The organism is Paenibacillus sp. Soil724D2, from assembly GCF_001427935.1.
Classification (GTDB): domain Bacteria; phylum Bacillota; class Bacilli; order Paenibacillales; family NBRC-103111; genus Paenibacillus_E.
In genome coordinates this window covers 1-57,671 of record NZ_LMRY01000030.1, presented here as the reverse complement: position 1 = coordinate 57,671, position 57,671 = coordinate 1, and the positions used below count along the sequence as shown (strand labels likewise).

Annotated in this window: 55 protein-coding genes and 3 pseudogenes (1 of these 58 running past the window's edge); 51 read left to right on the top strand and 7 right to left on the bottom strand. The window is 44.0% G+C overall.

Features of this window, described 5'->3' with window-relative positions; translation table 11 throughout:
* From ASG85_RS23330 to ASG85_RS23280, 11 genes are all read left to right on the top strand, one after another.
* A protein-coding gene (locus ASG85_RS23330; protein ID WP_060647898.1) for a hypothetical protein crosses the window boundary here: on the top strand, positions 1–117 show its 3' portion. Its footprint begins 129 nt before the window's first position; 117 of the gene's 246 nt are visible here — the last part of the coding sequence; its start codon lies off the left edge, out of view; the stop codon is at positions 115–117.
* Positions 118–129: 12 nt separating this feature from the next.
* Positions 130–501 (top strand): spore coat protein, encoded by a 372-nt coding sequence (locus tag ASG85_RS23325; protein WP_057302845.1) that lies wholly within the window; start codon positions 130–132, stop codon positions 499–501.
* Between the two features lie 21 nt (positions 502–522).
* Complete coding sequence (locus tag ASG85_RS23320) at positions 523–1,659, top strand: zinc-dependent alcohol dehydrogenase (protein WP_060647877.1); 1,137 nt, start codon at positions 523–525, stop codon at positions 1,657–1,659.
* A 36-nt stretch (positions 1,660–1,695) separates the two neighbouring features.
* A complete protein-coding gene (locus ASG85_RS23315) occupies positions 1,696–1,890 on the top strand; it encodes a hypothetical protein (RefSeq protein ID WP_060647876.1) in 195 nt (64 codons plus the stop codon).
* An 11-nt stretch (positions 1,891–1,901) separates the two neighbouring features.
* On the top strand, positions 1,902–2,201 hold the full coding sequence (locus ASG85_RS23310; protein WP_057302847.1) for a spore coat protein: 300 nt from the start codon (positions 1,902–1,904) through the stop codon (positions 2,199–2,201).
* A 171-nt stretch (positions 2,202–2,372) separates the two neighbouring features.
* On the top strand, positions 2,373–3,278 hold the full coding sequence (locus ASG85_RS23305; RefSeq protein WP_060647875.1) for an S-layer homology domain-containing protein: 906 nt from the start codon (positions 2,373–2,375) through the stop codon (positions 3,276–3,278).
* 194 nt (positions 3,279–3,472) lie between these two features.
* Positions 3,473–4,519: a LacI family DNA-binding transcriptional regulator gene (locus tag ASG85_RS23300; protein ID WP_057302849.1), complete on the top strand. Its 1,047-nt coding sequence runs from the start codon at positions 3,473–3,475 to the stop codon at positions 4,517–4,519.
* A 142-nt stretch (positions 4,520–4,661) separates the two neighbouring features.
* The gene (locus tag ASG85_RS23295; RefSeq protein WP_060647874.1) at positions 4,662–5,975 is read left to right on the top strand and encodes an ABC transporter substrate-binding protein; all 1,314 of its coding nucleotides are present in this window, start codon (positions 4,662–4,664) and stop codon (positions 5,973–5,975) included.
* 80 nt (positions 5,976–6,055) lie between these two features.
* Complete coding sequence (locus ASG85_RS23290) at positions 6,056–6,940, top strand: carbohydrate ABC transporter permease (protein WP_057302851.1); 885 nt, start codon at positions 6,056–6,058, stop codon at positions 6,938–6,940.
* A gap of 13 nt (positions 6,941–6,953) precedes the next feature.
* Positions 6,954–7,793 carry a carbohydrate ABC transporter permease gene (locus ASG85_RS23285; protein ID WP_060647873.1) on the top strand — a complete coding sequence of 280 codons (840 nt, stop codon included), beginning with the start codon at positions 6,954–6,956 and terminating at the stop codon, positions 7,791–7,793.
* A gap of 28 nt (positions 7,794–7,821) precedes the next feature.
* Entirely contained in the window at positions 7,822–9,084 is a 1,263-nt protein-coding gene (locus ASG85_RS23280; RefSeq protein WP_060647872.1) for a Gfo/Idh/MocA family protein, read from the top strand.
* 83 nt (positions 9,085–9,167) lie between these two features.
* Here ASG85_RS23280 and ASG85_RS23275 read toward each other — a convergent pair whose 3' ends face one another.
* A complete protein-coding gene (locus tag ASG85_RS23275; protein ID WP_057302854.1) occupies positions 9,168–9,728 on the bottom strand; it encodes a helix-turn-helix domain-containing protein in 561 nt (186 codons plus the stop codon).
* A gap of 138 nt (positions 9,729–9,866) precedes the next feature.
* Here ASG85_RS23275 and tdh point away from each other — a divergent pair, with 138 nt between their 5' ends.
* The 9 genes from tdh to ASG85_RS23235 all read left to right on the top strand — a co-directional run bounded on the left by tdh (position 9,867) and on the right by ASG85_RS23235 (position 18,561).
* A complete protein-coding gene (gene tdh / locus ASG85_RS23270; RefSeq protein WP_057302855.1) occupies positions 9,867–10,907 on the top strand; it encodes an L-threonine 3-dehydrogenase in 1,041 nt (346 codons plus the stop codon).
* Positions 10,908–10,972: 65 nt separating this feature from the next.
* A complete protein-coding gene (locus ASG85_RS23265; RefSeq protein WP_057302856.1) occupies positions 10,973–12,151 on the top strand; it encodes a glycine C-acetyltransferase in 1,179 nt (392 codons plus the stop codon).
* A gap of 140 nt (positions 12,152–12,291) precedes the next feature.
* Positions 12,292–12,465: a hypothetical protein gene (locus ASG85_RS38765; protein ID WP_164484181.1), complete on the top strand. Its 174-nt coding sequence runs from the start codon at positions 12,292–12,294 to the stop codon at positions 12,463–12,465.
* Positions 12,466–12,875: 410 nt separating this feature from the next.
* Positions 12,876–13,943, top strand: a complete 1,068-nt coding sequence (locus ASG85_RS23260; protein ID WP_082588197.1) for a CapA family protein — start codon at positions 12,876–12,878, stop codon at positions 13,941–13,943.
* A 424-nt stretch (positions 13,944–14,367) separates the two neighbouring features.
* A complete protein-coding gene (locus ASG85_RS23255; RefSeq protein ID WP_235549203.1) occupies positions 14,368–14,787 on the top strand; it encodes a DoxX family protein in 420 nt (139 codons plus the stop codon).
* A 198-nt stretch (positions 14,788–14,985) separates the two neighbouring features.
* Complete coding sequence (locus tag ASG85_RS23250; protein WP_235549204.1) at positions 14,986–15,660, top strand: Crp/Fnr family transcriptional regulator; 675 nt, start codon at positions 14,986–14,988, stop codon at positions 15,658–15,660.
* A 134-nt stretch (positions 15,661–15,794) separates the two neighbouring features.
* The gene (locus tag ASG85_RS23245) at positions 15,795–15,986 is read left to right on the top strand and encodes a DUF2892 domain-containing protein (RefSeq protein ID WP_057302858.1); all 192 of its coding nucleotides are present in this window, start codon (positions 15,795–15,797) and stop codon (positions 15,984–15,986) included.
* Positions 15,987–16,498: 512 nt separating this feature from the next.
* Positions 16,499–16,915 carry an organic hydroperoxide resistance protein gene (locus ASG85_RS23240; protein ID WP_060647870.1) on the top strand — a complete coding sequence of 139 codons (417 nt, stop codon included), beginning with the start codon at positions 16,499–16,501 and terminating at the stop codon, positions 16,913–16,915.
* 215 nt (positions 16,916–17,130) lie between these two features.
* On the top strand, positions 17,131–18,561 hold the full coding sequence (locus ASG85_RS23235; protein ID WP_060647869.1) for a serine hydrolase domain-containing protein: 1,431 nt from the start codon (positions 17,131–17,133) through the stop codon (positions 18,559–18,561).
* A 60-nt stretch (positions 18,562–18,621) separates the two neighbouring features.
* Here ASG85_RS23235 and ASG85_RS38100 read toward each other — a convergent pair whose 3' ends face one another.
* The gene (locus tag ASG85_RS38100; RefSeq protein WP_060647868.1) at positions 18,622–19,458 is read right to left on the bottom strand and encodes an AraC family transcriptional regulator; all 837 of its coding nucleotides are present in this window, start codon (positions 19,456–19,458) and stop codon (positions 18,622–18,624) included.
* A 133-nt stretch (positions 19,459–19,591) separates the two neighbouring features.
* Between ASG85_RS38100 and ASG85_RS23225 the strand changes: the two genes are divergently transcribed.
* The 3 genes and pseudogenes from ASG85_RS23225 to ASG85_RS38095 all read left to right on the top strand — a co-directional run bounded on the left by ASG85_RS23225 (position 19,592) and on the right by ASG85_RS38095 (position 21,764).
* The gene (locus ASG85_RS23225; RefSeq protein WP_060647867.1) at positions 19,592–20,698 is read left to right on the top strand and encodes a Gfo/Idh/MocA family protein; all 1,107 of its coding nucleotides are present in this window, start codon (positions 19,592–19,594) and stop codon (positions 20,696–20,698) included.
* Positions 20,695–21,492, top strand: coding sequence for a sugar phosphate isomerase/epimerase family protein (locus ASG85_RS23220; protein WP_060647866.1), 798 nt, complete (start codon positions 20,695–20,697; stop codon positions 21,490–21,492). The genes ASG85_RS23225 and ASG85_RS23220 overlap by 4 nt, the downstream gene beginning before the upstream one ends.
* A gap of 97 nt (positions 21,493–21,589) precedes the next feature.
* A pseudogene (locus ASG85_RS38095) lies at positions 21,590–21,764 on the top strand (hypothetical protein).
* Positions 21,765–22,102: 338 nt separating this feature from the next.
* On the opposite strand, the gene ASG85_RS23215 reads toward ASG85_RS38095, so the two are convergent.
* On the bottom strand, positions 22,103–22,687 hold a 585-nt coding region (locus tag ASG85_RS23215; RefSeq protein ID WP_235550205.1), incomplete at its 3' end, for a hypothetical protein.
* 177 nt (positions 22,688–22,864) lie between these two features.
* Between ASG85_RS23215 and ASG85_RS23210 the strand changes: the two genes are divergently transcribed.
* From ASG85_RS23210 to ASG85_RS23200, 3 genes are read left to right on the top strand one after another with little or no spacing between them, the layout of a single operon-like run.
* Positions 22,865–24,097 (top strand): aminopeptidase, encoded by a 1,233-nt coding sequence (locus ASG85_RS23210; RefSeq protein ID WP_060647864.1) that lies wholly within the window; start codon positions 22,865–22,867, stop codon positions 24,095–24,097.
* Positions 24,098–24,126: 29 nt separating this feature from the next.
* Positions 24,127–24,735, top strand: a complete 609-nt coding sequence (locus ASG85_RS23205) for a TetR/AcrR family transcriptional regulator (protein WP_060647863.1) — start codon at positions 24,127–24,129, stop codon at positions 24,733–24,735.
* Between the two features lie 22 nt (positions 24,736–24,757).
* Positions 24,758–25,636: a GNAT family N-acetyltransferase gene (locus ASG85_RS23200; protein ID WP_060647862.1), complete on the top strand. Its 879-nt coding sequence runs from the start codon at positions 24,758–24,760 to the stop codon at positions 25,634–25,636.
* Positions 25,637–25,640: 4 nt separating this feature from the next.
* Here the strand turns inward: ASG85_RS23200 and ASG85_RS23195 are convergent, their stop codons facing one another.
* Positions 25,641–26,078, bottom strand: a complete 438-nt coding sequence (locus tag ASG85_RS23195; protein ID WP_063860357.1) for a DUF6376 family protein — start codon at positions 26,076–26,078, stop codon at positions 25,641–25,643.
* A gap of 253 nt (positions 26,079–26,331) precedes the next feature.
* On the opposite strand from ASG85_RS23195, the gene ASG85_RS23190 reads away from it, so the two are divergent.
* The 19 genes and pseudogenes from ASG85_RS23190 to ASG85_RS23100 all read left to right on the top strand — a co-directional run bounded on the left by ASG85_RS23190 (position 26,332) and on the right by ASG85_RS23100 (position 49,670).
* Positions 26,332–27,543, top strand: a complete 1,212-nt coding sequence (locus tag ASG85_RS23190; protein WP_060647861.1) for an ROK family transcriptional regulator — start codon at positions 26,332–26,334, stop codon at positions 27,541–27,543.
* Positions 27,530–28,660, top strand: coding sequence for an extracellular solute-binding protein (locus tag ASG85_RS23185; protein ID WP_060647860.1), 1,131 nt, complete (start codon positions 27,530–27,532; stop codon positions 28,658–28,660). The genes ASG85_RS23190 and ASG85_RS23185 overlap by 14 nt, the downstream gene beginning before the upstream one ends.
* A gap of 64 nt (positions 28,661–28,724) precedes the next feature.
* Entirely contained in the window at positions 28,725–29,807 is a 1,083-nt protein-coding gene (locus ASG85_RS23180; RefSeq protein WP_060647859.1) for an ABC transporter ATP-binding protein, read from the top strand.
* 15 nt (positions 29,808–29,822) lie between these two features.
* Positions 29,823–31,553 (top strand): ABC transporter permease, encoded by a 1,731-nt coding sequence (locus ASG85_RS23175; RefSeq protein ID WP_060647858.1) that lies wholly within the window; start codon positions 29,823–29,825, stop codon positions 31,551–31,553.
* A 180-nt stretch (positions 31,554–31,733) separates the two neighbouring features.
* Entirely contained in the window at positions 31,734–34,181 is a 2,448-nt protein-coding gene (locus tag ASG85_RS23170; protein WP_156396762.1) for an NEW3 domain-containing protein, read from the top strand.
* 62 nt (positions 34,182–34,243) lie between these two features.
* On the top strand, positions 34,244–35,005 hold the full coding sequence (locus tag ASG85_RS23165; protein WP_060647856.1) for a creatininase family protein: 762 nt from the start codon (positions 34,244–34,246) through the stop codon (positions 35,003–35,005).
* A gap of 4 nt (positions 35,006–35,009) precedes the next feature.
* On the top strand, positions 35,010–36,518 hold the full coding sequence (argH, locus tag ASG85_RS23160) for an argininosuccinate lyase (protein ID WP_060647855.1): 1,509 nt from the start codon (positions 35,010–35,012) through the stop codon (positions 36,516–36,518).
* Complete coding sequence (locus ASG85_RS23155; RefSeq protein WP_057302874.1) at positions 36,518–37,504, top strand: N-acetylglucosamine kinase; 987 nt, start codon at positions 36,518–36,520, stop codon at positions 37,502–37,504. Before argH ends, ASG85_RS23155 begins: the two co-directional genes overlap by 1 nt.
* Positions 37,505–37,525: 21 nt before the next feature.
* Positions 37,526–38,269 (top strand): PIG-L deacetylase family protein, encoded by a 744-nt coding sequence (locus ASG85_RS23150; RefSeq protein WP_057302875.1) that lies wholly within the window; start codon positions 37,526–37,528, stop codon positions 38,267–38,269.
* Between the two features lie 237 nt (positions 38,270–38,506).
* Positions 38,507–38,725, top strand: a pseudogene (locus tag ASG85_RS23145) (trehalose utilization protein ThuA); the annotation flags it as partial.
* A gap of 107 nt (positions 38,726–38,832) precedes the next feature.
* On the top strand, positions 38,833–39,987 hold the full coding sequence (locus ASG85_RS23140; protein ID WP_060647854.1) for a Gfo/Idh/MocA family protein: 1,155 nt from the start codon (positions 38,833–38,835) through the stop codon (positions 39,985–39,987).
* Between the two features lie 154 nt (positions 39,988–40,141).
* Positions 40,142–41,203: a zinc-dependent alcohol dehydrogenase gene (locus ASG85_RS23135; RefSeq protein ID WP_060647853.1), complete on the top strand. Its 1,062-nt coding sequence runs from the start codon at positions 40,142–40,144 to the stop codon at positions 41,201–41,203.
* A gap of 34 nt (positions 41,204–41,237) precedes the next feature.
* A complete protein-coding gene (locus ASG85_RS23130; RefSeq protein ID WP_060647852.1) occupies positions 41,238–42,095 on the top strand; it encodes a helix-turn-helix domain-containing protein in 858 nt (285 codons plus the stop codon).
* A gap of 32 nt (positions 42,096–42,127) precedes the next feature.
* A complete protein-coding gene (locus ASG85_RS23125; RefSeq protein ID WP_060647851.1) occupies positions 42,128–42,931 on the top strand; it encodes a sugar phosphate isomerase/epimerase family protein in 804 nt (267 codons plus the stop codon).
* Between the two features lie 25 nt (positions 42,932–42,956).
* Positions 42,957–44,270: an ABC transporter substrate-binding protein gene (locus ASG85_RS23120; RefSeq protein ID WP_060647850.1), complete on the top strand. Its 1,314-nt coding sequence runs from the start codon at positions 42,957–42,959 to the stop codon at positions 44,268–44,270.
* Between the two features lie 89 nt (positions 44,271–44,359).
* Positions 44,360–45,241: a carbohydrate ABC transporter permease gene (locus tag ASG85_RS23115; RefSeq protein ID WP_060647849.1), complete on the top strand. Its 882-nt coding sequence runs from the start codon at positions 44,360–44,362 to the stop codon at positions 45,239–45,241.
* A gap of 17 nt (positions 45,242–45,258) precedes the next feature.
* Positions 45,259–46,125, top strand: coding sequence for a carbohydrate ABC transporter permease (locus tag ASG85_RS23110; protein ID WP_063860356.1), 867 nt, complete (start codon positions 45,259–45,261; stop codon positions 46,123–46,125).
* A gap of 14 nt (positions 46,126–46,139) precedes the next feature.
* A complete protein-coding gene (locus tag ASG85_RS23105; RefSeq protein WP_060647848.1) occupies positions 46,140–46,343 on the top strand; it encodes a glycerate kinase in 204 nt (67 codons plus the stop codon).
* Positions 46,344–46,670: 327 nt separating this feature from the next.
* Positions 46,671–49,670, top strand: coding sequence for a hypothetical protein (locus tag ASG85_RS23100; RefSeq protein WP_060647847.1), 3,000 nt, complete (start codon positions 46,671–46,673; stop codon positions 49,668–49,670).
* A gap of 135 nt (positions 49,671–49,805) precedes the next feature.
* Here the strand turns inward: ASG85_RS23100 and ASG85_RS23095 are convergent, their stop codons facing one another.
* Positions 49,806–50,660 (bottom strand): NAD-dependent epimerase/dehydratase family protein, encoded by an 855-nt coding sequence (locus ASG85_RS23095; RefSeq protein WP_060647846.1) that lies wholly within the window; start codon positions 50,658–50,660, stop codon positions 49,806–49,808.
* A gap of 117 nt (positions 50,661–50,777) precedes the next feature.
* Here ASG85_RS23095 and ASG85_RS23090 point away from each other — a divergent pair, with 117 nt between their 5' ends.
* The 5 genes and pseudogenes from ASG85_RS23090 to ASG85_RS23075 all read left to right on the top strand — a co-directional run bounded on the left by ASG85_RS23090 (position 50,778) and on the right by ASG85_RS23075 (position 53,542).
* Positions 50,778–51,635: a helix-turn-helix transcriptional regulator gene (locus ASG85_RS23090; RefSeq protein ID WP_060647845.1), complete on the top strand. Its 858-nt coding sequence runs from the start codon at positions 50,778–50,780 to the stop codon at positions 51,633–51,635.
* 78 nt (positions 51,636–51,713) lie between these two features.
* Positions 51,714–52,052 carry a dihydrofolate reductase family protein gene (locus ASG85_RS23085; RefSeq protein ID WP_060647844.1) on the top strand — a complete coding sequence of 113 codons (339 nt, stop codon included), beginning with the start codon at positions 51,714–51,716 and terminating at the stop codon, positions 52,050–52,052.
* A 57-nt stretch (positions 52,053–52,109) separates the two neighbouring features.
* The gene (locus ASG85_RS23080; protein ID WP_057302886.1) at positions 52,110–52,847 is read left to right on the top strand and encodes a WecB/TagA/CpsF family glycosyltransferase; all 738 of its coding nucleotides are present in this window, start codon (positions 52,110–52,112) and stop codon (positions 52,845–52,847) included.
* A gap of 158 nt (positions 52,848–53,005) precedes the next feature.
* Positions 53,006–53,062: pseudogene (locus ASG85_RS39625) on the top strand (hypothetical protein); the annotation flags it as partial.
* Positions 53,048–53,542, top strand: coding sequence for a WG repeat-containing protein (locus ASG85_RS23075; RefSeq protein ID WP_060647843.1), 495 nt, complete (start codon positions 53,048–53,050; stop codon positions 53,540–53,542). The pseudogene ASG85_RS39625 and the gene ASG85_RS23075, both read left to right, overlap by 15 nt.
* Before the next feature lie 71 nt (positions 53,543–53,613).
* Here ASG85_RS23075 and ASG85_RS23070 read toward each other — a convergent pair whose 3' ends face one another.
* Together ASG85_RS23070 and ASG85_RS23065 are read right to left on the bottom strand one after the other, a co-directional pair.
* Complete coding sequence (locus ASG85_RS23070; RefSeq protein WP_060647842.1) at positions 53,614–54,495, bottom strand: sugar nucleotide-binding protein; 882 nt, start codon at positions 54,493–54,495, stop codon at positions 53,614–53,616.
* A gap of 351 nt (positions 54,496–54,846) precedes the next feature.
* Positions 54,847–56,271, bottom strand: coding sequence for a PLP-dependent aminotransferase family protein (locus ASG85_RS23065; protein WP_057302889.1), 1,425 nt, complete (start codon positions 56,269–56,271; stop codon positions 54,847–54,849).
* Positions 56,272–56,387: 116 nt separating this feature from the next.
* Here ASG85_RS23065 and ASG85_RS23060 point away from each other — a divergent pair, with 116 nt between their 5' ends.
* Positions 56,388–57,326, top strand: coding sequence for a DMT family transporter (locus ASG85_RS23060; protein ID WP_060647841.1), 939 nt, complete (start codon positions 56,388–56,390; stop codon positions 57,324–57,326).
* Positions 57,327–57,671 lie beyond the last annotated feature (345 nt).

Genomic DNA, 57,671 nt, shown 5'->3' with positions numbered 1-57,671 from the left:
TTGATGCAGAAAGACGTGGAGCAATCCATGCAAGCCATAGCTGATCTGCAGAAAGTTTATGCGAAAGCGCCATTCCAAGCCCCTATCCCCAATCGTCCGACACCCATTATAAATTGAAGGTGATAATAGATGAATGAAGACTATGATTATTTAGATCCGAGTAATGCTCTCAATATGCCAGAGATGGCTGACATGACATTCGCTATGGACTTTCTCATCCGAGTTAAAGAAGGGGTCAGGAATACGGCGATTGCCTTAACGGAAACGGCGTCGGAAGGAGCAAGAGCGATCCTTCGCAACCAGCTTCATCAAGGCATTGCTCTGCATCAAGAAGTATCCGATCTTATGATGAGGAAGAAATGGTTCCATCCTTATGAACTCAATGAACAATATAAATTAGATCAACTAGGTGCTATCAATGCCGTTCAAATGGCTCAAATGAAGCTGTTCCCAGATGATACCTCGCGTAAAGGCATGTTTGATCGGACACCAGATCAATAACATTATTGGAGGAAATTAAGCATGAAAGCTGTTACGTACCAGGGCCTCAAGAATGTCGTTGTGAAAGAAGTTCCCGATCCGAAGATTGAAAAAACCGACGATATGATCGTCCGAATGACGACTACGGCAATCTGTGGTTCCGACTTGCATTTGATTCACGGAATGATACCCAACTTACAGGAAGACTCTGTAATCGGACACGAACCTATGGGCATCGTGGAAGAAGTCGGTTCTGGCGTTACGAAGTTAAAGAAAGGCGATCGTGTCATTATTCCTTTCAATATTAGCTGCGGGGAATGTTTTTTCTGTAAAAATCAACTCGAAAGCCAGTGCGATAACTCGAACGAGAATGGGGATATGGGTGCTTACTTCGGATATTCCGGCACAACAGGCGGGTATCCGGGTGGACAGGCTGAATATTTGCGGGTACCATTTGCGAACTTCACTCACTTCAAAATCCCAGAAAGCTGCGAGCATCCGGATGAGACACTTTGCTTGATTGCGGATGCGATGACAACAGCTTACTGGAGTGTTGATAATGCTGGTGTAAAGGAAGGTGATACGGTTATCGTTCTCGGATGCGGACCTGTTGGGCTACTGACGCAAAAATGTAGTTGGTTCAAAGGAGCAAAGCGAGTTATTGCCGTTGATTATCTCGATTACCGTTTAGAGCATGCGAAACGTACGAACAAGGTCGAAATCGTTAACTTTGAGCACGGTGAACATATCGGGAATTACTTGAAGGAAATTACGAAAGGTGGAGCAGATGTCGTCATCGATTGCACGGGAATGAGCGGGAAAATGACTCCGTTGGAATCGATAGCATCTGGACTTAAGCTGCACGGCGGTGCGATGGGCGGTATTGTCATTGCTTCTCAGGCTGTACGTAAGGGTGGAACGATCCAGATTACGGGAGCGTATGGCGGACGGTACAATGCTTTTCCACTTGGCGACCTTTTCCAGAGAAATGTTAATATCCGTACTGGACAAGCACCCGTCATTCACTATATGCCGTTTATGTATGAGTTGATTGATACGGGCAAGGTTGATCCGAGCGATGTTATTACACACATCCTACCGCTTAGCGAAGCCAAACATGGGTATGAAATATTTGATACCAAACAGGAAAATTGTATTAAAGTTGTTCTTAAACCGTAATTGTGAATCTAGTTATTTGGAGGTGCATGTTAGAAGATGCCATATGCTCTACACGAAACCCTTGAGGTCCATGAAATAGCAGCTTTCAAAACAGTCTGTTTAACCAAGGCGAAGACGATGAAGCTCTTAGTAACGGACCCGACTTTGAAAGAAATTTTACTGCAAGACGTTGAGTTATCGACGCGGCAGCTGCAGGAGCTTGGGGCAATTCTAACCAAAGCGACCGTATAGGAGGTGAAAGCATGAACACCATTCTTGAACATTTGACAGGAATGCATACGATGACCGATCAAGTGATTGCGATGGACTTTCTAATTACTGCGAAGAGCGGGGTCCGAAATTACGCGATGGCTGTAACGGAGGCGGGCACTCCAGAGATCAAGGCGACACTCTCCAAGCAATTAGATGAAGCGATTGATACGCATGAGAAAATAGTGAAGTATATGATGGAACAAGGCTGGTATCATCCGTGGAACATCAAGGAGCAGATTCAATTCGACTTGAAGAACATTGAGACGGCTTTGAATGCTCCGACGTTGTAAAGATACGAATTTAATTCCCAGTAATATCAAATATTCGATTAAACCGGTAGCCTGAGGCTGCTGGTTATTTGTTTTGGTTAATCATCTGCAACATAATTTGACTGCTCAACGTTATGTAAGTAACTCAGAAAACGGGTTATACAAATACATACCCAAAGGAGAACAGAGCTGATGAAAAAAATAGCCGCGTTAACGTTAACAACCTTATTGTGCAGTAGTTTGACATTCGGTTCAGCATTTGCTTTTTCTGATTTAGAGGAAGGACAAGCAGAATCCATTCTGGCCTTAAAAGACCGCGGCGTCGTAAGCGGGATCGATCAGGAGCATTTTGTTCCGAAAGGAAAAATTAGCTATGCGCAAAGTGTGCAAATGATTGTAAAAGGCTTGGACCTGAACTTAGATTTAATGCGTTTCAAAAAACAGCCGGTAGCAACGGACATGTATGCGAACATCTCGAATGATGCCTGGTATGCGGACGCTTTTGTCATAGCCCATTATCACGGGTTGGAGATTCCTAAGGATGTGAACCCGAATGCGACGATTACTCGCGAACAATTCGGGGACTTATTAGTTCGTGCCTTAGAAAAGAAAGGCAATTTCCCGCTGATCAAAATGTTCATCACGATCAAGGATGAGGATCAAATCACGATTGATTATCAAGGCACTTTACAGAGACTGCTGCTTTATAAAATTACTAACCTTGATAAGGACGGTAAGTTTAGTCCAAAAAGTGAGCTAACGCGTGGAGAAGCGGCTAGTTGGCTCTATAACGCTATTCGCGTGATGGAAGCTAATACTCAAAAACCTGCTCCTACAGAAGAAGTAGCGGTAAAGGTTGAGAAAGTAAATGATGATGTTAACAAGGTAACGCTGTCCAGAGGTGATAAACCTAACCCTGGCTACGGTATTGAAGTTAATGCGATCCAGTTTAACGAAGATGGTCAGGCTGTCATTATGTATACACTGCTCGAGCCGAAACCTGACATGATGTATGCTCAGGTGATTACAGAAGCCAAAACTGTCACGTATATTTCGTCCAAGTATAAGGTAATAGCTGAACCAGCTGCTTCGAAATAAATGTCTAGCTTTTAAATAAGTGCTGCGAACCTTTGAAGTAAAGGTGGCAGCATTTTTTTTGTGATTTAAGGTGTCAAACATATTGACAACATGTGAAGTGATGAACTATTCTGTAAGAAAGCGTTTGCCCCAAACATCAGGATAACGTTTGGCTAATGATTGGATATAGGTTTAGATAGAAGGAGCTGTATGAATTGCCTACTCTCAAAGATATTGCAGATTTAGTCGGAGTCTCCATTTCAACAGCCTCACGTGTAGTGAGAAATGATACCAGCAGGCACATCAACCCGGAGACAAAGGCGAAGGTGTGGGAGGCTGTGCGTCAATTGAATTACACACCTAATGAATCGGCGCGACACCTTGTAAACAAACAAAAGGTAGAGAAAAAGCTGACGAAGCAAATTGGCTGCATCATTCAAACGGCTCGTTTGAACGACGATCACCCTTATTACTCTCCGATCATTACTGCGTTTACCAAGAAAATTTTGGAATCCGGCTATTCTCTGGGGTTCATGCATACCTCAGATGAGCTTAAAGATGAAGCGCTTCTGCACCGTTGCATACATGACATACAAGTCGATGGCATTATTATCGTTGGTGAAGTAGGCCCCGAGATCGTTGACTATTTGCTAAAAGTGGAGGATCTAGCACTGATCGGCATTTGTACGAACGGTACGGAAATTACCATGGTTGATTACGACCGTATTCACGCCGCGAAGTCAGCTGTCGATCACCTCATTACACAAGGGCACCAATCGATTGGTTTTGTTGGCGGGCCAGGTCATACAAGTGAATTAAACAGTGAAGAGAGATTTCAGGGCTTTAAATTTGCCATGTATGACGCGGGTATTCCTTTAAATAAAGAATGGGTGATAGACACCCGGTGGGAAATCGACCGCAGTTATGAGAGTATCATGGAGCGTTTGAAGCGTACAGATCTGGAACGACCTACGGCGATATTTTCGGCGAGTGACCAATTAGCGATTCCAGCTATGCGAGCTGTCATTGAAAACCAATTACGCATTCCAGAGGATATTGCTTTCATCTCGATGGATAATATTGATTTTGCCCAATATACAACACCGCCGTTATCGTCTGTTCATGTACCAAAAGTCGAAATAGGCACAACTGCAGCTTCAACCTTGCTGGATATGCTGAATGGCGAGCAACCGCAGCTTTCCAAAGTGCTGCTTCCACATCGGCTTATTGTGAGACAATCTTCGGTATATACTAGAAACTAATTTTTTTTGGTCCCTTGGATAACGTTGTCCAGTGTTTGGCGCCAATTATATTGAACGAATTGAAGGGGGGTGAAATAGGTTTTCGGCGTATGTCATATTTGCATTTCGATCATAAAAAAATGAAAAAAAGGGTGATAGCGAAATGGTCAACAATACAAAAAAGGTTGTTCTCATCACAACGCTCATGTCGGCAATGGTTGTTGTAAGCGCTTGCGGTAATTCTGGTTCGTCTAGTTCAACATCCACAACAGCTCCCAAAACCGATGGTAAGGCTACGGCTACAGCATCTGCGGAAAAAGTAACCATTACTTATGGCGGCTGGAGTATGGACACGATGACCGATGTCATCAAAGCGTTCCAAGCGAGTCACCCGAATATTGAAGTAAAAGCGGAGAATACGCCGTACAAACAATATTTCACCAAATTAGAAACAGCCGCTCAAGGCGGGACAATGCCTGATGTACTTTGGATGAATGGTCCTAATTTTGTCAAATATGCAGGCAACGGCATGTTAAAGGATTTGACAGAGACGATCAAGACCGATCAGTTAGATCTCTCCAAATATCCAACCTCGCTGGTTTCACTTTATAGTCTGGGCGGCAAAAATTATGGGATTCCTAAAGACTTTGACACGATTGGCTTATGGTACAACAAAAAGCTGTTCGATGATAAAGGAATTCCTTATCCGGACGGCACATGGGATTGGAGCAAGCTGACCGAAGCGGCTAAGAAATTAACGGACCCTGCCAAAGGCGTCTACGGCTTCGCTGCCCCAATGATGAATCAGGAGGATTTCTACAATACGATTCTTCAGGCTGGCGGCTATGTCATTTCGGATGACCATAAGAAATCAGGCTTTGACCAACCGGAAGCGATTGAAGGTTTGAAATTTCTAACGGATCTGATTCAAGTTCATAAAGTATCTCCAACACTGGCTCAAATGACGGAAACTGCTCCTGCCGATATGTTCACCTCCGGCAAGCTCGCCATGTATTTTGACGGTTCTTGGGCAGCGTTTACCATTAATCAAAACGCTGATATGAAAAACAAGGCAGACGTAGCCGTGCTGCCAAAAGGGAAAAAGCAGGGTGTTGTCATTCACGGTCTGGGCCATGTCATATCCGCGAACTCCAAGCATCCGAAAGAAGCATGGGAATTCGTTAAGTTCCTTGGCTCCAAGGAAGCGGCTGAAATTGCTGCGAAGCAAGGTGGAGCAATTCCTGCTTACAAGGGCAGCGAGACTTCCTGGTTAGCTACTTTCCCGCAATACAAAGCGAAAGCTTTCATTGATATGGCAGAGTATGCAACCCCGTACCCTGTATCCAAAAATACTTCGGTTTGGAATACTTACGAAACAGAAATTTTGAAAAATGCATGGACGGGAGATAAACCGGTAGCTGATGCGGCCAAAGAGCTCGGAGCTAAGATGAACCAAGCATTAGCAGCAGAAAAATAAGGTTCAGGAGATCCGTTTCCGAAACCAACGTTCGAAACGGATCTCCTTTCCCAATTCCACTCATAGGAGAGTGAGTAAACATGCGATTCAGCTCGAAGCGTTTATCCGATTGGAAGTGGGCATATATCATGATTATGCCACTAATGCTTGGCTTGCTGGTGTTTTATATTTGGCCTGTGTTCCAAACCTTTTATTTTTCCTTTACGGAGTGGGGGGCCTTCGGCAAATACACTTGGACTGGCTTGGCGAATTACAAGATGTTGTTTACGGATAAAGAGCTGCTTCATGCTATCCGGAATACAAGCATTTATATCGTCCTCGCTGTGCCGATCGGGATCATCCTGTCCATTCTGCTGGCTGTTCTGCTTAATCAGCAGGTCAAAGGGTTGTCCATTTACCGCACAATGTATTTTCTTCCGGTTGTAACCATGCCGGCCGCGATTGCTATGGTCTGGAAATGGCTGTACAACTCTGATTTCGGTTTGATCAATTACTTACTAGGTTTATTGTCAATTCCTGGTCCTCACTGGTTGACGGATAATCGCACGGCGTTATTATCGATTATTATTGTTGCTATATGGTGTTCCATTGGCAGCCACATGATTATATTTCTTTCAGGACTCCAAGGTATCTCATCTTCCTACTATGAAGCTGCATCCATAGACGGTGCGGGAGCTGTAACCAAATTTATGCGTATTACGATACCTCTTTTGACGCCAACCATTTTTTTCGTACTGGTTACTTCTTTGATTGGCGCTTTTCAGGTATTCGACTTCATATATATGATGGTAGGAGATATCGTCATGGAATCCACGCAGTCAATTGTCTTCTTATACTATAAATACGGTTTCTTGAAAAATAACAAGGGCTACGCGTCCTCGATCGCTGTCCTGCTGTTTACCATTATTATGATTATTACGTATATTCAAATGAAAATTCAGAAGAAATGGGTTCACTACGAATGAGGAGGGCGGCTGCATGAACACCAGAATCCATCAACGAAAATCAGTTCAGACCGGGTTCATACATCTTATTCTTATCCTAGGTGCTGTCATCATGGTCACTCCCTTCATCTGGATGTTTCTTACATCGGTGAAAACGTTAGGAGAGTCAACAGCGATACCTCCGGTACTATTTCCTAAAACGTTTCAATGGAGCAATTATACGAAGGTATTTTTGAACTTGCCATTTTTCACTTTTTACTGGAATACATTTATTACAACGGTGATAAAAGTAATCGGCCAATTAATCATTTGCTCGCTTGCTGCTTATGCTTTTGCCCGAATTAGCTTTCCGGGGCGTCATTTCTTTTTCATTCTGATGCTGTCCGTTCTTATGGTGCCGGGTCAAGTATTCCTCATCCCGCAGTATATGATTATGAAAGACTTTGGGTGGCTCAACTCGCTTACAGCACTCATCGTTCCAGGTTTATTCAGCGCTTTCGGCACGTTTCTGCTGCGCCAATTTTTCATGACGCTGCCGCACGAGCTGGAAGAAGCTGCTAAGCTTGATGGCTGCAATCAATTTCGCATTTATTGGCAGATCATGCTGCCTTTAGCCAAATCGGGGATGGTTGCTCTCGCTATTTTCACCATGCTATGGTCGTGGAACGATCTGATGTGGCCGCTCATTGTCAATAGCTCACCCGACAAAATGGTGCTGTCAGCAGGCATTGCGTTCCTCCAAGGGGAGCACAAAACGAATTATACGATTATTATGGCAGGCTCTATGATGGCTATTTTGCCTATGATTATTATCTTCTTTATTTTCCAACGCTCATTTATTCAAGGGATTGCCTTTACAGGCAGTAAGTCCTAACAGACAGTATAAGGAGAGAGACCAAACTATGCAAAAAGTTACAGCTATTCTGTTGGGAGCCGGCAGTCGCGGTGCCCATGCTTATGCGCCTTATGCGCTTAATTACCCTCACGAACTTGATATTATCGCGGTAGCGGAGCCGGATGAAGATAGAAGGGCAGCGTTTGTGGCTGCTCACCGAATTTCACAGGAGCATGCCTATGTGGATTGGGAAGAGCTCTTGGCACAGCCGAAGCTGGCGGATATCGTGATCATTTGTACGCAGGATCAAATGCATTACGAGCCGACACTGAAGGCGCTTGAGCTTGGTTATCACGTCCTTCTTGAGAAACCGATGTCTCCAAGTCCAGAGGAATGCGTAGAAATGGAGCGTATGGCTAAAAAGCATAATCGCTTGCTGACGATTTGTCATGTACTACGTTATACGGCGTTCTGGACGGCGATGAAACGTGTCATCGATGAAGGGAAGATTGGACAAATTGTCTCCATTCAACTCAATGAGAATGTCGGCAATATGCATATGGCGCATAGCTTTGTGCGCGGCAACTGGAATAACTCGGACACATCAAGTCCGATGATCTTGGCCAAATCGTGCCACGATATGGATATTTTATCGTATATCATGGGCGAGCCTTGCGAGCGTGTGAGCTCATTTGGATCACTTATGCATTTTAATGCGGAGAACGCACCTGAAGGTGCGCCTGCACGTTGTCTCGACGGCTGTCCGGCTGAAGCCAGCTGCCAATATTACGCGCCCAAATATTATTTGGGCTCTGGCCGGGGGTGGGCAGCTAAGTTCACAACGGATACTAGCTTAGAGGGCATACTTGAGTCGCTGCGCACAACACCATACGGCAAATGCGTGTACCGCAGCGATAACAATGTCGTTGACCATCAGGTAGTGAATATGGAGTTTGCCAGCGGGGCTACCGCGATGTTCAGCATGTGCGGGTTTACGCGGGATAATACGCGCATTGTGCAAGTCATGGGAACGAAGGGTGAAATTAGAGGAAACATGGAAGAGCATACATTCACTGTACATGATTTTGTGACGAATGAGCAGAATGCGATTCATGTTCATGCATCCGAAGAAGGGCACAGCGGCGGCGATGTGGGCATCGTGCGCAGTTTTCTTCGCGAGGTTCGTACGTATGCTGGGGGAGAAAGTGATTCATCCGCAGCTGCTTCTGTGCGAAGCCATTTGATGGCATTTGCCGCAGAGGAATCGCGTGTGAATGGCGGAAAGCCGATTGAAATCGAACAATTTTACAAAACATTAGTTAGGGTATAATGAGAAAAAAACGCAAGCGGCCACGGTATTCGGCTGCTTGCGTTCTTTAATAGATATAGGTGGTCCGTAGCTTAATCTTAATGTTAAGAAGGCGGATAGTAAATTAAGGTTTTATAGACGGCTTTAGCGTCAGATCTATTCGTATACGTATGTGGCCGATCTGCTGTGAAGTGAATGGCATCGCCAGCTTTGAGCGTATAGCTTTCCTGGGAGATGGTTAGATCCAGACTTCCTTCCACCATGAGAATGTATTCTTCAACGCCCTCATTATGAGGTTCGGAGGCATGGCTGCAGTCGCGATCCATTTCGACCGTATAAATTTCAAAGCTCTTTTGAGGGTGAAAAGGGAAGAGCGGGAATGCGCGATACTGCCCATCTTCCTCTTCAAATGGAGAAAGCCCGGCTGCGCGGACAACTGTAATCTTCGGTTCGGTATCTTCGATTAGACTTGTAAACGAAATTTGTAAGCCGCTAACAATTTTCCAAAGTACAGAAATCGTCGGATTCGAATCTCCTCGTTCAATTTGCCCCAACATCGCTTTGCTGACACCAGTCAGATCAGCGACTTGATCTAAGCTTAATCCTCTTGTTTTGCGAATGTTTAAAAGCTTTCGACCCACCATTTTATGTATCGGTTCGTTCATTTCAGGCCCTCCAATATTTATTTTCCGTTTTGTCAAAATGCCTATTTACAATATAACATACGTTTGTATAATATGGTATATATAGATGGTAAAACGCACGTTTGTGCATTATATTAAACTAAACTTGGGGGAACGATGATGGGCGCTACCATGATTGGATTGGTCAAAGAGCACAGAGGACCTGGTGCTATATTAAAAGAAGTTCCTATTCCGACTTGCGGAGCCGATGAGGTTCTTGTTCGTATTAAAGCAACATCGATTTGCGGAACAGATTTACATATTTATAAATGGGATGCTTGGGCAGACAAAACCGTGATAACGCCGAACGTCTTTGGTCATGAATTCGCAGGCATTGTTGTGGAAGTCGGGGAACGAGTCACGGGTATTGCAATCGGTGACTATGTTTCTGCAGAAGGCCACATGGTATGCGGTTCCTGTAAAGCATGTCGAACGGGTAATGCGCATGTTTGCCCGAATACCAGAAGTTTCGGGATTACGGCGCCTGGCTGCTTTGCCGAATTTGCCGTTGTGAAGGCAACCAACATTATTCATAATGCTCCTGACCTTCCTTATGAAATCGCTTGCTTGCAGGACCCGCTTGGCAACGCTGTGCAAACAGTTCTGTCCGGCGACATTGTAGGAAAGTCGGTTGCCATTATTGGTGTAGGCCCGATTGGCTTATTGGCCATTCAAGTAGCAAAAGCCTGCGGTGCAGGAGCAATTTATGCCGCGGATATTAACCCTAACCGTTTGGAGCTCGCCAAAAAAATGGGTGCGGATTTTACGATTAACGCGATGGAAACCCGAATATCCAAGGCACTCCGACAAATGACGGATGGAGAAGGCGTTGAGGTTGTTCTTGAAATGTCCGGCAATCCTCAGGCCATCGTAGACGGCTTCGAAGCTGCGGCTAACGCGGGCAGAGTGTCCTTGCTTGGTATTCCAACCAAAGAGGTGAGCCTGGACCTAACGAATCAAATCATTTTTAAAGGGCTGCGGGTTGAAGGGATTACGGGGCGAAAGATGTACCAAACCTGGTATCAAATGAAGGGATTACTGAACCAGAAGCGAATTGATCTGACATCGGTTATCACGCATAGATTTACATTAGATCAGTATGAGGAAGCCTTCAAGTTAATGGATCAAGGTCAATGCGGCAAAATTGTATTTACACATTAGGGCAAAACTCAAAAGCGGATGCTTACGAAGTAAGTTTTGCTCCGCAAAACTCTTAGGAGGTACGCATGAACAACTATTTGAATGATTTAGCAGCGGATATCGAAGGGTGGAAGCGAGAAGGAAGATACCGCTCCATTAAAGTATGGGAAAGCGGTTCCGACTCCTGGATGTACCTAAACGGTAAGAAAGTTCTTCAAATGTCTTCCAATAACTATTTGGGCTTGACCCATCATCCAAAGCTCAAGGAAGCTGCGATCGCAGCTATCGAGAAGTATGGAGTTGGCAGCGGTTCTGTGCGAACGATTACGGGAACACTCGATATTCACGATGAACTCGAAATCGAGCTAGCCAAGTTTAAAGGCACTGAGGCGGCCCTTGTGTTCCAGTCCGGTTTTACAACGAATCAAGGCGCATTGTCAGCTGTTCTTGGAGCCGATGACGTGGTGATAAGCGATGAGCTGAATCACGCGAGTATTATTGATGGCATCCGCTTGACGAAAGCGAGCCGCAAAATTTTCGCTCACAAGGACATGAATCAGCTTGAAGCCATTTTGAAGGAAACGCAAAAGCATCGTAAACGCGTCGTTGTAACAGATGGTGTATTCAGTATGGATGGCGATATCGCGCCGCTTCCCGACATTGTTCAACTAGCAGAAGCCTATGACGCTATTGTTTATGTGGATGATGCTCACGCGAGCGGGGTCCTTGGCACCAATGGTAAAGGTTCGACGGACCATTTCGGTCTTCATGGCAGAGTGCATATCCAAATAGGCACGTTATCCAAAGCAATCGGAGCCGTTGGTGGCTATGTTGCCGGTGCCCAGCTCTTGAAAGAGCATTTGATTCATACCGCAAGGCCGTTTCTGTTCAGTACATCGCAACCACCTGCGGTTGCAGCAACTTGTTTGGCCGCTATACAAGTACTTAAGGAAAGCTCTGATTTAGTAACAAAGCTCTGGGACAATGCGAATGGATTCCGAGCAGCTCTACAACGTTTAGGCTTTGATACCGGCGCAAGTGAGACACCCATCATACCGATTATTATAGGTGATCCCGCACAAACCATGCGTTTTTCGGATCGTTTGCTGGAAGAAGGCGTGTTCGCTCAAGGTATCATTTATCCGACGGTTGCTATGGATAAAGGTCGAGTACGGCTTATTGTAACGGCTCAACATTCAAAGGAAGACTTATCTTTTGCCTTAGATAGATTGCAGAAGGTTGGTCAGGAATTCGGACTGATCTAGTGTAAAGTATGAAGTGCTGCTAACTCTGACAAGGGTGGCAGCACTTTTTTTGTGCTTTTGGAACCATACCATTTGGTTATGTCCGACTCTTAATCTCTCACATAGGATATATCATCCTATTTTTATAGGAGGTGAGAGAAATGAAAGTGAACTATTATACGTTAACTTTGGGCTTATTAGGTGCAGCCAAATTGATATTGAACGCTTACGGATTAGATATTATTCAAGACGATGAGATGAATGCGATTGCTAATGGCGTAGCAGCGGTCTTATCTATAATCGGGGTTTACACCAACCATCAAAAACCTGTCTAAAACCGTATGCTCGGGAGATAACTTGGATGGTAATTTGGGCTTATTCCAAATGGAATAAGCTTTTTTACCACATAAGAAAGTATAAGTTTTCGGATCACGAAAACCGCTTTCTTATTGGCGATAAAACCTAATATAGGGATCTTTGGTCGTAGATCAAAGTCTCTCCTTGTTAAACGCGGTCGCTCATCTTTGAATGGCCTCGATAGAGGTTTTCTCATTTTCTCATTTAGTCAGAACATGGACTACGCGGCGGTGGGGGAATACTAACAGGGCAATCACCATTCGACCAACAGGAGAGGTTCATCGTGATGATACGCATTGCTGTGATTGTTACAATCCTGTTTCTGACTCCCGGCTGCTTGAATAGCTTCACAAAACCCAACGTAATAAAATAGAAATCAGACCAGAACATGCCACCTATCCTACCACATCTACCTATCTCACCTAGTGATAAAGAGTTGGAAGTAACCAAAGTTACTTTAGGAGCAATTGGTGATATTTTGATTCACGATCGTGTCTACGCCGACGCAGAACAAAAAGATGGGACCTACAACTTCAAAAATATGTTTGCAGAAGTCCAGAGGATGTTACAAGTTCCCGATATTCTTGTTGCTAATCAAGAAACGATGATTGGAGGCAAAAAACTTGGACTCTCCACCTATCCTTCTTTTAACAGTCCTCATGAAGTTGGTGATGCTCTGAAAGATGCTGGAGTGGATCTAGTCACCGTCGCTAACAATCATTCCCTTGATAGAGGGGAGAAGGTTATTCAAAGTGCTCTAACATTCTGGGACATGCTTGGGATCCCTTACACAGGTGCTTTCAAATCACAAACAGATCATGACAGGATTAGGACAATAACCAAGAATGGGATTACATTTTCATTTTTGAGTTATACTTATGGGACCAACGGAATTCCAATTCCTCAAGGAAAGTCTTATTTGGTAAATATGATGAATGAGACCCAAATTCGTAAAGATGTGGAACAGGCCAAAACAATATCCGACGTCGTTGTGGTTGCTGTGCATTGGGGCAAGGAATATGAACGGTTCCCGAACCAAGCTCAAGTTGGACTAGCCCAAAAGCTCGCGGATCTTGGTGTTCATATTATCATCGGTAATCATCCGCACGTTTTACAACCCCCGGCATGGGTAAAAGGGAAAAATAAAAATGAGACCTTAGTTCTTTATTCACTCGGAAATTTTCTATCTGCTCAGAATGAGTTAGATACAAAAATTGGAGGGATGGCATCCATTGATGTTGTCAAAACAAAAATGGCAGATAAATCGATTATTAAATTGAGCAAACCAAGCTTTCTTCCGACTTACAACTATGATCTTCATTGGCGGAAATTCAAGATTATTCCAATGGATCTATTAACCAACGAACAACTAAATAAGGCTAGTTCTCACTATGAAAAAACGAAAAGACATATGAGCACTAATATTAAAGATTTACACATCGTTACTTCCAAGTAAGCAAGTTATGAGAATTGGCGTTAATAGTTACGGCATAATTCGTTACCTAATGGCAAATAATTAAACTAGATGCTAAGGAAAGGAGCAATTTACATGGGTGACAAAGGTGACATCAAACCTAACGGGTCTCAACATGCGGAGAAACCTTCAAATGATCCGGAAAAACAAGGAAGATCTGCTGCCAAGAAAAAATCTAAGTAATCGATGGAACATCGGCAAAATGCTTGATTGGCAAGGTTTTATAATATGATCAATGCTATATTTAATCACGGCTGCTATGAGCAGGCGTGATTATTTGCGTTAACCATAATAAGTATGATGATATATTATGTTTAGTTGCTTGACATAAGTAAGTATATTGAAGTATTATACGAACATAAAGTTTATGACTTTAAAAAAGTTAGTAATGAAAGGGGAAATAAGAGTGAAAAATAATGTTCATATTGGCGCATTGATACTAAGAGTGCTGTTAGGAATTACCTTCTTTGCTCATGGGGTTGATAAGTATCAAGGAGGTATTGGCAATATAGCAGGCTGGTTTGAAAGTATCGGTATACCAGGCTTTATGGCTTATGTCGTTGCAACGATTGAAGTGATAGGGGGCCTAGCACTAATACTAGGATTCGGTACACGTATTATATCCGCATTAATGGCTATCATCCTTCTAGTCGCTACTTTTAAAGTAAAATTAGCCGTCGGATTCTTCGGAAATGGCCAAATGGCTGGATACGAACTGGATCTTTCCATGATTGCGGCTGCAATTTATCTTCTCTTAAATGGCAGTTATGTCATCTCAATTGATTCTTTATTCAAAAAGGGTCAAAAACCAACACAAGTTATGTAATGTTTCTTTCTTAACGGTAGCTCGTGCGATTAAAGCAGGCTTAACTAGTTAATTACGGAATATAAGAAGTGACAGCTAGTCAGATATTGACTGCTGTCACTTTTTTCATTTGCAGATGAAGTTAGATCGATCATTTGATTGGTTAATGGTATACTGTGCTTGTTAAAACCTACCATTTCGTAAGGAAGGATACAACCAATGTCATCTGCTATGCTTGAGAAAGTCCCGCATATTGTATCGTGCTTCCCCAGCTTGTCCGATATTTCTGTGCAGGACTGGAGCGATGAGGGAATTATAATGTTAGATTTACAGCCTAGCTTTGTATTTGAAGAGGGTCAGTTCTTGGAGCATGCCGTTCTAATTCTGGAAGGTACTGTAAGAATGTATAAAATCAGCGGAAGCGGAAGAGAGATCACCTTGTATCGAGTCAATGGCGGGGAATGCTGTCCCCTCATGATGTCCAGCATTCTCGGCGAGACCGAATATGAAGCTTCTGCCTGCATCGAAAAGCCTTGCACTGTAGTTGCTATTCCAGTTGACGTGTTTAAAGATTGGATGGACCGTTACAAAAGCTTTCGACAGTTTATTTTCAGAATGTTCGCCAAACGAATTATCATAATGTCCAACTTACTGGATAGCATCAACTTCAAATCAATCCGCGGCCGGGTAGCGGAATATCTGGTTGAGATGACCGAGGATGGACGCGATAACCTTACCATCACGCATGATACCCTATCCATTGAGCTTGGAACGGCCCGCGAAGTCATCAGCAGAACGCTGAAATCGCTCGAGAAAGAAGGGCTGCTGCAATTATCCAGAGGACAGATTTCTCATATACTGCGTCAGGACTTGAAAAAATATATAGAACAATAAATGCAGCTAATATTACCTCCAAACGTTTATTTTATTGCTATGTGACAAAGTTACGGTTCTATCTAAACGCTTTTGTTATGATCGTAATCAGAAACACAATAAAACAAACCAATACAATATGGAGGTAATAGAATATGAAAAATGTTGGCGGAACTGATCGTGTGATTCGTATTATTCTAGGTGTAGCGTTATTGTCTTTGTTTTACTTCTTACCTGGTTACTGGAAATTAGCAGGATTGATTTCACTTCCGTTTCTTATTACAGGCATTGCGCAAAAATGTGCGATTAATCAAATGCTTGGCCGTAATACTTGCAAAATTCGTTAAGTGTGGAAAAAGGAATGAGGGATGTCCCAGAGTTTTCCTCGAGAGCTCTGCGAGCCAAAACTCGTTAACAGAGTTTGAGAAGCCGGAAATCAACTTCTCGGTAGGCTGTCTTGTGCGTCCGTTCAGAATAAGTGCGGAAAACGCGCTTATTCTGGAGCGAACGAACCAATAAGCGCGTTTTCCGCGCTTTCAGTGAGACCTCGCCGAGCTGACAGAGTCTGAGAAGCTGATAATCGACTTCTCAGCAAACCATCCTGCGCGTCTGTTCAGAATAAGCGTGGAAAACGCGCTTATTCTGGAGCGTACGAACTAATAAGCGCGTTTTCCGCGCTTTCAGTGAGTCCTCGCCGAGCCGACAGAGTCTGAGAAGCTGATTTAAACTAGATGTCCCTCAAGGGTTCATAACCCTTTTGGGACATTCCCTTTTTTTATCTTCAGAAGTTCGTATAAGATGATGGATTGTAGGAGATAAATATTTCGTGATATTTCCAATTACTAAGGAGTGAACTGATATGAATAAATTGTATACAGCAACGGCAACGGCTGAGGGCGGAAGAGAGGGTAAAGTCACTTCCAGCGACGGGGTCATTGACTTAGAATTGAGAGTTCCTAAGGAATTAGGGGGTCCTGGCGGACATGCAACCAATCCGGAGCAGCTGTTCGCGGCCGGTTATGCCGCATGTTTCGATAGCGCTTTGAAGCTAATCATCAGGACGAAGAAAGTCCAAGTGGAGAGCACCAAAGTTACCGCGAGTATTACCATTGGCAAGGATGGGAGTGGCGGCTATGAGTTGGCAGCCAAATTGGATGTTTCCGTCAATGGCGTCGAAGCCGATATTGCCAAGGAATTGGTTGAAGCCGCTCATCAATTTTGCCCATATTCCAAAGCAACCAAGGGAAATATCGAAGTTGAGGTAAACGTTGTATAAAAAATGAATTGAATGAGCAGATGCATTACAAATAAGCAGGATTCGCTGTTAGCGATCCTGCTTATTTTTTTGTCAAAAAATGAGTTGAAAATAAAGGTTGCGGTCAAATAAGTTGTTAATAGTCTTGTAATCTATTATTTGTAAAAGTAGATGATGCAAGTGATATAATAGTCTTGTTGATTTACATATTCTGGTGTGTAGAAGGAGAGACATGAATGAGTGCTATTCGATCCCTACCAAGAAGTCAGCCTGAGCGTCAAGGTATTGCGTCTTCCTTAATTACGAGCTTTTTAAAAGAAGTTAAAGACCGAAGTCTAGAGCTTCACAGCTTCATTCTCGTCCGACACGGGCACGTTGTTTCAGAAGGATGGTGGACACCTTATTTGCCCGAACGTCCTCATATGCTGTTTTCTTTAAGTAAAAGCTTTGCTTCAACAGCCATCGGATTGTTAGTGGGAGAAGGGCGAATCTCGTTCGATGACCGGGTTATCTCCTTTTTCCCTGAGGATATGCCGCCAGAAGTTTCACCTCATCTAGCTGTGATGACCATTCGACACTTACTTATGATGGGTACAGGACATGCAGCAGATACATCAGGGAAGATGCAGTCAACAGAAAACTGGATTAACAATTTCTTAAACCTTCCCGTGGAACATGAGCCAGGTACGCATTTCGTGTATAACAGCGGGGCGACCTACATGCTTTCGGCCATTTTGCAGAAAGTAACTGATCAAACGTTACTGGAATATTTGCAGCCGCGACTGTTGGAACCGCTGGATATCCAAGGTGCCACTTGGGAAAGCTGCCCCCGCGGCATCCACATTGGCGGCTGGGGAATGAAGATCAAAACAGAGGATATTGCCAAGTTTGGACAGCTATATCTACAAAAAGGTCAATGGGCTGGGTACCAGCTCATTCCTGAGTCGTGGGTAGAAGAAGCGACAACGAAGCAAATTTCTAATGACTCCAGCACCAATAATGACTGGGCTCAAGGGTATGGGTATCAATTCTGGAGATGCCGTCACGGCGCTTATCGAGGCGACGGAGCTTTCGGGCAGTTCTGCGTTGTTCTCCCGGAGCAGGATGCCGTCATCGCGATAACGTCCGGAGTGAATAACATGCAAGACGTTCTTGATACGATTTGGGAGCATTTGCTGCCTGCCATGAAATCCGAAGTGCTGTCTGTGGACCTGGAAGCCTCCGAGTCACTAACCAATGCGCTGCAAGGCCTTAGTTTGGAACCGCCACGAGTTCTTTTAAGCTCAACACTGGAGAAAAGCCTTTCGGGAATCGAGTTCGAGTTAGAAGAAAATGAGGAACAAATTCAAACACTTTCGATTGATTTTACTGAGAATTCGGCCAACGTTACGATTCAAAATAACACCGGAAAACATACGGTTTGCTTTGGTAGAAACGAATGGTTTGAAGGAACGTATACGCTGCATATGAGACAGGAAAATGTGGCAGTCGGCTCGGCAACATGGCAGGATTCGAATACGCTCTTGTTAACGTTAAGATACGTGGAAGCGCCATTTTGCGTGACTGTAGTATGTACGTTCAATGATGGAAGCTTGCAAATGCAATTTCGACAGAACGTTTCGTTCGGCAATGAGGAACCTAAGTGGATTAAAGGAAAAATTAGATGAACGATTGGTGAATAAGAAAAAGGTCGGTCTGCAGCAGCAGACTGACCTTTTTCTATATACTTAAGTCACCAGATAAGACCGATTTCGATAGTCTCGGGGAGAGCAGCCGGCGTAGGCTCTGAATTGCTTATTAAAAGAACTCAATGACTGAAAACCGCTTCTTTCAGCGATTTCGATGATCGAATACTCTGATGTGCGCAGTAAATCCATGGCAGACTGAATTCGCAGCTGATTCACAAAATCATGCGGCGACAAGCCCGTAAGTGATCGAAACTCGCGATAATAGAACGAGCGCCCGACACCCGCCCGACGGGCAAGCTCATCGCCATCAAGTGCCTCCAGATAATGGCTAAGAATATATCCGACGGATTCTGATATCGCGTTCGTTCCTCTCGGAGCCGCTTGATCCATTTGATCGCTAAAGAATCCGTCCACTTGTAATAAAATATCTATCAAGTGCATGTACTGACGCGTAACCCATGCCGTTTGCCCTTGCTCCTGTGCTTCCGCAGCGGAACGCGCAGCTTTTGCAATTGCCTTGGCGTAAGTCGTATCCCCCGGAATGAGCGGGGACATACCTCGCCCAGCATAAAACGGCATTAGCAGCCTGCTGCCATCGGGAAGCTTCAAAACCGGTGACGGTGTAAAAAGCACTAGGATCGCTTCGAATGGTTGATCTGTATTCGCATAGCTCCAGTGCGGTTCGAAAGGTCGACATAGGAACACGTCTCCCGGTTGACCGTGATAGATGCGATCGCCGAATCGGTACTCCAACTCATGATCAAGCAGCACGCCGATTTCCAAGCAATCATGGACATGCAGATCGTGTTCCTCATCAGATCCCCATACGCGGCTAAAGGCAAAAGAGCGTGTCAGCCTCAACTGCTCCACATACATCCAAATCCCCCCCAAGTCATTATACCTTTTTCTGCTCGTGGACAAAATGACAAGTTTACTGCGCATTTTGAAGAGAATCGCAATTTCGTGATGTGATACATTAGGGTCATATTCGAAATTGGAGGTTATCTTTATGCGCTTGTATTTAATTGGAGCCGGTGTCATAGCACGCACGCATGCTGAGGCAGCAGCCAAGCTTCCTCAAGCGGTCGAGCTTCGGGTAGCTGACCCGAATGCGGAAGCGCTGAAGTCGTTTCTCAGCAGCTTTCCAAAAAGCATTACGTTTGCGGATGCTGAGCAAATGCTATCCTCTGAACCGCCGCTTGAAGATGATATTGTGATCGTAGCTACGCCTCCATTTGCCCACTTGGAGGGGACGCGTCTTGCGTTGAAATCTGGTCGGCATACGCTATGCGAAAAGCCGTTCGCCATGAATGATGAAGAAGCGGAAGAGATGCTTCTTCTGGCAGAAGCAGAAGGAAAGCTGCTTGGCTGCTGCAGTGTACGTTATAAGGGCATGCTCCATAACGAAGCTGTTAAGAATGTCATTCGATCTGGCGCGCTTGGCGATATCTATCACGCTACGTTCGTTAACAAATGGACGCGCAGTCGTGCAGGAATCGAGTATCAGCCAGCTAGCCGTTGGTTTCTCGACAAAAGCAAAAGTGGCGGCGGCATTCTCATGGACTGGGGTCCCTATGATTTCGCCACCTTAATCGATGTGCTGGATCCTGCTGAAATTGAGGTCAGCAGCGCTTGGACGGCGAAGCCCCAAACAGCCGCAGATCCTCAAGATGTTGTGTACAATGTTGAGCACCATGTGGGTGCGCAATTAACGTTTCGGTCTCGTTCAAATGCCCGTCCAATCGCCATTCATTACGAAAGAGGCACGTGCACTCACGGGAGTGAGCAGTTTATCGGCGAAATCGAGGGCACACTCGGTGCTCTCCGCTGGACGCCATTTGACTCGCGTCAACCGGTATTTTTCAGGAGTGACCATGATGGGGTTGTTGTGGAAGAAATTGTAGATCCGGGGCCACGCGGACCTTACACCGTTATGGATCACCCGCTTATACATTTCTATAACCAAGTCAACGCTTTGCCGTCACATGCGAACGTAGGTCGAAGAGCCGTCGATCATTTCCTATGTATTGGCGCTTTATATAAATGTGCAGATTCCGGAGAAAAGCAGTTAGTGACTGTAGCGCCGGCAACAGATGCAAGGGAGGCTTCAGAATGAATATTCGCGGCTTTTCGAGCAACATGTATGGTTGGTTTGAACGATGGAAGTCAGATGGTAAGGAGCCAGTGTGGGACGATTTGTACCGTGCCTGCGCTGAAGCGGGTCTTGACGCTGTCGAGACGGATGCAACACCTGAGAAGCTGGCACTAGTCCGTACTTACGGACTAACAGTTTCCGCTTCCTATATCGGTCTTTCTCTGCATGGCGAGTATGCAGATCTTGAAGCGGAAGTTCTTCCTTATGCAGAACGGCTCGCCGCTGCGGGCGGTACCGATCTGCTCGTCAACGCTGACCCCTATGGCGATTGGAAGCATCCGCTGCCAAAGCCGGAGGAGCTTGTCCAGCGACAAGGAGACAACTTGTCTCGTCTTGCCGACAAGCTAAGTCCATTTGGACTGCAGCTCTCGCTGCACAATCATGCGGCGGATCGCCATAATGCTGAGGCTGATTTGCGCTCTGTCGTGCATTTCGCCGACAAAGCAGTTGGCCTTTGCGTTGATACGGGCTGGGCGCATGTAGCAGGCTGTGATCCGGTTGCTTGGGTGCGCTCATATCCTGAACGCATCAAAGCCTTTCACCTGCGCAACCAACGTGGCCGCGTTCCGGCCGAGGATGTGACCGAAGGGGACATTGACATGCGGGTCTTGCTGGAAGCAGCAGCCCATGCAAACTATGGAGGTTGGATAGCGCTCGAGCTATGGCATCCGCCAGAAACGAACCCTGCGCGTACGATGACTGAGGACGTGCAGCGGTCCATCGCTTTTTTACGGGAGATAGTGGGAAATCTGTAGGGGAAATGATTCGATTCTATCGAATGACTATGGATTTAGTAACAGTTGAGGTGAAAATATGGCAGTTGTTAAAGCCAGGGATTAGGATGTTGCACTTTTGGCAAGGCTGCTTCGTGCGGAAGCTGAAGGTGAAGGCAAACCTGGCTTGATGATGGTCGGAAATGTTGGGCCCTCCTACATGGCATAATCAGCCTTTTGTAGGGCGTTATAAGAAGCATTGCTTTTATCAACCATTAGGAAAAGAGTGCGAAAATATTTATAAAACTTACTGAAACAAATGTAAACCAATAGGAGCCGAAAGTCTCCTTTTTTAACATAATAGAAAGTATAAGTTTCGACGTAGATCTTGAGGGCACCCCCTTTCTAATAAGTGCTATATCCGCGATGCGTGTGGCTTGTAACGATGTTTTACATCGTTACAGATGTCTCTGCCGTGTCTGTTGCGCGCTAGAACGATGATTTTCATCGCTGCAGATGAAAACAGTGCTGGCAGCCGCGCTGTGTGTGGCTTGTAACGATGTTTTACATCGTTACAGATGTCTCTGCCGTGGTTGTCGCACGTTGCAACGATGATTTTCATCGTTGCAGATGAAAACAGTGCTGGCTCCCNACGATGTTTTACATCGTTACAGATGTCTCTGCCGTGGTTGTCGCACGTTGCAACGATGATTTTCATCGTTGCAGATGAAAACAGTGCTGGCTCCCGCGCTGTGTGTGGCTTGTAACGATGTTTTACATCGTTGCAGATGTCTCTGCCGTGTCTGTTGCGCGCTAGAACGATGATTTTCATCGTTGCAGATGAAAACAGTGCTGGCTCCTGCGCTACGTGCAACTTGTAACGATGTTTTACATCGTTGCAGATGTCTCTGCCGTGGCTGTCGCACGTTGCAACGATGATTTTCATCGTTGCAGATGAAAACAGTGCTGGCAGCCGCGCTGTGTGTGGCTTGTAACGATGTTTTACATCGTTACAGATGTCTCTGCCGTGGTTGTCGCACGTTGCAACGATGATTTTCATCGTTGCAGATGAAAACAGTGCTGGCTCCCGCGTTTCGTGGAAGGAAGCACAATGTAGAACAGAAGAGGGGTGGGTGTGAGGGTGGAGAGGCGCTTTGCGGTGGGCCGCCTTTGAAGTCGTGTTTATACCGCATAATAAATTCAAAGAACACGACTTCAACAGCGGTTGGAACCCCACATTCATCGCTCCCCGTGCTCAAAATGTATGGGTTTACACGAAAAAGGACCGTCAGGATGATCTTCCCTGACGGTTTTTTTATTTCTTGACAGTTGGCACGATATGGAACAATAATAAAAATAATAAAACGACTGGTCAGTCTTTATTATTTGAATTTTATCTCGAAGGAGGATTTCAATGAATTCATTCCATAACAATTTAGATAAATATGCATCACTAGCCATCCAATTAGGGGTCAACGTACAACCGGGACAAACATTGGTCATTTTCGCACCTATAATATCGGGGGATTTCGTACGCAGATTGGTAAAGCAAGCCTATGAGGTGGGTGCAAAGCACGTTTATGTCGAGTGGTTCGACGATGAGCTTACTCGGTTAAAGTATGAACTAGCACCGCACGAAGCATTGCTTGAGTACCCTATGTGGCGTGTAAAAGGATATGAGGAATTAGCAGAAAATAATGCTGCATTTCTGTATGTCGTGGCGAATAACCCCGATCTTATGAACGGCATCGATCCCAAACGTATTCAAACAGCGAGTAGAACATCCAATAATGCTTTGCGGGAACTATCTGATGCTAGGTTAACTAATAAAGTCAGTTGGTCGATTATCGCCGTTCCTTCACCAGCATGGGCGGATAAAGTGTTTCCATCACTCCCCGAAGAAGAGCGGGTTGGCGCCCTATGGAATGCCATTTTCGAAGCAACAAGAGTTGACCGTAATGATCCGGTACATGAATGGAAAGAACATTCAAGTGCTTTAAACACGAGATCAAAAAGACTTAATGAACGCCAATATAAGGCGCTTCATTACCGCGCCGGTGGTACTGACATTACAGTGAGTCTGCCGCATGATCACATTTGGGTTTCGGCTGGCAATACCAACAGCAATGGAATCTCTTTTATAGCAAACCTGCCTACTGAAGAAGTATTTACATCACCTTTAAAAAATGGTGTAAACGGTACCGTAAAAAGTACTAAGCCGCTTAGTTACAATGGCAATCTTATTGAAAACTTTTCATTAACATTCAAGGATGGGGAGATTATTGATTTTAAGGCAGAGAAGGGGGAAGAAAATTTAAGAAGCCTCATTGAGATTGATGAGGGTTCTCACTATTTGGGTGAAGTTGCTTTGGTTCCGCATCGCTCGCCTATTTCTAACATGAATCTTATTTTCTACAATACGCTTTATGACGAGAATGCTTCATGCCATTTTGCCATCGGCAGAGCTTTTCCGTTCTGCCTGAAGGGCGGAATAGAGATGAGCCAACAAAATCTTCAGAATCATGGGTTAAACGAAAGCTTGACGCACGTTGATTTTATGATGGGATCAGCAGATATGAAAATTGATGGGATCTTGATGGATGGGGCAAAAGAACCGCTGTTCCGTAACGGAGATTGGGTGTTTTGACGTACTAACAGGATAAAGGGAGATGCTGAATGTCACCTAAAGTTACGCAAGCTTATAAAGATGAAAAAAGGGCGGTTATCCTTGAGGGAGCGCTGCATTGCTTTATAGAAAAGGGATTTCAAGCTACAACTATTGATGATATCGTACGTCATTTGGGGATGAGCAAAGGCGCTATCTACAGTTACTTTTCCAGCAAAGAGGAGATGTATATTCAAATGGCCGACGATAAAATGAATGCGATGGTGGAGAACTCCAGTGAGCAGTTCAAAAATATGCCAAGCGCGGCGGATCAAATCCGCTATATGTTTGACCGATTCCGTCGACAATCGCTTGACGAACTGCGTAAATGGTTAGCTTTTCATTTGGAGTTTATGCTGTATGCAGCGCGCCAACCAGAATTAACGGAACGATGGAACCAGTATGCGAGTAAAGCTTTATTGTTCATGCAGGAAATTATGGAGGGCGGTATAAAGACTGGCGAGTTCCGTTCTGATCTTGATATCGCGGCAGCTTCCCGTTTGTTCTGGTCAGTTAGAGATGGCCTTGCTCTACAATTTATGCTTAGCGGTGAGGAAACCGAATATAAGTCCATAATTAATGAGATGGAAAAAAAGGTATTCCGATATATCATAGGATAATTCACTATGGAGGTAGAGGATTATGATTTTCAAAAAAATGAGCGAATTGTCGGCTGACGATATGGTTTCGTTATGGAATAAGGGATTCGAAGGATATTTCATAAATAGTACACTGAACTTGGACAAATTTCTTTCAAGAACTGTCAACGAAGAGCTCTCACTAGAGCACTCCTTAGTCGTGTATGAAAATAGTGAACCTATTGGCTTCGTGATGAATGGGTTCCGTGTCATAGAAGGAAAGAAAGTGGCATGGAACGGGGGTACTGGCATTGCGGCGGAACATAGGGGCAAAGGGATCGGAAAAAAATTAATGGAAAGAAACCTCCAGTTGTATCGTGAACAAGGTGTGGATATCGCCTTGCTGGAGGCACTCATTCAAAACGAAGCAGCGAAAAAGCTGTATCAAAGTGTCGGCTATGATATTACCGAGCAGCTAATCTGCTTACAACATACAGAAACTCTGGATGCAAGTCTCTTACAGCCAAACGCTCCTAGTCGATATGTTACGAAACGAGGACTGCCTGTGGAAGTCAAAGGACTGTCTTTCTACAGACATTTATCAGCGTGGCAAACACAATGGGCCAGTATGAAGGATGGGGAATGTATATTTATCTCAGATGAAGAGGATGAGGTGGTTGGCTACGCACTTTTTAAGCGCGTTTTCGGAGAAGACGGTAACCTGGCTACCATCGCTCTTTACCAATGTGAATCGATTCCGGGTCGAGCAGATGCAGTAAATATCCTCAAGGCTGTATTAAGTGAAGTATACGCACCATTTTTTTCCTCTTGTAAGCGTATGACCATGAACATAAGAGATTCCAACAAAGAGCTCATTGGGGTATTAGAGCGTTTAGGATTTACTACATTTGTGGAACAAGTGCACATGATTCGGCATTTATAAGAACTTACGAGCCTAAATTTTTAATTCGATTGATTAAACCTGTTACATCATTAATTGTCGTAAAGATTTGTGAATTTTGAAGTTTATCAAGTGCCAAATGACCATTCTCTACCACATTATTTATCTCTTTTAACAAAACTTCATTTTTGTCTACCAATTGTTGATGAATATCCTTTGCAATCGTAGGAACACTTTTCAGATTAAATTGTTCTATTTCCGTTTTTAATTCGTTTAATTGATTTTCAAGTTCCTGTTTCGTTTCCGGATTCAAAGCAGCATCTTTCATCATTTGCGGTGCTTGTTCGGCAAAGTTACTTAGTTTATTTATGTGCTGCGTAGCTTGATTAATGTAGTCTATCGAGTTACTTGCTCCTTCTAATAGTGAACATGCACTCAGCATCATAGTTGCAAGAATTAATGATAGTAACATCCATTTTTTCATGTTGACATCTCTCCTTTACCTGTTATTTTGCTGACAGAACATAATTTTTGTTATTGATTTATTACGTTTTTCTAGAAATAGGGTTTCAATTTCAGAAGGGCTGCCACATGGCAGTCCTTTTTTCCATTCATGCGAGAATAGATGATTACGATCTCACTTTTTTTTGAAGTTGTACTTAATTCGGTAAATCCTTAATAAGTATCGTATTAGAAAACTTTGTTAGTCATTCTAACTATCAAAGGGGGTGAACAAGGTGCTTGGTCGCAATCAAACCGGAAATAGCAAGCTCGTTAAACAATTGAACAGACAAGAGATTCTGCGTAAGCTTCGGGAAAATAAGCGAGTTTCTAGAGCAGATTTGGCGAAGTTAACAGAGCTAAGCCGTCCATGCGTTTCTGCGTTGGTCGATGAAATGATGAAGGAAGGGCTAATCCATGAAGTTGGTGTAGGTGAGTCCAAAGGCGGAAGGAAGCCGATCCTGCTTGAATATAATTTTCAAGCTCATGGCGTAGTTGGGGCGATTTTTGAAGGTAGCACGCTATATATGTCTATAGCTGATCTAAGTGGAGATTTGTTAGTTGATTACAACTTTCGCTTGCAACAACCAACGAATGGCGATATGGCAATTCGTTGTCTGGAATTGGGTCTACAGACTTTGCTTAGCCAGAGTGGGTTCGAGAAATCTCGCTTACTAGGTATTGGCTTAGGTTTACCCGGAATTACACAGCGTCGTGATGGAACCGTGAGTTATGCGCCAAGCACAGGATGGATGGGGTTACCGGTGAAACAGGAGATCGAAGAACGATTAGGTCTACCTGTTGTGATTGATAATGACGTTAACTTGATGACATTAGGGGAGTTTCATAAGGGTGTCGGCAACGGAGTTAAGAATCAGGTTTATATGTATGTAGGGACCGGTATCGGCGCGGGAATCATCCTAGATGGGCAATTTTATAGAGGCTCGCGTGAAGCATCAGGAGAGATCGGATATATGATGGTAGGTCAGATAAAGAAGCTTAACCGGGGTGAATATGGCGTTTTTGAAGGGAATTACTCGGTCCCAGTTATCCAAGAAAAAGCCAGAAAAGTGCTGCCTTCCCTTGTGGAAGAGCCGGGTGTGATTAAACAACTAATTCGTCATACGGAAGATGGCCACATAGAGGCAGGCCGATTATTAAATGACATCTACAGACATTGGGCCTACGGAATCGCGAATATGGTCAGTATACTCGATCCTGATTTGTTGATTTTAAGCGGGGAGATGATTGACATCGAGGAAAGCGGTGTTGAGAAGATCCAAGGTATGCTGACGGAATGGGTTCCGTACGTACCACAAATCAAGCTGGCGGCTCTAGGCTACAAAGCGGGCATCATCGGGGCGATTCACAGTGTCCTAGAAGCTTTCCCCGTAGTAAATTCCAACAAAATATACCTTTCGGGAGGTTATGTGAATGAAAGCAAGTAAGGGGAATGTGTCCAGAATGCTCGTAGGCACTCTAGTGAGCATTATGATGGTTGTGATTACAGCTTGCGGAGGCTCCGCGCCGAGCTCTGGAAATGCTAGTCCAGCACCCACGGTGAAGCCTTCTGACAAACCGGCAGCTACGGAGGCACCTAAACCGGCAGAGAAGCAAAAGCTTGTTATTTATACAGCTAGGGATAAAAGTGTTGTCGATGAAATTATTCCAAAATTCAATGCGAAGCATCCGGAAGTTGAGGTCGAGGTATTAACGATGGGTGCACAGCAGATTCTGGAGCGTGTGCGGGGAGAAAAGGCTAACCCTCAAGCAGATTTCTGGTGGGGCGGCACCCAATCCGGTCTGATGACTGCAGCGAACGAAGATCTCTTGGAAAGCTTCAAACCAAGTTTCGCAGACAGCATACCAGCTTTGTACAAAGATGCTAAGGATCGTTGGTATGGTGAAATGCTGCTGCCCGAAGTGATCATGTACAATTCCAAAGCACTTAAGCAGGAGGATGCACCTAAAGATTGGGATGCACTTCTTGATCCGAAATACAAAGGTAAAATCATTATCCGGGGCGTACTTGCATCGGGAACGATGAGAACGATTTATTCCGCTATGATTTTCAAAGAAGGTGCCGCTGATCCTAAAAAAGGGTATGACTGGCTGAAGAAGCTGGATGCCAATACGAAGGAATATGCGCAGGATCCTACTAACCTTTACTTAAAATTAGCCCGTGAAGAAGGAACACTTTCGCTCTGGAATTTGCAGGACATTATGATTCAGAAGCATTTGAAAAATCAGCCGTTTGATTTTATTTACCCAGCGAGCGGGGCACCTATCCTAGTAGACGGCGTAGGAATGGTGAAAAATGCCAAAAACAAAGAAGCTGCGAAGAAATTTTATGAATTTCTTTTCGACTCGAAGCTTCGTATAGAGCTTGCCGATAAATTGTTCCAGATCCCTACACGTACGGATATTAGCAAAGACTCACTTCCAGCATGGCTGAAAGGTATTGAATTGAAACCAATGAATCTCGATTGGACCGTCATGGCTGATAAAGAGAAAGATTGGATGCAGTATTGGGATGAGAGCATTAAAGGTAAAGGCGGGAAATAAGCAAAACATCCGTTCGGGTAGAGATAGCTCCTCTACCCGAACTCAAAGTAAGGGGGTACTGTACGTGATCGAAGTCGCTCTAGAACATGTAACCAAGCAATTTGGGAAAGTATCGGGTGTTAAGGATGTGCATATTCGGATTAAGCCCGGTGAATTCTTTACTTTCCTTGGTCCTAGCGGATGCGGAAAAACAACAACTTTGAGAATGATTGCCGGTTTTTACTATCCAACCTCTGGGCGTATCGTATTTGGCAATCAAGATGTAACGACAGTGCCGCCTCACAAGCGCAATACGGGAATGGTATTTCAGAACTATGCCTTATTTCCTCATCTGACGGTATTTGAGAATGTGGCCTTTGGTCTTCAAGTTAGAAAACGACCGAAAGAAGAACGTCTCCAAAGGGTAGAACGCGCCTTGCAGCAAGTACACTTACAAGGTTACGGAAATCGGCGTATTGACCAATTATCAGGCGGTCAGCAGCAGCGTGTTGCACTAGCTAGAGCACTTGTTATTGAGCCGAATATTTTACTGCTAGATGAGCCTTTATCCAACTTAGATGCCAAACTGCGAGAAGAAACACGCTTGGAGATTAAAAGGCTGCAGCTTGAATTAGGCATTACGACCATTTACGTGACGCATGACCAAGCTGAGGCCATGGCGATGTCGGATCGGATCATGGTCATGCAGGGCGGCGTTGTACAGCAGGTTGGAAAGCCGGAGGAAATCTACAACCGACCTATTAATCGTTTTGTCGCTTCTTTTATTGGTGAGTCTAATCTTTGGAACGGAACCGTAGAGCGAATAGATGGAGATCAGGTCTATGTCAGAGTTTCACCCGATCTTGTTCTATGCGGGTTGGTGAGTCATTCGGCACCTAATCGTCACCTGGCAGTGGGCGCACAAACCACTCTGTCTATCCGTCCTGAGGCAGTACGGGAGGCACAACCAGAATCTTCACAATCGGAGAACACATTCCTAGCTAAAGTTGTCATCGCAGAATTCACCGGGGTGAATGTCAATTATTTGACGGACGTATCCAATAAGCCCTTGAAAGCGATGTTCGTCAATCAAGGTCATCAAGTACGACAGCGTGACGATGCACTCGCGTTGCATATACCAAAGGAAAGCATTTACTTTCTAGAATAGGCGGAGGATGAGAATATGACCTTCAAGAAACCAGTATCTCATCAACCAGTGATCAAACGACCATCCATCACTACTTCGCCTCATTTCGTATATGTATTAATCGCTCCCTTGTTTCTGATACTGCTGGGCTATGTGCTCTTTCCGCTGTATCAGACCTTCATTCAGAGCATTCAAATGGAAGGTAATCTTACTTTTAAAAACTATACACGGTTCTTCAGCTCGGAGCATACCGCCAATTTGGAAGCCCTCTGGACCAGTGTGTATATCTCTGTTCTAAGTGTAGTGACATGCGCGATTGTCGGAGTCACCATGGCTTTTCTATTGGAACGCTATGAGTTTCCAGGACGCAAAGCGCTGACTGTGCTTGCCATGGTGCCGATGGCGCTGCCACCGCTGGTAGGTGTGCTTTCATTTACTTTTCTATATGGAGAAAGCGGTATTATTCCGCGGACGCTCAAGCTTTGGTTTGAGATGGACCACGTGCCGTTTTCACTAAAAGGTGTATGGGGCGTTCTCATGGTTCACACCTTTACGATGTACACCTATTTCTATATGACGGCTTCCGCTGCGATCAAGGGGCTCGACCCCTCATTGGAGGAAGCAGCTGCAAGTCTTGGAGCCGGACGTCTTTATATCTGGCGGAGAATCATATTACCCATGCTCACCCCAGCTATCGTGGCTTCGTCCTTGCTTGTCTTCATGATTGCCATGGCTTCTTATACGGCTCCTCTCATCTTCGGGATTGACAGAACGATGACGATGCAAATCTATTTGTCCCGAACAAACGGAAATTTGGATATGGCAGCTACGCAATCTACCTTATTATCCATTGTTTCCATCCTATTTCTCATTATTATGCGTTGGTATCAAGGCTTGCGAAATTATCAGAACTTGAGCAAAGGAGTTAGTGTACATCGGACAGAGGTCAAGAGTGTATGGGGGAAATATACAGCTATGGTCCTCTCCACGATAGGCGTCATCATTCTGCTCCTGCCTATTCTGGTATTGATTCTCATTTCCTTTTCCACTGATGGTACATGGACAACACAAATTCTACCGCCAGAATATACATTTAGTCATTACGTGGAATTGTTTACTGACAGCAAAACATGGCGTCCTATTGCTAACAGCTTCAAAATGAGCTTTGTAGCAACGGTTGGCAATGTGATATTCGGTGTGGCTGCTGCCTATGCGATCGTTCGCCTTAAATTTAAAGGGAAGACATTGCTTGATGTATTTATTATGCTCCCTTGGGCATTACCAGGAACGGTAGTAGGGATTAATTTAATTACTGCTTTCAGTACTCCGTCTGCCTACAGTTTCGGGCAAGTTCTTGTGGGAACTTTCTGGATTTTGCCACTAGCCTACTTTGTGCGTCATTTACCGCTTGTCTTCCGTTCAACGTCGGCTACGCTTATGCAGATGGATCCTTCGATCGAAGAGGCAGCCCGTAATCTGGGAGCTTCGTGGTGGTACAGCTTTCGTCGAATCGTCTTCCCCTTGTCGCTTAGCGGGATTCTAGCGGGAACTTTATTGGCCTTCGTAACAGGCATTGGTGAATTCGTATCATCGATTCTGTTGTTTACATCAAAAACAGCCCCGATTTCGGTGGAAATTTTCCAAAGAATGTATGCATTTGAATTCGGAACCGCTTGCGCCTATGGCGTCCTTCAGATCATCCTTATTATCATTGTTCTCTTTATTTCTAAAAAATTGACCGGAGACAAAGCGGGTACAGCTGTGTAAAGGATGATCATTCTGCGGGAGGGTTCAAGACCGCTGCTTGATACTAGCGGGAATTTGGTATTTCTCGCTCAACTCTCAGAGGTGTTATAAGGAGGAGTAAAAGTGAAGAAAGCTACATGGAAGAAAGTGTTTACGAGTGTTACTAGCATTGCCGTATTAGGTACCTTGCTGTTTCCTAGCATGGCGCAGCCAGTCAGCGCTGACAGAGGCGTAGTTGATCTCTGGAAATCGATTAAACCTCTCACGACCATCGCGAGCGCTATGAACACAGGAGCTCACCCTGACGATGAACACAGCGCTATGCTTGCCTATCTTTCATTAGGAAGAGGGGTTAATACGTTAAGTGTCATTGCAAACCGTGGGGAAGGAGGCCAGAATGAGATCGGCAGTGAACTAGGCAATGCGTTAGGCATTATACGAACACGCGAACTGCAGGAAGCTTCCAAAATCACGAATGTCACTTTGGGTATGTTAAGCGAGCAAATTAATGATCCTATATTTGACTTCGGTTTTTCAAAAAGCCCCGATGAAACACTGCAGAAGTGGGGAGATTCGGTGGTCTATGAAAGACTTATTCGGAAAATCCGAGAGTTGCGGCCTGACGTAGTCATTCCTTCTTTCCTCAACGAAGAATCGACACATGGTCATCATCGGGCCATTAACGTCATAACCGTTCGTGCATTCAAGGATGCGGCTAACCCTGAGGTGTTTCCAGAACATTTGAAAAACGGCCTGCAGCCTTGGCAAATAAAGAAGCTATATCTTCCTGCCAATGATAAGGATTACAACGTGGCTGTACCTGTAGGAGATTACGACGAAATTTACGGCGCTTCTTATGTCCAATTGGGAGAAGAATCCCGTTTTATGCATAAGAGTCAAGGGATGGGAAGACATGTTGATGAAGGTCCAAGCTTCAACTATTACAAATTAAATTCATCGGTTAAATCCGAAAAAGAGAATGATTTCTTCGACGGCATTGCTTTCTCCTTTGATGATTTGGCCAAAGAGATAGATGCGAAGGGCAAAGATAATAATGTGATTAAAGATTTACGAGCCCTCCAAAAGGATGCGGAAGAAGTCATTAAAGCATACCCTGTTTTCTCTGACGTGGCGCGAGAGGTACAAGAAATGAAGGCGCATGTAGAAACGGCCGTGAGCGATGTGAAGGCATCGACACTAGATGCAAGTGTCAAGACCGATTTGCTGTATCGCCTTCAAGTGAAGGATGCTCAACTGAATAAAGCAGGTATGGAAGCATCGTCGTTGGTTGTGAAGGTAAAACCGGAAACCGGCGAAATCGTTGCAGGTCAAACGGTAAAAATGGTAGTTTCCGCTTATAATGGCGGCAAGACCAACCTGAAGAACGTTGGGCTCGGGCTGAATGTGCCTGAGGGGTGGACGACAAAAGCAGTCGGAAACACAAAATTTGACCAACTTAGCTACAATCAGACGGTTTCTGCCACTTTTGAGGTTCAAGTCCCTAAGGATGCTGTAGAGTTCCAGGTGTATCAACCATCTGTAGTAAGTGCAGATGTCTTGTATCAGTTAAATGGTGTTTCTGGAAAAATACATGTTATCCCATCGAATCAAGTGGCTGTGCTCCCTGCGTTCGCACTTTCATTAAGCCCTGAGGCTACGGTACTTAACACATTGAAGACCGAAGAGCCTCTTCCGGTCAAGGTTACGGTTCGCAACTACTCGCCAGGAGCTGCCAAAACGTCCATTTCCTTGAACGTCCCTAAGGATTGGAATGTAACACCTGCATCTCAAGAAATAAATTTCTCTGCAAAAGGTGAAACAAAGCCGGTTACGTTCCAAGTCAAAGCTCCGGCTGGAACAGCTGTTGGCAAATATACAGTAACAGCGGTAGCAACAAGCGGTGATGTTACCAGCAAGGAAAACGTACAAATTATCGATTATCCACATATCGGTAAAACCTATTTGATTCAGCCAGCAGAATTAAAGATTCAGGCCTTTGATTTGAAGGTGCCTACAGGTCTGAAAGTGGGATATGTATCCAGTGGATTCGACAATATTGATCAGTACTTAACCCAATTTGGCGTGAACGTAACGAAACTCGACGAGAAAGCGATCCAATCCGCTGACTTATCTCAATATGACACGATTGTATTGGGCATTCGGGCATATGGTTTCCGTCCAGAACTGCTTTCGAGCAATCAAAGACTTCTCTCTTATGTGGAAAACGGCGGTAATCTGGTCGTTCAATATCATAAGCCGGAAGATAAATGGAAACCTGAGCTTGCTCCTTATCCGATAAAAATTGGTGAACCGTTAATTCAATGGCGTGTCACGGATGAGAATTCCAAAGTAACGATGCTAGCACCTGATCATCCGATCTTTACAACTCCTAATAAAATTACAGATGCAGATTGGAACAATTGGATTCAAGATCGCTCGGCTTACAACCCGGCTGAGTGGGGCAAAGAGTACACGCAGCTGATATCTAACGGCGATGCAGGGGAGAAGGAATTTACCGGAACGTTCTTAAGCGCTAAATACGGTAAGGGAACCTACACCTACAGTTCACTTGTGTGGTATCGTGAAATTCCGAACCTGGTCCCTGGTTCTATTCGCCTCTTCGTGAACATGATCAGCTTAAAGCAATAGGAATAACTACAAAGGGAGGCCTGAACGGGCCTCCCGATTTATCAAACGGGGGAATCAAGCCCATGGATATTAGGGAAGTACACGGTCGTGATCTACAGACTGTATTAGAAGAGGTCCGATTTGCAGTGGTACCGCTTGGATCCATCGAATATCACGGGCCGCATTCACCTCTCGGAACGGATGTCATTCTAGCGAATGGTTTTGCAGAGCGTATCCATCCTGCTTTGAAGCCGCTTATTTATCCTGTTGTTCCTTACACGGCTTGTCCTGGAAAGACCCGTCATTATCCAGGAACAATCTCCGTGAGTCCGTCTGTCATCACCGATTACTTATATGAAATTGTTGACGGGATCTGTCAGATGGGTATCCGAAATGTGCTGCTGTTAAACGCACATGATGGGAATATGGGTGTTTCCAGAACAGTAGCAGAAGCCATTACAGCAACCTATAAGGACGCTAGTGTTCTATTAGTGAACTGGTGGCAAATGGTAACAACGCAAAGTACCGAAGAAGTTGGAATCTTTACAGGGACTACTGGTAGAGGGCATGGAGGCCCCTATGAAATGTCGGTTGTCAAAGCATTTCGACCTGATTTGGTTCACGTAAGTGACAGTGACGTAGACCTAACAGCAAATCATTCACTTTCGAATCTGCCTTATCTATTAGTGGAAGGCAGTCCAGCAGGTTGGGATGGCTACACGGGTCATGTTGGGCAGACATCATTAGAAGCAGGGGAATGGATTATTGCAGAAGCAGTTACTAACTTACATCAATTACTTGAAAGCTGGTTACAGAAACCAGTAATGAAAGACGGAGGTGAATAATTGAATGGGAAATCGTGAGTCGATTATGGAAGTTGAAGGTAAAGCATTTCCTGGTAAAACATATACTGAGGCTGTTCTAGAACCTGCTTACAATGAAGCCAAACAGCATCTATTGGATGCCATGTTGGCCATTAATAAAGCTCATTTGATTATGTTGAAGGAGCAGCAGTTGATTTCACAAGATGAGGCAAACCAGATTGCGAATGCTATTGTACATCTTGACCTTGATCTTTTACGCCAATCTAATTATTCGGGTGAGTTTGAGGATTTATTCTTTCAGGTGGAAAGCCAGCTGCAGCAGCACGCGGGCGATGTTGCGGGAAATTTGCATCTAGCGAAGAGCCGTAACGATATGGGTGTTACGATTTACCGTATGGTACTTAGGGAGAAGCTTCTGGTCACAATGCAATCCGGTTTAAAGTTACGTAAGCAGCTTCTGCAATTCGCAGAGGAGCATATTCATACGCTGATGATTGGCTATACACATACCCAGCAGGCGCAGCCAACGACCATGGCTCACTACATCATGGCTGTTGTTGACTCGCTTACGAGAGACATCCGCCGGATGACAGCCGCTTACAATAATTGTAACCGCAGTAGTATGGGAGCAGCTGCGCTTACAACGTCGGGTTTTCCCATTGATCGGAACCGAGTGAAAGAGCTTCTAGCCTTCGACGAGCTTGTAGAGAATTCCTATGACGCTATTGGCGGAGCGGATTATTTGGGAGAGGTTGCAACTTCTATTAAACTTGCAGCCATCAACCTGGGGCGAGTCGTTCAGGATTTATTGCTCTGGTGTACGCAAGAGTTCGCCGTTATCAAGGTAGCCAGTCCTTATGTTCAGATCAGTTCCATCATGCCGCAAAAGCGAAATCCTGTATCTCTAGAACATATGCGCGCCCTTCTTTCCAGCTGCGTTGGCAATGCGGATTCCGTGCTTGCGATGATGCATAATACGCCTTTCGGCGATATTGTTGATACCGAAGACGACATGCAGCCTTACGCGTGGAAATCTCTTGAACTCATGGACAAGATCTATCGACTTCTAGCCGTCGTAGTGGGGACGATGGATGTTAATAAAGAGGTGCTTCGTAAACGCACAGAAGGCAGCTTCGCTACCGTTACCGAACTGGCGGATACCTTGGTTAGAACGGACAAACTCTCCTTCCGAACTTCCCACCATATCGTAAGTTCAGTCGTAAAGAGAGCGATGTCGGAAGGATTAGCAGCGAACGAAGTTTCATGGGAACTCGTCAATGAAGAAGCTAAGGAGATCATCGGTCGTAATTTGATAATGGATAGAGTCACATTAGCACAAGCCTTAGACCCTGAGAACTTTATTCAAATACGCTCCTTGCCAGGAGGACCAAGCCCCCAAGAGATGATGAGAATGATTCAGATGCGTTGTAAGGATCAACTAGCTCTGGATCAATGGTTAACGGAGTCGGATCATAAAAGCCGTACTGCTCTGCAGGTTTTGGATGAAGTCATGAGGGAGTGGGGGAACCCATAATGTCAGCAAAAAAGATTCCATTTCTTGCTGTGGACGGCGGAGGAACCAAAAGCCTGTGCTACTTCTTCGATGAGCATGGTCAGATTCGAGGTCAAGGTAGATCAGGATCTTGCAATTATCAGGGGGTCGGTAAAGAAGCAGCTGTGAGGGAGCTTATCCATGCGATTCGAAATGCTTTGGAGGACGGTAAATTAGTAGGGAATGGGGAGGTTGGCGAAACAGAATTAGAAACGGATTGTGCGGCATTGGGGATCGCTGGTTTGGATACCGAATATGATCGCAGGATCATCCTGGCGTTAGTTGAAGAGGCGCTGCAGCATTTACGTATATATGCCAAACGTTTAATTATTGAAAATGACGGCTTCGCAGCATTACTGGGGGCAACGAATGGTCAACCAGGCATTCTTATGATTGCTGGAACAGGATCCATCGTTTATGGCGTTAATGATCAGGGCGTTGTTGCCAGAGCAGGAGGGTGGGGACATCGAGTTGGAGATGAGGGAAGCGGGTATTGGATCGGTAAACAAGCGATCATTCACATTTTAAAAACATGGGATGGACGGACGGCCCCCAACAAGCTGGCTGATCATATTCTTCCTTACTTGGATCTAAAAAATCCCGAGGATTTGTTTAATTGGACATACAACTCGAACTATTCTGTGGAAAAAGTAGCTGAATTGTCCAGTCTCGTCTCCCAAGCGCATACGCAGGGCGATCAAGTGGCTAAGTCCATTATGATTCAAGCAGCCGAACAGTTATTTACTTGTGCTAAGGCCGTCATTGAGCGAATAAATTTATATAGACAACCTTTTCAAATTATTTTGCAAGGCGGCGTACTACAAAACAATGCGTTTGTAAGGGAATATATAACGAGCCAATTCAACACCTTTGCGCCATCTGGACAAATCGAAAACAAGAATAAGGAGCCTATATTTGGAATGATGGCTTTGGCTCTAGATCACTATCAGAAATTTCATGATGGATGATTAGTCTAGTGGAGGGATCCTATGAAAAAAAGGCTGTTGTTCGTTTTTGCCCATCCTGATGATGAGTCATTCGCTTGCGCCGGCACCATGGCAAAATATAGGGAAGCCGGTCACGACGTCCATTTGATTTGCGCAACCTCTGGTTGCGGGGGGAAGTCTGGCGAGTATTCAGTAACCTGCAAGAAGGAACTCGCCACACTCCGGGAGCTGGAATTGTCACAGGCTTGCTACGTCATAGGCGTAACTAACTTGTATTTGCTTCATTACGCGGATGGCAGCTTGATTAACCAGGATATCAACGAAATAGCCGCAAAAATCGAATCCCATATTGTACAGCTGCTACCGCAAGTCATCGTAACGTTTCCTCCAAACGGAGTGACTGGACATCGAGATCATATAGCCATATCCCGAGCTACAGAACAAGCGGTTCTTCAATCTGAGGAGAAATTGATGCCATCTCAGTATTGCACCTTGTTTTTCGCATCGATTCCTCACTACTATGATTATTGCGCAGATTCAGCACCAACCGGTGCAGTCCCCATAACTGGAAAAGTAAACATAGTGAATCAACGTGAAACAAAAGGGCGTGCGCTACACGCACATCGAAGTCAAATCTATTCGGTAAACCGAGCCTATCCAGGTGTCATGCAAGGAGACTATGGGGTTATCGGACAATATGAGTACTACACGAAGGTGCGGGCTGATGGACTGTTTGAAGACATTCAGGAAAGCACGGAAGGAATTCCAGAGATAGAGCTTTGTTAACGAATGAGCAGATGATACTAAAATTGAAGTTAAACAATGGAGACCCTAAACCCGGTGAATAATCCTACATGGATTGTATATCGGTTTTTTTGTGTTCCTGTATAAGTGACAAATCATAGTTTATTCGAGGCATATAAAATTCGCGAGCTCTTACGTACAATAAATGTAAGGGCTTTATTCATTTATGTAAATTTGGAAGGTGTCTATAGTACAGCTAATCTAAAGGAGGATAACGCAGTGAATATCGTTGGTTGGAATGAGTATCGACATGAGAAATCAAATGAAGCTGTGGCTGCCATTTACCCTGAAGGCATTCATTCTGTGATTGCACAAGGTTTGCAACAAGAAGGTGTGAATGTAAAGACGGCCACACTAGATGAGGTCGAACACGGGCTTACGGATAAAGTTCTTAGTGAGACGGACGTATTGGTTTGGTGGGGACATAAGGCGCATGATCATCATCCACAAATCAAGAAGGTCATTGCGAATGCCGCACGGTGGGCTGCTCCAATGGATGGACCTCAACTGCAATTCGGCAAATCTGAACCTTTGGAGAAGCTCTAATGAAGGTCATTACGATCGGGATTATAGGTACCGGTTTTTCAGCAAAAGCCCATATAGAAGCTATTCGGCGTATTCCTTATTTACAAGTGGTAGCAATTGCGGCTAGCAGTTTGGAGAGAGCAGAAGAGTTTGCTAAAGAATATGGGATTCCTAAGGCGTATGGAAATGAAAGTGAACTCATCCAAGACAACGAAGTCATGGCTGTTCACAATTGTACGCCGAACTATATGCATTACACCATTAATCGCGAGGTTTTATTGGCAGGTAAGCATATATTGTCTGAAAAACCGCTAGGGATTAGCGGTGAACAAACAAAAGAGTTGACACGATTGGCTGAAAATAGTACGGGAGTAAACGGTGTCGCATTCAATTATCGTCATTTTCCGTTGATTGCCGAAATTAAACATCAACTTCATAAGCAGACTTACGGAAAAGTAAACCTCGTATACGGCGGTTTTTTGCAGGATTGGTTGTTAAACAATACAGATTACAATTGGCGACTAGAGCCGAAATATAATGGTGCTTCACGTGCTTTAGCAGATATAGGATCACATTGGTGCGATACGGTCCAATACGTGTTAGGCAAGAAAATTGTTAAAGTCTTTGCTGATTTGAAGGTTGTTCATCCTATCCGGTTAAAGCCGTACGAAAAAGCGAGTCCCATAGATATACATTCGGAAACACTCTATGAGGAAATTCCCATGGAGACGGAAGACTATGGGAGTGTGCTCGTCCATTTTGAAGGTGGTATTCAAGGTGTATTTACCATTTCTCAAGTGAGTGCTGGTCGCAAGAACAAGCTGTTTTTTGAAATTGCAGCGGATAAAGGGACACTGGCTTGGAATCAAGAACAACCCAATTCCTTATGGATTGGTCGAAGAGATCAAGCGAATCATGAGCTATTCTCAGACCCGCGTTTGCTTACCGAATCGGCAGCAGCGCTTTCCCATTATCCTGGAGGCCATCAAGAAGGTTGGCCGGATGCTTTGAAAAATATGTTGATTGATTTTTATTCCGCTATTCGAAACCGAACGGCGAATGAATCAACCTATTCCAGATCATTTGCCAACTTCGAAGAAGGCGATCAGATCATGAAAGTCATGGATGCTATTCTGGAAAGTCATCGTACGGAGCAGTGGGTGAAAATTGAATAACCTGTATTAGTGACAAATATCTATTTATTAGAGTCATGTATTAAATCTCAATTCCCTTTATAATTAAAATGTAAGCGTATAACAAAATAAATTATTTTTGATAATTGATTTTAATACATCACAAATTCATATAGAATAACTTGGAGGTTTCAAGATGCCAAAACAGCTTGTCGCAACTGCACCACGCAAAGCAGAGTTACTTAACTATGAAGAGACTCCATTAGCTCAAGGACAAGTTAGAGTTAAAGTGGACTATGCGTCTCCTAAGCATGGATCTGAATTAGCTGATTTTCGCGGAGAGCGCAACCAAATGGAAGACATATATGATAACGACTGGCAACTCTTTATGCCGCCAAATCCAGACGTGGCTGTAGGGAGTCCTTTTGGTAAATGGAATATTGGCAATCAATGGGTAGGGCGGATTACGGAAATCGGGCCAGAGGTGCAAGGGTATGAGGTTGGCGAACGACTTTGCGGTTATGGCGGCATTCGTGAATCGCATGTGGTAAACACAATCAACCCGAAGCGGTTAATGAAAATGCCAGAAGATATGTGTTGGAAAAATGCCGTCTGCTTTGACCCTGCTCAATTTGCTTTAGGCGGCATTCGAGATGGTCAAGTTAAGCTAGGTGATCGAGTTGCTATTTCAGGCCTTGGAGCTATAGGTGCAATTGCTGCACAAATGGCTAAGTTAGCCGGTGCCAGCTACGTTGCCGTCATAGACCCAATCCTGAAGAGAAGAGAAGCTGCTATCCGTGCAGGCGCAGATGAAGCATTTGATCCTTTTACACAGGATGTAGGTATGGAATTGAAAAAAGCGACCAACAAGTTGGGTGTCGATGTCATCATTGAGACAAGCGCTAACGAGCATGCTTTACAAGCCTGCTTGCGAGGATTAGCTTATGGGGGAACGATCGCTTTTGTTGGCTGGGCCAGACCCTTTAAAGGCGGGTTAAATTTAGGGATGGAAGCACACTTCAATAATGCGAAAATTGTCTTTTCTCGTGCATGCAGTGAGCCCAATCCGGAGTATCCACGTTGGAGCTGGGAACGAATTCAAAAGGTTTGTTGGGGTTTGTTGGCAACTAATCAGGTCAATTGCGAAGAAATTGTTGACCCTGTGATTCCTTTTTCAGAAGTGGCAGATGGATATGAGCAATATGTAGATCGCACACCCGAACAAAGTATTAAATTAGGCGTAACCTTTACGGCGTAATACAAGGATTGAATGAACCAAAAGGGGTGGTAATGTGTCGGACGGTGTCATGGATTTAGATCTCTTATTACAAAATGCGGTGCTTAATATTATACAATTTGATATTCATACCAGACGTGAGATGAAAACCTATAACCGCACCCGACCTTGTTACGTCATGTCCTACCATAAGAAAGGCTATGCCAAGCTTAGGATCGGAGATGAATTATTTTCAATTGAACCGGGTACAGTCATTCTGATCCCGCCTAATGTCGTACATGATCATTTCAAGGAGAACGCAGATGAATCGATCTTTTTATGGTCACATTTTACGTTTGAAATTGGCGGGGTCATTGATGTGCTTAAGCTTTTTCAAATCCCTTACACATTTAAGTTAAAGGATTCAGAAGAGTTCGAGAAGGTTTTCCTGCAATACAATGAGCTTAAGCAGCAAACAGGATTTTTACCTACAACCATTTTACGCAAAGCGAAAGCCCTTGAGTTAATTTACTTAGTTCTCGAAAGCGCCATTCATATGGATGAGAACGCAGGTTCTAATATTCAATCGCGCAGCTTCATGGAGATATTGGCGAAAATTATTCAACACCCTGAGCAGGATTTCTCCTTGTCTCAATTTGCTAAAGAATTGAATATGCACCCTACTTACATTAGCAATCGATTCAAGGAATTGTACGGCAGATCGCCCATACAGGTGCAGCGTGAAATGAAAATCCACAATGCCAAAACGTTGTTAAAAACAAGTCAATTATCCATTACCGAAATTGCGCTATCTTTAGGCTTTAATGGGATACCGAATTTCACAAGATTGTTTAAAACCTACGTGGGTACTTCACCATCGCATTATCGTGAACTCAATAAAAAGAAAATTGACGGGTATTTTACAAAGAATTAATTTTTTAAATTGAACATGTAGGAGAGAACAACATGAAATTTGCTATTCAAGATAAGTTAACCGGTTTATCTGATTACAAAGAAGTTTTTCTTATGGCAAAAGAGATTGGCTATGACGGAGTTGAATTAAACCTTTTCCAGCAGCCCTTAAATGATCATTTAACCGGTGAGCTGCAAGCTGCAATCGATTCAACGGGAATTCCGCTCACAGCTATTTGCGGTGGTTATCGGCACTGGATAGGGCACTTCGACGAATCAAAACGCTTAGAAGCTGTTTCGGATATTCAGAAATCTTTGAAATACGCAGCACAGTTAGGTGCCCAAGGCATTATTGCGCCTGCAGCATATGGCATGTTCTCCAAATCATTACCTCATCAAGTATTACCGCGAGAGGAACATGGAGATCGCATCGTATTAATAGATTCCTTGAAGCGAATAACCGAGCAAGCTGAGAAGCTGCAAGTGACCCTATTTATTGAACCTTTGAACCGTTATGAAGATCATATGCTGCACACCGTATCGCAAGCTGCCTCGTTGATTAAAGAGGTTGAAAGTCAGCATCTTAAGGTTTTAGGCGACTTTTTTCACATGAATATTGAAGAAGCTGATATTTCACGCACCATTGAAAACGATTACAGCAGCTTGGGTTACTTTCATCTGGCTGACAGCAATCGGCAGCTTCCTGGTAAAGCACATACTGATTTCCGGACACCTTTTCAAACCTTGAAAAGACTTAATTATGAGGGCTATTTATCCATGGAATGCAGAATTGGCGAAGAAAGGAGAGAGCTTTTACAAGAAACTTTACAATTTTTGCGGGGTTGTTTGCAGCATTAATCCTAAATGAGAGGGAGAGATAAAAATGAAAAAATGGATTCGATCCATGGTCCCAATTATGTTAATGAGCAGTTTGATATTGTCAGCTTGTACGACGAATGCTCCTGTAAAACAAGAAAGCAAATCCGCTGGTGATGCGAAAAAGGGTGAAGTGGTCACTGTTAATTTTTGGGATAACTATACGGATACAACGCAATCTAAAGCTATGGATGCCATAATTGCCAACTTTGAGAAACAAAATGGAAACATCAAGATCAAAAGATCTTCCATGAAAGCTGACGATCAACGTAAATTAATTAAGCCGGCTTTATTGAGTAAAGAAGGACCGGATTTGTTTGCTTATGATGCAGGCCCAGGTTATCTGGGCGTTCTGGCTAAAGCTAATTTACTCATGGATTTGACAGCGAAATCAGAAAGCTTAGGATGGAATAAACGTTTCCCAGCCTGGATCCAAGAGCGAAATACGTTCGACAAAAAGATTTATGGCGTTGGTACGCAAGTGGAGATGTTAGGTGTTTACTATAATAAAAAGATCTTCAAGGATTTAGGCGTAAACGTGCCAAAAACGTATGATGAATTTCTGGCCATTTGTAAAGCGGCCAAAGATAAAGGCATCGTAGGTATCTCTTTGGATGATAAAGACCAATGGCCTGCGCTCCATTTGGAAAGCATATTCTATACAGCGGTTGCTGGAAAAACAGGAATTGAAGCTGTTTTGAATGGTCAAAAAAACTTCGATCAACCTATTTTTGCTGAATCATTAGATATCTTTAAGAAATTGATTACAGACGGCTATACAACAAAAAGCCCATTGGCGATTTCTTATGAAGACGGCAATAAAGAATTTTTTACAGGTAAAGCTGCGATGCGTATGACGGGTACCTGGATGGTATCCGGTATGGTTGAGAACTTGAAAGAAGATGTTGGTTTCTTCCCACTTCCATCCATTAAGCCGGAGCAACCGCTCATGGCACCAGGTGGAATTGGCGGCACGTTTGCAGTCTCTTCCGGTACCAAGCACCCTGATGAAACTGTTAAATTCCTGGATTATATGTACTCGACGGATACCGCAAAAACATGGTACGAGGCAAGCATTATTCCTCCAATGTCAATTGATATCAACACGATTAATGCGAATTCTCTCTTTAAAGAAGTCGTTAGTTTATCTGCATCAACGGCTGGTCAATCCTATAGTATTGATGTGTTAATGCCACAGAAGGTTAATGATGTTACGATGAATGATTTGCAGGAATTGATTGCTGGGAAGAAGACTGGCGCAGATGTGGTCAAGAATAAGCAAAAAGCTTTTGAAGAAGAAAAGGCAAAAGGTAACTACTAAGCCTTCATGATGAAAAAGATAGCATAGAGATAGTGCTTCTAGCACTATCCCTATGCTTATCTAACAGAAGAGACACTGGAGGTGAACATATGAGCATCCTCACCAAAATAAAACCATTTAAAGCATTGTTTTTTATTTTACCAGCATTGCTTTTTTATATCCTATTTCTGATTGTGCCAATCATTCAGACGGCTCAATATAGTATGTTTGATTGGGATGGTGCTAGCCCAGTCATGAATTTCGTAGGGTTTGATAATTATGTGCGTTTGCTGCATGACTCTATTTTCTGGAAAGCGTTAGGGAATAATTTATTTTGGATTGCCTGTTCGGTGACGATTCCCATATTCATCGGTTTAATTCTGGCTATTTTAGTCCTATCCAAAGGAATTCGGGGAGCTATTGTTTTCAGAGTTACTTATTTTATGCCGACGATCATCTCTCTGGTTGCGGTTGGTATCGTTTGGAATTGGATTTATCATCCGAGCTTTGGGTTCATCAATATAACCTTAGAAAAAATGGGTTTAAGCAGTCTGGCATTAGATTGGTTGGGTAATGAGCATACCGTAATGCCCGCACTGGCAACAGCTGGGAACTGGACTTATTATGGATTTTGTATGGTCATCTTTATGGCTGCTATGCAGGGAATTGATAAAAGCTTCTACGAGGTAGCAAAGATAGAAGGGGCATCTATTATACAAACTTTTGTCCGTGTAACAATCCCCTTACTGAAGAGCACAATCACTTTATTGATCTTAAATTCGTTAATTGGCTCGTTTAAAGTATTTGATATCATTTATATGATGACGAAAGGTGGACCTTATCATTCATCGGAAGTGATTTCTACGTATATGTTTGACAGCGCTTTTCGCTTAAACGAAGTGGGTTATGGAGCAGCAATTTCGATAACGTTGGCTCTTATTATTGCCTCTTGCTCTGTCGTCTATATGCGTTTTGCAGAAAGGGATGGTTAGAAATGAGGCGTTTATTGATGAAGGATACAATCAGAATTCAACTGACGGCTCCTAAAAGCTCGTCCTCGTATGTACAGCAAACTTTAACCTATTTGATCTTGCTTGCCTTTCTGCTTATATCGGTCATGCCAATCGTTTGGATCATTCTAGCTGCACTCAAGCCAGTAAGTGAATTAAATACAAACTTGTTTGCATTCCCTAAGCATTTGACTTTCGGCAACTTTTCAGAAGCTTGGACCGTAGGGAAAATGGGGAAATATTTGTTGAATAGTGTGATTGTTGCTGTTCCTCGCGTGTTTTTTATTATTGTATTGGCTTCTTTAGCAGGCTTTGGCTTCGGAAAGCTTAAGTTCCCGGGCAGAGATGTCTTGTTCTTCTTCTTTCTCTTCGGGATGATGGTGCCGATACAAGCAATGGTCATTCCACTTTATTACACGATGCAGCGTTTGGATTTGATTAATTCCTATTGGGCGCTAATCCTGCCGAGTTTTGGCTTGGCCATGCCATTTGCGATCTTCATGATGCGAACATTTTTTAAGGATTTACCGGATGAGTTGATGGATGCTTCAAAAATAGATGGTTGTAATCATTTCACATCCTATCTTTATATTATGCTCCCGTTGACAATACCTGCGTTAACCTCATTACTGGTATTTGAATTTATGTGGTCGTGGAACGATTTCTTACTTCCGCTGCTCTTTGTATATGACGATGCTTATCGCACATTACCGCTCGGGATGATGTATTTCTTTGGTGAATACACATCTAATCAGTCACTAATTGCAGCAGGGGTATCCATTGCCATTGTACCCATTATTGTGATCTATATTATTTTCCAAAGGAAATTTATAGAAGGTATTACAGCAGGTTCTGTGAAGGGCTAGCATTCGCCATTTTCATGGATGCAACCCTATTATATGGCATTGAACTCGTCATGCAGAGTGCGAATCTGAGAAAACAATTGGAGAATGCTGATTTGGTCATTACGGGTGAAGGAAGATTAGATCAGCAAACTCTTTCTGACAAATGGGTCACAGATCAAATAGAACAAATTATGAGATTGTTGAGCATAACGCAAGAGAATCATTTTAATAAAAAATAAAGACTATTTTTTTTGTATAATTATTGACCGTACAGTAAAGTATATCTTGAAATTTTATACACTTTTTCTTGAAATTGTCCACATTTTCTAGAAATGATGACATATTTTAAACGCACGTGTGGGCTTAAAATGAGAGTAGATCATCCGGGATATTAAGTGTTGACATTCGTTGATCCATCACTGTAACCAGTCGAATGTTAAAGACGGAAGGGAGGTGAACTTGACGAATATAGGCCCCAATGGGTAGGAAAGGAGTTCGTAAACGCAAACCAGTAACGACAGCTTCACGATTGACCGCAGCCAAACTTTGTGTGAGGAGTGGTAATTATGAAAGCAATTACGTTTCGCCCCATGTGGATTCGCCTCGTTTGTATGGTGTTTAGTTGTTTGCTTATTATCAGCTGTTTCCAGAACCTCGATGCTCGCGCATCTGGCATCACGATATCTATCCCCAACTCTTCTTTCGAGGATGTCGGAACCGGCATACCACAATGGTACACACACCCCACGTACGGCCAAAATACAGCAACCGTCTCGAGTGAGAAAGCTTACACTGGCTTGAACAGTATGAAAATGGTGGACACCAGTACTTCGGGTTCACTTGCTCGGATTAGCGAAAAGGTCAGCATTACGCAGAATGAAGAGTACACCGCTTCAGTCTTTGCTTATATTGAGCAAGGATCGATTGATGTTTGGCTGATCTTCTATAACGGTACTACGGAAACGCTTGCTTGGCCCACTGGCGTTACGCCCACGCTCAATCAATGGACGAAGAGATCTATTACAGCAAAAGCTCCAGCTGGAACAACTCAAGTAGCGGTCATGGTTTACAGCTCATTAACGACTGTTACAACAGCCTATATCGACGATGTTTCGATCGGTCAAACCGTTAAAAATGCAGGCTTCGAAGACTCGTTAAGCAATACTTGGACAGTGTCCTCTGGTGCAGCCGTTTCGACGGTGCAGAAGGCGGGGGGAACCTACAGTCTTAAACTGGACGATTCCAGCCCAACCACTGCTAGCACTGCGGAAAGCTCGAATGTAACGGTTTTTACTGGCACAAGAGTCGGAGCTACGGCCAAAATCTACGCGTCCAGCGGCTCCGGTCTGAGCATCCACCTTCTTTTCAAGAATTCCAATGGATTTGTCCTTAAAGATGCTTCAAACGATTTCACTGGTATTGCTGCACAATGGACCCCGGTTTCTGTATCCGCAACTGCTCCTACAGGCACAGCATCTGTCTCCGTATATCTAACAACGGGGATCACAACGTCGATGGTCGCTTACGTCGATGATGTGACGCTGGATCGTCCGATTGAATATAATCTTGGTGTTCAAATTAAGAACAATCCCCTCGATGTCGCTGTATTCGGCAAAGATGCAAGCGGTAACACGGATCTAATGTATGTCGGTTCCAGCGGGTTTCCGTCCAAGTTGGTGGTTTACGATGCCCGAACGGGTGAGCTGTTGGATGATCGAGATCTCATGGTTGATCCGAATAACACGAAGATAGAAGCAGTTTGGGGAATGACGGTGGCAACTGATAAGTCCGTCTATTTGGGAACGGCTAACAAGAAAACGATGTTTCGGTATCTCCCCGGCACAGTTAGCATGGTTAATGGGCAAAAAGTAATTACTGGCAGCTCGTTAGCGCCAATCACCCTACCAACCGGAATGGACGTTATTTGGGATGTAACGGCGGGAAGCAACGGAAAAGTCTACGGCGGAACTTCCACCGACGGCAAAGCGTTCCAGTACGATCCGACCGGAGGGACTGTCGTCTTAAACAGTGGCCTGCCCATCGTCAATGGCCTTGGTTTCGTGAGGTCAATCGCTTATGCGAGCGATACTGAGGTTTATATGGGTATGGGACCGACCTCGAATGCGACAATCATTCGCTTTAATCCGACGAATGGAACTCAAACCACCATTTCCCCGCCAAATTATGGCAGCAAGTTTGTGAATAGACTCGATTATATTTCGAACGGATCGGCGTCGAGGGTGTTCGCCCAGCTATCGGCGGGTCCAACGCTGGTATTGGATAGCACAACGGGTGCGATTGCCTCTTCCTTAAGCGATGTCGACTCACGCGGCGTATCGATGAAACACCCTTCGGATGACAAAGTGTTCTACACGAAAGGGAATAATCTTTACAGCTACGATATTTCATCAGCGGCAGAATTAAATCTGGGCGATGTAGGAGGAAGCGCAGCTGGTTATACTTATTTGACCGATGCAGGCAACACTTATCTGTATGCTGCGCTTAAATCAGGAAAAATTTTGAAATATAAGCTCGCAGCAACGCCTACAATTGATACGACGACATCGTTCGTAATTCCAGAATCTGTGACCAAAATTCGGTCACTGGTCAAGGGGCCAGCCGACAATATTTATACAAGCGGCTATTTGCTTGGAGGGATGGGCGTCTATAATCCGGACACATCCAAAGAAACGTACTTTAAAGGCGCAGGCCAAGCGGAAAATATGACGCCATTGGGCAACAATCTGTATTTAGGCATTTATCCCGGCGCGTGGATCAAGAAATACGATACAACATCGACGTGGAATGATACTACGAACCCTTCGCTCCTGTTCCAGGATATCGACGACGCCCCTTACAAACAGGATCGTCCGTTTGGCATGTTAGCAGAACCCTCAATGAATCGGCTTTATGTCGGTTCAGTAGCGAGTTCCGGGAATAATAAAGGCTCCTTCACCGTCTATGACTTGTCTACTTCCCAACAAGTCACGACCATTAACGATATTGTCTACCATCAAAGTGTTATTTCACTTGCATACAAGAACAATAAAGTTTTTGGCGGCACATCCGTTTACGGGGGAATCAGCAGCACGGTTGATGCGACGGAAGGAAAAGTGTTCGTTTGGAATACAACTGGCGCCAACTCGACACCAGTTCCTCAATTCGTCCCAGCCCCCGGAAGAAAAGTCATCTCAGATCTCATTGTTGGTCCGGATGGGAAAATATGGGGACTTGCGGAAGGGAACTCGTCAGGCAATTCGTCCCATGACACGACCGCAGATTTATTTATTATCGATCCGAATAATCCAGATGCTGCTCATACGACAGTATATCCCGACAAATTCAGCTCAATACCCGTGTCTTGGCAAGGCGGCAAAATGGTTGTCGGCAACGACGGTAACGTCTATGTGAGCGTTGGTGGGAAATTGTACGCCGTTGACGCCAATTCTGCCAACAAAGACGCGGTTACTTTAATCGGGGCAGGTGTGACCCTGCTGACAACGGATAAGTATGGCGATCTTTATTACGTGAAGCACGAAATTAATCTCTACAAGTATGATAAATAAAGGACTCTTCCGTTCAGGTTCATTCGACCATGTCATCGACATGGTCTTTTTTTCATAGGGATGCTGGTCGTATCATCCGGTTGATTTTGTCATCACCGAATAGGATGCTGAGAGTAAGTGGACATAATGCTAAGCTTACAAAGCTCCTGCATCTCTAGCTGAATAAAACGAAGGGTAGATTGGCCGATAGTTTAATTCTTCCCTGATGCGTGTCGTATCTACGATCATATCCCATGGGTTGAACTCTTGCTGCACGGCATCTGATAAATGGTTGTCAGTAAGACCATGAAGACGAAACAGTTCTTCAACAGTGATGGGGGAATCATCAGCAACGTTATAAATGTGGCCATCTATTCCATGCATGCAGGCGGCAAGCAACAAAGCTTGACTTACATCCGCATGGTGTACCATATGAAGCCGTTTGGCGAGGTTCCATTTGCTCATTATTGGAAGAAATTCTGTGACATGGGGATCATGTTCACCATAGACAAAACCAAACCGCAGAATACGAAGCCCCAATCCCTTCTCATGATGAAGACGGAGCAAAGCTTCTTCTGATGCGGCTTTGGTCTGAGGATAAGGGAATTCAGGACGTAATTCATCCTCTTCACGGTTCGGTCTGTTACGAGCTCCAGCTCCAGAACCATACACTAAATTGGTGCTCGCAAACACAAATCTTGGAACTTCTGCATCTAAGGTTGCTCTTGCTAAAGCAATGCTGGCATCGAAGTTTGACAGTTTCGCCGTAGCTTCATCTACACCACGAAACTGAGCGGCCAGGTGCACTACGACGTCAATGCCTTGCAAAGCAGTTGCGAGACTTTCCGTCTGTAAAAGATCACCTTCAATAATCTCAACGCCTAGCTGTTGAAACGTACTCGCCTTTGAAGCATCTCGGATCATTGCTTTAACGTTATGCCCGTGCTGCAGCAAACGTGGTACAAAGCGGCTTCCTATTTTTCCTGTTGCCCCAGTTAAAAAAACATTCATTTTCGATTACCTCCTCGGTTTTGTCAATGCTATACTAACAGTATTACAGAAACTGGAATCAGCTGCCTTCCTGTGTTAAACGTAGGATTGGCAGTGTCAGGATAGGGGGAGCAGCCAATGAAAGAGTTTTCTTCCAGCTTATCGCTGGGTGAGTTTTTGCGGGCACGCAGAGAACGTCTTACTCCAGAGGAAGTTGGGTTGCCGTCTTATGGTCGGCGTCGAACGCCCGGGCTTCGGCGTGAAGAGGTGGCCCAACTTGCCCATATTGGAATTTCATGGTATACCTCATTGGAGCAGGGAAGAGAAGTAAATCCATCTGAGGAAGTATTAAATAGTTTAGCGGGAGCATTACGATTATCCGTTGATGAGTGCCGCCATCTCCATATGCTTGCAATGCCATCAAAACTGGAGGTAGAAGAGGATCAAGAAGTGAGTACCGGGTTGGAGCAAACGGTGAGGGCTCTTGAACCTAATCCAGCTTTCATTTTGGCAAGAGGTTGGGATATATTGATGTGGAATCGAGCGGCAGAACTTGTATTTCGACTACCGACATTCTCAAAGGATTTGCAGCCGCGCCCAAATTGGTTGAGACGTTTTCTGACGGATTCGTCTTTACAAAAGAATAATTTGGATTGGGAAGCTAAAGCAAAGGTCATGATTGCGCGGTTTCGTGCGGATTACCCACTTTTCTCACAGGATGAAAAGCTTAAGGGGTTAATTGAGGATTTTATGGAGACAAGTGGATTATTTCGTTCTGTTTGGCCAAAACATGATGTTCAGACCGTCGCTGACTGCCACAAACGATGGAACGATCCCTTTATTGGGGAGATGGAATTTGAACATGTGACCTTACAACCACCGAGCAATCCGGAACTTAAAATTATGATTTATACCGCATCACCGTCTACGGCTGAGCGATTGAAAACGTTACTGGGTCGGAACATTCCAAATGAAGAGAGAGATGTTTTTTTATGAGAAAAGTTGTCATGTTTAACACTGTTTCAATTGGTGTTTTCAAAAACTCAAAAGGAAGTTGCCTGGGAGAGTTCTAAGTTGTTGAATGGTAATCTTGCAGAAGAAGTAAGAAAATTAAAAGAGGACCAAGGTTCTGATATAACGATATTTGGGAGCGGTACGATTGTGCAGCAGCTTGCCAATGAAGGATTGATTGACGAGTACTTGCTCGTGGTAACTCCGGTTATCGTTGGAGCTGGAAAATCGCTTTTTGAAGATGTCAAAGAATTTAAACTTGAACTGTTAGAAAAAGAAATTTCAGGTCAGGAATCGTTCTGCTTCACTATCAAATTAATAAAAATGAATCCCAATAAACTGAAACAACATAAAATCCCCTTAGTAGCCACTAATATTGCGGCTTTTATTTATTTTCTATGAATCAAAGGCTTTATGTTAAAATGTGGATATATGAATCAAAGGTGGATGTGCACTCAAATGGAGAACTGTTCGAATATCATGGGAATTCCAGTTCCTAAAATAACAATGGATGATACCGTTAAATTGATTAGTGAGGTTATCACGGAGAAAAAAACAGAACTGTTTCATATTGTTACGCTCAATCCGGAGATCACCATGTCTTGTCAACACGACCAACAGCTGCGTTCCATTATAGACGAGGCCGATCACCTCACAGCTGACGGAATCGGAATCGTCATGGTATCGCGTTTAAAAGGGAATCCCTTGCCCGAGCGTGTTACGGGTTGTGACCTTCTAGTCAAATTGCTTGAGACTGGAAATCGAAACAATTGGTCTTTTTACCTTCTGGGAGCGGATGAAACGACTAGTAAAAAGGCTGCCGAAAATATCAATAAGACATACCCCAATGTATCGGTTCTGGGAAGACATCACGGTTTTTATGATCAGATGGAAGAGGCACAAATTATTGAAGAAATAGAAATATTGAGTCCCGATGTCTTAGTTGTTGCTCTAGGGGCTCCAAAAGCTGAACGTTGGATTTATAAGTTTAAGGAAATGCTCAATGTTAGAGTAGCTATTGGCGTTGGAGGAAGTCTTGATATCATCGCTGGAAAAGTGAAACGAGCACCTACCATTTGGCAAAAACTACAGCTGGAATGGCTGTTTCGATTAGTAAATCAACCTTCAAGATGGCGGAGACAATTGATTTTGCCTCGTTTTGCTATTAGAGCGTTGTTTTTTAAAGAAGAAAGCTAAGTATATTGTAGTATTGTACATTTCCATATTAGATGGACTGCCCATTCAAGAATTTCAGCGAAGCGAAGGTGCTGCTCAAGTCTGTTTCTTTCAAGCCGATCGAGGACCACTAGCAGGATGTTTACCTTTCGATTTCGCACCTCGACTAAAATAAATATCAGTATGATTTTGGATACGATTTTTCGGAAGGGCTCGGAAGAGTGAAGATTGGCGATAAATTCGGTTTTATCGATAAATCGGGAACAACCGTGATCGACGTGAAATACGACGAAGCTTTGGATTTCCATAATGGATTAGCTCCGGTTAAAGTCAGTGAGAAATGGGGCTATATCAACAAAAGCGGAGAGTGGGAGATTCAGCCTCAATATGAAGATGCGCAGCCATTCTCGGAAGGTCTTGCCGCCATTCAAACAGGGAGTAAATGGGGCTTTATTGACTACAAAGGGACTCTAGAGATACAACCTTCTTTTGATAAAGCAAAGTCATTCACAGGAGGCCTGGCAGCCGTTCAAGTAGGTGATTGGAAATGGGGTTATTTGAATAAAAAAGGAGAGTTCCAGATAAAACCGGCTTATTACTTGGCAGAGCCTCTCACAGCCGGAATTGCGAATGTTCGTGTCGGCTGGGAAGGAGAAGGCCCGGATTCAGGATATATCGACGTAAATGGGAACTACATATGGACCCTTAGCAGATAAGAGTTCGAAATAGATCCAATAATTATTTTGATTAGATAAAGAACAACTTTCTATTGAACAAAGAACGAGAGTTATATTTGAAACAAGGAAGGTAGCCGTTCAGAGGATGATCGGCTGCCTTCTTCGCTATGATAAATATTCGATAACTGCTCGTGGTTTATTTGGAGTTCTTTCGGCAAGGGATTATTGGTTAAAAGAGAATTGTAATATTTTTCGGGAATGACTGAGGAAAAAGTCTCCTGCATTAATTCTTCGAATACTACATCCTTATAACCCCAACGTGTCAAAAGTCTTTTCAAAAATTCGGAATGAAGCATGATATCAGTAGTCCCAAGGTGGAAAATGCCCGTCAGCCCTTGTTCCATTAAATAGGTAATTTGCATCGATAATAACTGATCTGTGTTCCGGGTGGAATACAAATTCGTATAGATCTTTATTGACTCTTTGTCTTTAAGCTGTTGTCTCAATTCATTAGTTCGCGGTGTGTTATGACCAAAAATGGTTGGAATCCTAACGATGGTAAGTTTGTCGAGTAGTATTTCAGCCATTACTCTTTCGCAGTCCACTTTAAATTGTCCATAATCACTGGCAGCGCGGGGAGGATCCTCTTCGAAATGAGGCGAATCTGTACTCGCATCAAACACGTTGGAGGTGGAGCAAAAAATCATTCGACCACCTGTATTTCTTAAGTAGTCAGCAGTTTGAATATGGAACTTAAGCTGCTCTTCAAAATCTCCGCGCAAAGCCATAACTACGAAATCGGGATTGACTTCCGTTAAAAACTTGTCCAGTAAATCAAGATCACCTATCGGAAGATGAATAGTGCGATCCGAAGGTAAAAATGTCGGTTTACTCAGATTATAACTTCCATAAACATCATGATGATTACCTGTTAGAGTTTTAGTTAATGCCTTTCCGATTGTTCCGCTTACTCCGAAAATGATGATTTTCATTTAGCCTAATCTCCTTTGAGGATTTGGAGAACCACTAACTCGATTGTAACATAACAATGACATGTGAAAACATCTATGGCAGGTGAGGAAAAAGAAAGAATAACAGTGTTAGCGTCATAGGTGCTCTCAATTTAGGTGTAGAATACTTGAATCCGATTTTTACTCATCCTTATCATGCAGCGCGTCACCCATCCAAACAAAATCTGCATGATAAGTATACGAAATGACGCGACGTTAAAGTGGGAACAAAGGGCACGCTTATGGCAACGTAGTGAAGACTGGATAAACCAACGATGATGAATCCCACCCTCAAGCTTAATCTTGGGGATGGGCTTTTTTGGCGTTTTGGGATCAAAATCGTCGAGCGATATCCGAAAGAAGCCTGACTCCATCCCGCAGTTGCCCCTCATTGACGAATGAATAGCTTAAACGGATCCAAGATTTCATCTCTCTAAGAGGATCAAAGATGATACCCGGAACAAAAGAGACCGATTGCCGGACGCTTTCTTTCAAAAGCTCTTCTACAGGAAGTGCTTCGGGAAGCTTAAGCCACAAATTGAAGCCTCCTTTTGGACTGACCCAACTCCATCCGGTAGTGGATAATTCCTCCTCCACAATTTCTTTTCTGATTTGAAGGGCGATGCGCAGCTTCTCCAAATGTTGCCTAATCCGTTCTGACTCGAAGTAGTGTAGAAAAATTTTCTGGTTAACCAAAGGAGTTCCGTTATCAGCCAACGATTTTGCGGTAATGAGTGGTTTTATAACGGACGGACGACCGATGACGACGCAAATGCGTAGTCCTGGTGCCACATATTTACTGAAGCTGCGGAGATATACAACCCAACCATCTGTATCGTAAGAAAAAATAGGCTGAGGAGGCGGCTGGTCAAAATACATCTCGTGAATGGCATCATCTTCTATTAGTAAACAGCGATATCGTTCAGCTAGCTCGACAAGCTGCTTACGTTGGTCTGAAGGAACCGTATACCCTGTGGGATTATGAAAAGTAGGATTCATATAAAAAATACGGGGTCTATGCTGTTTCATTAGCATTTCGACTTTCTCCAAATCGTAGCCTTTGGGGGAAATGTCGACAGGAATAAACCGTGCACCCTGTTGGCGGAAAATATCAAGCGCGGCACTATATGTTGGCCTTTCTACCAAGATAAAATCCATCGGTCTGATGTATACCCGAGAAATTAAATCAATTGCCTGCTGCCCTCCGGTCGTTATCAATAGATCGCTTACTGTCAGTTGAATACTGTGATGGCGTTTCATGTACTGGCAAAGGAATTCACGCAGTTCTTCATCCCCTTGTACACTGGAGTAGGTTCCCATTAATTTCGGATAGATGTCGAAAACTTTCTTAACATATTCAGATAGATAAAGATTCGGCAGTAAATTGGGATCGATCAATGATTGGGAAAATTGATAAACAACGGGTACCTGTTGAATTTCGGATAAGGAGTTTTTCAAATGGCCGGAAGAGGTGATAGGGCTTCTATCCGTATACTCGGAAATAACATGTTCCGTGAAGTCAGGACTTACATAATATCCCGATTTCTCCTTTACATAGACCTTATCGTTTTGTTTCAGCAACTGATACGCTCGAAACACTGTTAGCCGGTGTACCCGGAGCTCTTGGGCGAGCAGCCTAATCGAAGGCAGCTTGTCATGTGCCTTTAACTCTCCACGCTCGATCCTGGTGATGATATAATCGTACGTTTGTCTAAAAAGTAGTTTGGTATCATTCGTCAATGAGTGTATATTCTTCATACCTAGTTCACTCCTTTATTCACTTATTATATATCAAGCTTTCGCAATCTGTTCTGCTATCTTGCATCTGTTCTGTTACCTTCCTTGTATAATACATATCAAGAGGGGGAACATCCATGATTATTTTCAATTATTTGCTCGTATGTCTCATTTTTGGAACAACTTTTTTAGCGATTAAGGTAGGTGTCGATGCTTCAACGCCGCCTTTCTTCTCCGCGGGAATTAGGTTCTTCCTTGCAGGTTTGATATTGTTCTTTTGGATGGTATGGAAGAAAAAGGCCAACTTATCGTTGTTAATTCACAAAGAAATGCTGCTAACAGGAATAGGTTTGACTTTCGGCACATTCTCTACATTGTACTGGGCTGAGCAATATGTCTCATCCGGCTTCGCTGCCGTTTTATCGGCTACGGCTCCAATGATGATGCTTGTGCTGCAAACACTTGTCCTGCGGCAGAAGACATCGGCACGATCTGTATTCGGCTGCATACTAGGATTCGTAGGAATTGTATTGTTATTGCTTCCACACCTTACAATAACCGCTAATATAAGGTGGATAATCGGTTGCGTCGCGATTTTGGTGGGGCAGATCTTCTATTCCTCGGGTGCCTTATATTCCAAACGGGTCATTCAACGATTCCCACAAGCATCGCCCATTGCGCTTAACGCGGCTCAGATGATTTATGGAGGCCTGCTGCTTGTTATTCTGTCTTTATTCACGGAACACGTGGACATGAAGAGTATGCTGACAACAAAGGCGATCGGGTCTCTTCTATACTTAATTGTTATCGGCTCGATGGTAGGACATAGTCTTTTCTATTGGCTCGTCGCCAAAACGAATCCTGTCTTTCCGACTACATGGCTCTATATTTCGCCGACGATTGCCCTCACTTTCGGAGTGCTATTGTATGGCGAAACGATCACTTGGGTATCGGCAATAGGGGTGATAACAATTATTACAGGAACAGTTTTTGCCAATCTGGACAGCTTGAAACAATTGATCAATAAGAGGAGAATAGACTCAATACCCGTTAGACAGGCTAAAATATTAGACTGAAGAGACCGTCGATTCATTCATCCAGTCTTACTCTGCATTGAGGTGCTAAAATCGGTATCAATCGTCATTTATGCTCAATTGAGGTTGCTGGATGATTGAATCCATATTCGCATTTGAATGATGTTGTATAAAGTGCAACAATTACTGCTTAAATCTCGGTTCTCAACCTTAGTTGTTGCACAATGTACAACAATTTTGGAGCTATACAGGCCATTTCGCAACAGATGGGCTCGAAATGTTGTACAAACGGCTAGGCCCCCGAATTCTGGAGTCTTCCCGTTAAAAAAGCCAATTTTCGTAAGATTGCTTCTTTGTGCTAACAGTTACATTGCTTTATAGAATATC

Bases quoted from the DNA above. Each gene is read 5' to 3' on its own strand.
- ASG85_RS23325 (WP_057302845.1), top strand. From the start codon at position 130: ATGAATGAAGACTATGATTATTTAGATCCGAGTAATGCTCTCAATATG.
- ASG85_RS23320 (WP_060647877.1), top strand. From the start codon at position 523: ATGAAAGCTGTTACGTACCAGGGCCTCAAGAATGTCGTTGTGAAAGAA.
- ASG85_RS23315 (WP_060647876.1), top strand. From the start codon at position 1,696: ATGCCATATGCTCTACACGAAACCCTTGAGGTCCATGAAATAGCAGCT.
- ASG85_RS23310 (WP_057302847.1), top strand. From the start codon at position 1,902: ATGAACACCATTCTTGAACATTTGACAGGAATGCATACGATGACCGAT.
- ASG85_RS23305 (WP_060647875.1), top strand. From the start codon at position 2,373: ATGAAAAAAATAGCCGCGTTAACGTTAACAACCTTATTGTGCAGTAGT.
- ASG85_RS23295 (WP_060647874.1), top strand. From the start codon at position 4,662: ATGGTCAACAATACAAAAAAGGTTGTTCTCATCACAACGCTCATGTCG.
- ASG85_RS23290 (WP_057302851.1), top strand. From the start codon at position 6,056: ATGCGATTCAGCTCGAAGCGTTTATCCGATTGGAAGTGGGCATATATC.
- ASG85_RS23285 (WP_060647873.1), top strand. From the start codon at position 6,954: ATGAACACCAGAATCCATCAACGAAAATCAGTTCAGACCGGGTTCATA.
- ASG85_RS23280 (WP_060647872.1), top strand. From the start codon at position 7,822: ATGCAAAAAGTTACAGCTATTCTGTTGGGAGCCGGCAGTCGCGGTGCC.
- ASG85_RS23275 (WP_057302854.1), bottom strand. From the start codon at position 9,728: ATGAACGAACCGATACATAAAATGGTGGGTCGAAAGCTTTTAAACATT.
- tdh (WP_057302855.1), top strand. From the start codon at position 9,867: ATGGGCGCTACCATGATTGGATTGGTCAAAGAGCACAGAGGACCTGGT.
- ASG85_RS23265 (WP_057302856.1), top strand. From the start codon at position 10,973: ATGAACAACTATTTGAATGATTTAGCAGCGGATATCGAAGGGTGGAAG.
- ASG85_RS38765 (WP_164484181.1), top strand. From the start codon at position 12,292: ATGAAAGTGAACTATTATACGTTAACTTTGGGCTTATTAGGTGCAGCC.
- ASG85_RS23260 (WP_082588197.1), top strand. From the start codon at position 12,876: ATGCCACCTATCCTACCACATCTACCTATCTCACCTAGTGATAAAGAG.
- ASG85_RS23250 (WP_235549204.1), top strand. From the start codon at position 14,986: ATGTCATCTGCTATGCTTGAGAAAGTCCCGCATATTGTATCGTGCTTC.
- ASG85_RS23245 (WP_057302858.1), top strand. From the start codon at position 15,795: ATGAAAAATGTTGGCGGAACTGATCGTGTGATTCGTATTATTCTAGGT.
- ASG85_RS23240 (WP_060647870.1), top strand. From the start codon at position 16,499: ATGAATAAATTGTATACAGCAACGGCAACGGCTGAGGGCGGAAGAGAG.
- ASG85_RS23235 (WP_060647869.1), top strand. From the start codon at position 17,131: ATGAGTGCTATTCGATCCCTACCAAGAAGTCAGCCTGAGCGTCAAGGT.
- ASG85_RS38100 (WP_060647868.1), bottom strand. From the start codon at position 19,458: ATGTATGTGGAGCAGTTGAGGCTGACACGCTCTTTTGCCTTTAGCCGC.
- ASG85_RS23225 (WP_060647867.1), top strand. From the start codon at position 19,592: ATGCGCTTGTATTTAATTGGAGCCGGTGTCATAGCACGCACGCATGCT.
- ASG85_RS23220 (WP_060647866.1), top strand. From the start codon at position 20,695: ATGAATATTCGCGGCTTTTCGAGCAACATGTATGGTTGGTTTGAACGA.
- ASG85_RS23210 (WP_060647864.1), top strand. From the start codon at position 22,865: ATGAATTCATTCCATAACAATTTAGATAAATATGCATCACTAGCCATC.
- ASG85_RS23205 (WP_060647863.1), top strand. From the start codon at position 24,127: ATGTCACCTAAAGTTACGCAAGCTTATAAAGATGAAAAAAGGGCGGTT.
- ASG85_RS23200 (WP_060647862.1), top strand. From the start codon at position 24,758: ATGATTTTCAAAAAAATGAGCGAATTGTCGGCTGACGATATGGTTTCG.
- ASG85_RS23195 (WP_063860357.1), bottom strand. From the start codon at position 26,078: ATGAAAAAATGGATGTTACTATCATTAATTCTTGCAACTATGATGCTG.
- ASG85_RS23185 (WP_060647860.1), top strand. From the start codon at position 27,530: ATGAAAGCAAGTAAGGGGAATGTGTCCAGAATGCTCGTAGGCACTCTA.
- ASG85_RS23175 (WP_060647858.1), top strand. From the start codon at position 29,823: ATGACCTTCAAGAAACCAGTATCTCATCAACCAGTGATCAAACGACCA.
- ASG85_RS23170 (WP_156396762.1), top strand. From the start codon at position 31,734: ATGGCGCAGCCAGTCAGCGCTGACAGAGGCGTAGTTGATCTCTGGAAA.
- ASG85_RS23165 (WP_060647856.1), top strand. From the start codon at position 34,244: ATGGATATTAGGGAAGTACACGGTCGTGATCTACAGACTGTATTAGAA.
- argH (WP_060647855.1), top strand. From the start codon at position 35,010: ATGGGAAATCGTGAGTCGATTATGGAAGTTGAAGGTAAAGCATTTCCT.
- ASG85_RS23155 (WP_057302874.1), top strand. From the start codon at position 36,518: ATGTCAGCAAAAAAGATTCCATTTCTTGCTGTGGACGGCGGAGGAACC.
- ASG85_RS23150 (WP_057302875.1), top strand. From the start codon at position 37,526: ATGAAAAAAAGGCTGTTGTTCGTTTTTGCCCATCCTGATGATGAGTCA.
- ASG85_RS23140 (WP_060647854.1), top strand. From the start codon at position 38,833: ATGAAGGTCATTACGATCGGGATTATAGGTACCGGTTTTTCAGCAAAA.
- ASG85_RS23135 (WP_060647853.1), top strand. From the start codon at position 40,142: ATGCCAAAACAGCTTGTCGCAACTGCACCACGCAAAGCAGAGTTACTT.
- ASG85_RS23125 (WP_060647851.1), top strand. From the start codon at position 42,128: ATGAAATTTGCTATTCAAGATAAGTTAACCGGTTTATCTGATTACAAA.
- ASG85_RS23120 (WP_060647850.1), top strand. From the start codon at position 42,957: ATGAAAAAATGGATTCGATCCATGGTCCCAATTATGTTAATGAGCAGT.
- ASG85_RS23115 (WP_060647849.1), top strand. From the start codon at position 44,360: ATGAGCATCCTCACCAAAATAAAACCATTTAAAGCATTGTTTTTTATT.
- ASG85_RS23110 (WP_063860356.1), top strand. From the start codon at position 45,259: ATGAAGGATACAATCAGAATTCAACTGACGGCTCCTAAAAGCTCGTCC.
- ASG85_RS23105 (WP_060647848.1), top strand. From the start codon at position 46,140: ATGGATGCAACCCTATTATATGGCATTGAACTCGTCATGCAGAGTGCG.
- ASG85_RS23100 (WP_060647847.1), top strand. From the start codon at position 46,671: ATGAAAGCAATTACGTTTCGCCCCATGTGGATTCGCCTCGTTTGTATG.
- ASG85_RS23095 (WP_060647846.1), bottom strand. From the start codon at position 50,660: ATGAATGTTTTTTTAACTGGGGCAACAGGAAAAATAGGAAGCCGCTTT.
- ASG85_RS23090 (WP_060647845.1), top strand. From the start codon at position 50,778: ATGAAAGAGTTTTCTTCCAGCTTATCGCTGGGTGAGTTTTTGCGGGCA.
- ASG85_RS23080 (WP_057302886.1), top strand. From the start codon at position 52,110: ATGGAGAACTGTTCGAATATCATGGGAATTCCAGTTCCTAAAATAACA.
- ASG85_RS23070 (WP_060647842.1), bottom strand. From the start codon at position 54,495: ATGAAAATCATCATTTTCGGAGTAAGCGGAACAATCGGAAAGGCATTA.
- ASG85_RS23065 (WP_057302889.1), bottom strand. From the start codon at position 56,271: ATGAAGAATATACACTCATTGACGAATGATACCAAACTACTTTTTAGA.
- ASG85_RS23060 (WP_060647841.1), top strand. From the start codon at position 56,388: ATGATTATTTTCAATTATTTGCTCGTATGTCTCATTTTTGGAACAACT.